Raw genomic sequence first — 53,157 nt, forward strand, 5'->3', positions numbered from 1 at the left:
TTTCGGACGCATCCAAACGCCATCATGACCGACGCTCAAGATCCGAAATCGCCGCAGCAGCCGTCCAAGCCCGAATCCGATACGAGTAAGAGCGCAACCTCGCCTGCAACGCGTTCGTCCGAGTACGTGGAGCCCGCGTCGCTCGCGACGCCGCATCCCACGGCAAAGCCGGTGGCCGGTACGGCCGAAGGTTCTGGCGATATGCCGCCCAATCCCGACACGCTCACACGTCCTGCGCCGCCTGCCGAGCAAGGCAGCGCGGTGCGATCCGATGGGTCGGACGATTCGAAGGCTGAGACGCCGACGTCGGGCGCGCCTGCCGCCAGGCCCGCCCCGGCCGCCGAAGTGGCGTCCGACCGTAATCCGATCGGCTCACCCGTTCCGAAATCGGGCGACTACGTGAAGGCGGCCGGTGTGGGGAGTGCCGGGGGCAACGTCGGCGAGACGGGGGCCGGTGCTGCCGGTGGCGCGGGTGGTGGTACGGGCGGCGGTGGCGAGCCACCGCATCAGCCGTCGTTCGGCGCGACCGGGCCGCGTCCGGGCAGTCCGGCGTCGATGGGCGGTCAGCCGTCGTACTTGCAAGCGGGCGACTCGCCGTGGTCGGTGCTGCGCCGGATCATGTCCGCTCGCTTCCGTGCCTGGTACGACCGCGCCGGTCAGCGCATCACGCAACGCACGCTGAAGATCGGCATCTCGGCCCGTATCTTCCATCCGGAGCCCGGTTCGAAGGGATTGCGTAGCAAAACGCTGCAATACCTCGAAGAGTCGATTGCGCACTGGGTGATGTCGCGCGACGTGCTCGTCTTCATGATTCCGACGGTAGACACGCAAGGCTTGCTTCACCCGAGCCACATCCGTCTGCACGATTATGCGAAGCACCTCGACGGGTTGGTCTTGCAGGGCGGGGCGGATGTTTCGCCGCTCACCTATTCGGAAGTGGCGACGCGTCACGAATGGCAGGGCGACCGCATGCGCGACATGTACGAACTCGAATTGCTCCATGAGTTTGTCGAGCAGGGCAAGCCGATTCTCGGCGTCTGCCGTGGCTGTCAACTGATCAACGTGGCGTTCGGCGGCACGTTGCATCAGGACATTGCGACGGATTTGCCCGAAGCAATCCCGCACGTCACGGAAACGTACGAGCACAATCGTCACACGTTGACATTCCCGGAAGGTTCGTCGCTCGCGCAGATGCTGGCGCCGGTCGACGTGCCGATCGTCAACTCGATTCACCACCAGTCGGTCAAGACGCTGGGGCGCGATCTGAGCGTGGAGGCGGTGTCTGCGGAGGACGGTGTGGTGGAGGCGATTCGCTATCGCAAGGCACCGTTCGTGATGGGCTTGCAGTGGCACCCGGAATTCCACCGCGCAGGCGGTCCGGAGTTTCTGGATTGCACGCCGGTGCTGGACAACTTCCTGCGTGCCGCTCGCGAGACGCGTTTCTGATGTGATGAGGCGGCGGGCGGCGCTGTTCTAAACAGCGCCGTAGTGTCCCGGTAATACCGCAATACGTTCGCACAATAAAAAATGGCAACCCGAAGGCTGCCATTTTCATGTCAGGAGCACCGCGATACGACTGTCGGTGCTCACGCCACTTCGATGCTTAGAAGCGGTGACGGATGCCCGTGCCCACAACGGTTTGCGAGCTGGTCGACGACATACCGCCGGCAGCGCCGACACCGGCTTGGAGGCCCGTGCCTTCGTTGTCGGAGATGTGCTGGTACGAACCCGTCAGGTACACATCGGTGCGCTTCGACAGACGGTAGTCAGCTTGCAGCGTAACGGTGTGGAACTTCGGCTTCTTGTCCGTCGAATCTTGCTTGGCCATCGTGTACGTGTACGCGGCCGACAGCGAGACTGCCGGGGTCAGCATGTAGCGACCGTTGACTTCGAAGTTGTCGAACTTCAGGCCGTCGTTGCCGAAAGCAACAGCGGTGCTGTTGTAGTTCAGGCCCGTCAGACCTTGCAGTTGGGTGTGGGTGTACACCAGGCCGACCGTTGCCGGGCCGAAGGCGTAGTTACCACCGATACCCCAGACGCGTTGCTTCGACGACTGGAACACCGAATCACCACCTGCCGACGTGTCGACAGCGCCCGTGCCGTTGTTGTTACCCGGATTGCCTTGACGCTCCAAGTAAGCAGCAGCCACCGTCAGCGGGCCGTTTGCGTAGTTCACGCCGGCGCTGAATGCACGGTTGTTGGCGAAGTCGCCAGCCTTGTTCGAGAAGCCATACAGGCCGCCGAACGTCAGGCCGTTGTAGTTGGCGCTCGAGTACTTGACCGAGTTGTTCACACGGAACGAGTTGTTCGTGTTGTCGTTGTCATACGGGTGCGAAGCGATCGTGCCGCCGAACGACGAACCGTTCAGGGTCAGCGGTGCCAGGTAGTCGACCAGCGAGTCGTACTGACGACCGATCGTCACAGCGCCGAAGCGATCGTTTTGCAGGCCAACGAAGGCTTGACGACCGAACATGCGGCCGTTTTGGCCCGACGTGCCGTTGTTGATCGAGAAACCGTTTTCCAGCACGAAGATGGCCTTGTTACCGCCACCCAGGTCTTCCGAGCCCTTCAGGCCCCAACGGCTGCCGTTGATCAGGCCGCTCGTTGCACGGAAGTTCTTCGAACCCGAAGCCGACGACGTCGTCGAGTTGCTCGTGTAAGCGACGCCAGCGTCGATCAAGCCGTACAGGGTGACGCTGCTTTGAGCGTGCGCGGTCATCGAGAACGCGCCAACGACGGCAGCGGCAAGAAGAGTTTTTTTCATGGTTTAAGCTCCAGTAACGTGACACGAATCGCAGAATTCGCGTGTAAACAGAACGCGGCGAAACAGAACATGTCGAGGTGACGATTCATCACGCTTCATCACTCGCGGACCCGTACAGCTATCGGCACTGCTCTGTTGACAGGGGGCAGTGTATGAGTCACTGCCACTCCCGCCTATTTCAGAATCCGCAAGAATCTATTTCAGATATGAAAAGAATCTGTGAGACGCGTCCTAAAGCGTTGTCGGACAAGGGATTGGCTTGATTAAGCGTAGGCGAGAAATTGCGATGCAAGCGACGTGTGTTGCGCTCGGGACACAGTGTGGTGTGCATGTGAAAGCGCGCGCGAAGCATTGCCAGCACTGGTTTTGCGCGCGACATGCACATTCGCGTTAAGTTCCATCGCAGTGAATGCACACCGCAGTGACAGATCGCACGCGCGATGCATCGCGTGAAAAGTGCGATGTGAATTTGTGTGAAGAAGTGAGTGCGTTGCTGCGATGTGCGACGTCGCTATATAGAGAGCGATTCATCGCCGTGTCAGGTGGCTGCCATTTCGCGGTCATGGGGCTCACGTACTCGCGCGCATTGAGCCATTTCTGAGATGTTGGCAAGCGCGTGAAATCGTCGCGTGCCAAAAAGGCCTTTATTTATGGGGTTTTACGGACTATTGCGAGTCGCCGAATAATTCATTGCGTCGAATGATGACAATGATTTTCGGATGCACACCTATACTACGTTCCGCGAGAAGTAGACTTTTGCGTTGAGTGAAAAGTCTCCAAACCTTGGCGCGGCCTCATTGGCCGCGCTTTTTTTTGCCTGCGATTTTCGTGTCGGAAAAAACTAGGCGTAGTGCCTTGTGCTGAGGGCTTCGCCGCAATCACGAACATGCGGAATGCTCAACTGCTTGAGCTTGCGATACAGCGATGCGCGACAAAATCCCAGCGTGCGCGCGGCCGCTGAAATGTTCCAGCGATGCTGTGCGAGCGCTTGCAGAATGCGTTCGCGTTCCTGATCGTGCGGCTCGTGTGACGCGTCATGTGCACGATATTGCGTGTGCGAAGCAATGCTGGCAGCGTAGGCCGTTTCCTCGATCCGAACGTCGCGCGGTGCCTCATGGCGATTCGCCGAGTACGTCGAGTGCGATGCAGGCGACGACGCGAGTTCCGGCGGCAGATCGTCCACACACAAAAGCTCCCCACTCATCACGGCACATGCGTATCGCAATGCCGCGCGCATCTGACGCAAATTCCCCGGCCACGCATGCGTGAGAAGACACGCGAGCGCCTCTGACGTCACACGCGCGAGCGCCTGGTCCGCGTTATCGATCGGTACCCCCGGCCATTCGTCGCACAACATGCGGGCGATCAGCTCGCGCTTGTCGTCGCGCTCACGCAAGGTGGGCAGCGTCAGCACGCCGACGGCAATCCGATAGTAGAGGTCTTCACGGAACGTGCCTTGTGCGACGGCGCTCGCCAGATCCTGATGCGTGGCACAGATCAGTTGGACATCCACCGGCACCGGCTGACTCGCCCCTAGCGGTGTGACTTCACGTTCAGATAGCACGCGCAGCAAACGCGTCTGCATCGCGTACGGCATGTCACCGATTTCGTCGAGGAACAACGTGCCGCCATCGGCCTGCTGCATCTTCCCTTTCATTCCGCCGGGCAACGCGCCGGAGAAGGCACCGCGCTGATAGCCGAAAAGCTCGCTCTCGATCAGATGCTCCGGCAGCGACGCCGTATTGATGGCAACGAACGATTGTCTGCGTCGCTCGCTGTACTCGTGTAACGCGCGGGCAAGAAACTCTTTGCCGGTGCCCGTCTCACCGAGAATCAGCACGGGCAGGCCACGGTCGACGAAGCGTTTGCCGCGCGCGAGCAGATCGCGCATGCGGGCATCGGTGCCGCACAGGTCGTCGATAGCGAGGTAATCGGGGCGAAGCTGACGGGAGGCCGGGGCGGGCGCGGAGGCGGCTGGCACGCGTACGACGCGCTCGGCAAGCGCGGCAATGTTGTTGAATGCGGTATTGGCACTATGGGCACTGGCTGCGCCGAGGGGGGCGGCGTGGCCGACAGGTCGAGCGGGGGCGGACGCTACAGCGAGGTGAGCGGGCATGACTTGTCTCCTTCTCGTATTGGTACGAAAGGGCGCCGTCGGTGGCTTGTGGCCTGGCGATTCCTGACGTCTCTTTATGTCGCGACCGGCTCGGGTGACCTGCCGCCAAAGCAGGATACGACCGCGCAGTCATAACATCCAATACAATATTGATGCGCTATTAATACCTCAGGGGTATCAAATGATTGAATTGCGCCATTTTCAGTACTTCGTGGTGCTCGCGCAGACGCTGCACTTCGGTCGGGCGGCCCAGCAGTTGCATATCTCCCAGCCGCCGCTCTCGCGTCAGATCGCCTTGATGGAAGCGGAGCTGGGTGTGCAGTTGTTCGAGCGGACGAATCGCAGCGTGCGTCTCACGCGGGCTGGCAATCGCTTCTATCAGGACGCAGTGGAAATCCTCAACGCCGTCGATCGGGCGCGTCGTAACGTGGTGGCGGCCAGCCGGGGGGAAGATGGCGCGATTACGGTCGGCTTCATGATGTCCTCGGCATACAACATCCTGCCAGCGCTCACGCGGACGTACGCGGCGGCGTTCTCGCGCGTCGACATGAAGCTTGCGGAGACGCTGCCGAACCTGCTGGCAGAAGCCGTTCGCGCTGGCCAGACCGACGTCGGCATCATGTATCGCCCTGAAGATCTGACCGGACTCGACACGGCAACGGTGTTTCGCGAAGAGATGGTGGCGGTGATTCCCCGCACGCACCCGCTGGCGAAGGTGCGCGTGCTCGACGCCGCGCAGCTTGCCGAGGAGTCGTTCGTGAGCATCCCGCGAGAGATCGCGCCGCTCGTCTACGATCTGGTCGTGACCCACTGCCGTCGCTCCGGGTTCTCGCCGCACATCCGGCTCGAAACGAACCTTCAGCAGACGATCATCAACCTCGTGGGGGAGGGGCTGGGTGTGGCGATGGTGCCGATGTCGATGAGCAGCGCGAGTGCGTCCGGCAATGCGGTGTTCAAGCCGCTGCGCAATGCGCCGGTGGCCGAGGTGGCGCTGCTATGGAGCCGGGACAATCACAACCCGTGCGTGGCGACGTTCGTGGAGAATGCGCGCAGCGTGTGGCGCGAGATGCAGCGTGCGCCCGGCGCGAGGCTGGTGCCCGATCTGCCGGACACCAGCGTGCTCTGAGGCTAAAAGGAATGGCGTGAGACGATCTCGTCGCGCCAGCCTTCGTCAGATTTCCAGAATCCCGGCGGCGACGAAGCCGCCGTCGACCGGCAGGATATGGCCGGTGACATACGACGCATCTTCCGACGCGAGAAAGCTCACCGCACCGGCGATCTCGTGCGGCTGTCCGTAGCGCCCGAGCGGCGTCGTCTCCGTGTAGTGACGGCGCGAAACGTCCGAGTGCAGCACTTTGGTCAGCGGCGTGTCGATGGGGCCGGGGGCGATCCCATTGGCGGTGATGCCGAAGGGGGCGAGTTCGATGGCCATCTGGCGAGTCAGTCCGATCACCGCTGCCTTCGACGTGCCATAAGCCGTGCGTCCTGCGCTGGCGAGAATGCCCGCGACCGACGCCAGATTAACGATCCGTCCCCAGCGCTGCTCGCGCATGAGCCGCGCGGCGTGCTGCCCGCACAGCAGCGTGCCCGTCAGATTGACGGCCATGACCTGATGCCAGTGATCGAGCGGGTAGTCGAGAAACGGGAACGTCTTGGCGACGCCAGCATTGTTCACCAGCACGTCGCAGCGCCCGTGCCGCTTGGCAATCTGCGCGAAGCCGTCGGCAATCGACGCCTCCTCACCCACGTTCATGCCCAGCGCCCACGCGCGGCCGCCCGAGGCACTCAGCGCTGCGGCCGTCTCGGTTGCCGCGCCTTCGTTCAGATCGGCCACGACAACCGTCATGCCATCTTTGATCAGACGTTCGCAAATGGCGGCGCCAATACCCATTCCACCGCCCGTGACTACTGCTACCTTCTCCGTCATGCTATGGACTCCTAAATTTACTGATGGCTACAGCACGGGCCCCACCGCCAGCAGCGCGGCGGAGCCCGTCGGTGATATCGCGAAACCGTTAAGGGGTTGGCGTTACTTCAGGAAACCGATCGAGATCCAGGGGATGAAGACCACGATGAGCAGAGCGACGAGCAGTGCGCCCATATAGGTCCACATCCGGTTGAACACTTTGTCGGGCGACGTCTTGCCGATGGCGCACGCGGCATAGAAGCCCACGCCGAGCGGTGGTGCGAACAGGCCCATGCCCATCGAGAGGATGACGACCATCGCGTAGTGCACGTCGTGAATGCCGAGCGAGCGGGCGACCGGGAACAGCAGCGGGCCGAACAGCACGATGGCCGGAATGCCTTCGAGTACGCTGCCGAGCACGATAAACACGACCATCGAGATGAGCAGGAAGCCGACTTGTCCGCCCGGCACACCATGCATCAGGCCGACGAGCTTCGCGGAGAAACCTGATTGTGTGAGCGCCCAGGCCATGGCCGTCGCCATGCCAATGATCAGCAGAATCGCACCGGAGAGTGCGGCCGTTTCTGTGAGCAGCGGATAGAGGCGTTTGAAGTTCAGGTGCTTCCTGAAGGCGTGGACGATCAACCCGATTACGATCGTGTACGCGATACCGATGGTCGAGACTTCCGTCGCCGTGGCCGCACCTTCGATCACCGCCGTACGGATCAGGATCGGCAGCGCGAGGGCAGGCAGCGCCACGATAAACGTCTTGCCGATGACGCCCCACGGTGCGCGACGTGCTGCGCTCGGCGCTTCCTTGCGCGAGCGGGCAAAGCACACCACGACGATGGCGAGCGTGGCAATCACGGCGGGCAGCAGGCCGCCGACGAAGAGCGCCGTGATCGACACACCGCACACCGCACCGATGGTGATGAGCACGAGGCTCGGCGGAATCGTCTCGGTCATGGCGCCTGTGGCGGACAGCAACGCCACCAGGTCTTCCTGCTTCGAGCCACGACGCTGCATTTCTGGGAAGAGCGCAGGGGCGACGGCCGCCATGTCGGCCGCCTTCGAGCCGGAGATGCCCGAGACGAGGAACATCGCACCGAGCAGCACGTATTGCAGGCCGCCGCGCACGTGGCCGAGCAACGACGCCATGAACTCGATCAGACTGCGCGCCAGACCGCTCATCTCGATGAGTGCGCCGAGCAGCACGAACAGCGGCACCGACAGCAGTACGAGGCCGGACATGCCTTCGTCCATGCGGCTGACGACGATTTGCAGCGGTGCGTCCGTAACGAGCGCCAGATAGGCGAGCGTGGCGGTTCCGAAGGCAAACGCAATCGGAATGCCTCCGGCCACGCATGCGCCGACGATCAGCACGAAGAAGATCAGCAGGTTGTAGTTGCCCATCGCGATCAGCGCGGGACGGCCGAGCCAGAGCGCCGCACCGAGGGCGGCGACGAACAGCACGCCGAGGCCGAACTGACGCGCACTGGAGCAGCGCGCCATGCGCGAGATCGCGGCAATGAGCATGAGCGCCGCGCCCACCGGCAGGGCGGCCGCGCGCAGCCCGTCGGGGATTTCCAGCGCGGGCGTGGTGATGTCCATCTGTTCGATGGCATGCGTGTACGCGGGCATGATGATGAGCGCGACGAACACGCACACCGTCAGCGCGGCCATGGTCTGGAACCAGTCACGCCAGGCCGCGGGAAGTTTGTTGACGATGGCGGACAAGCGCATGTGCTCGCCCCGGTCCAGGGCGAGCACGGCGCCGAGCATCGAGAGCCAGATGAACAGAATCTGCGCGAGCTCATCCGACCACGTGAGCGGATTGTCGAACCCGTAACGCGAGACCACGCCCGCGAGCAGGATGAGAGTTTCCGCCACCACCAGCAGCACGGCAACCGCCTCGGTGACTTTCATCACCGCGCGGTTGACGTGGCAGAAGAGGCGGGCGAGCGCGTGCGTCGGCTCGGCCGTCATCGTCAACGTTTCCATTTACGCGAGCTTCCCAGTGTACTTTTCCAACATGGCCCATGCTTCGTCGCCAAACTTCTTGTGCCATTCGGCGTAGAAACCGGCGGCGCGAAGTTTGTCGCGGAACTGCTCATTGTTCGGGGCGTTGAACACCAGACCCTTCTGCTTGAGCTCGGCCATCACGCCATCGTTGAGCTTGCGCACGTCGTCGCGCTGTGCCATGGCGGCAGCGTTCACGTTGGCGGTGACAATCTCCTGAAGGTCCTTCGGCAGCTTTTCCCACTTCTGCTTGTTGGCGAGGAACCAGAAGCCGTCCCACATGTGGTTCGTCATCGAGACGTACTTCTGCACTTCGTAGAGCTTGGCTGTGGTCAGCAGCGCCAGCGGGTTTTCCTGCGCTTCGACGATGTGCGTTTGCAGGGCCGAATACACTTCGGCGAAGTTGATCGACGTGGGCGACGAATCGAACGCCTTGAACATCGACGTCCACAGCGGGCTCGTCGGCACGCGGATCTTCAGGCCCTTGAGGTCGGTCGGCGAGTTGATCGGACGGCTGCTCGTGGTGATCTGGCGATAACCGTTCTCCCAGATCTTGTCGAACGCGAACACGGTCGTCTTCGAGATCTGGCCGCGCACGTGCGCACCGAGATCGCCGTCCATGGCAGCCCACACCTGACCGTAGTCCTTGAACGCGAAGCCCACGCCCGAAATCTGCGCGGCAGGCACGAGCGTGCCGAGAATCAGTGGCGAGAGCGTGAAGTAGTCGATCGCACCCGAGCGAATCTGGCTCAGCATGTCGCTGTCGGAGCCGAGCTGATTGTTCGGATAGATCTGGAAGTCGATGCGGCCTTTCGATTGCTCCGCGATCTTCTGCGCCATCTCCTTGGCGCGGATGTTCATCGGATGGCTGACCGGCAGGTTATTGGCGAACTTCAGCGTGAATTCGGCAGCGTGCGCCTGCGTCTGGTACAACCCCGTAGCGGCGGCGGCCGATGTGGCGGCCACAACCTTGATGAAGTGGCGGCGATCCATGGTGCTCATACTGCATGTCTCCTGTTTTTTGGTTTGGTGACTGCGTCTGAAGCGCGAGGCGTGCACACGTGTTGCCGTGCAACGTCCCGGCCAACTCGAAAAAGTGGCTGGCTAATCTTACGCAAATCGAATGCCAGTTCGGCATCCGAACGGGAAAACCCTTACGTTGTTAAGCATTAGTGAATTCCCGGGGGGAGTGCTGCGCGTGCGCCGTGCGCCTGTCACGGGCCTTTCATCAGGCGCAACAAGCCTTCGCGGCGGTGTCGGGGGCGTGGCGCGTTTTGCTGCGTGTGCGAGGCTCGGCCGAACACAGCAAACATGCGGGTGTGACACCTGTCGCATTTCGCCGACGCCTTGCGACACCTGTCGCAAATGCCGCCGCGCCCGGTGCGACAGGTGTCGCACGCATTTCGGCGTGCTGGACATTGCTGCGGCACAGCAAATTTTCTTCATCCGGTGTGCTTCAGAATTCACTTGATGGGCCAGCGACTCCCGCTTTACGCTTGCGTCAATTGCATAGGCGCCACAAGCGCGGCAAGGGAACGACCTCGCAACGACGACTGACCGGGCCGTCGATGTGACAGATCAGGCGTTGCGCTGCCCGCGTACAGACGTCTTGCAGGGATCTGGCATCGAAATTGCTCACCGGAGTCTGGATGACCCCAATTTTCCGGAGACACTTCATGGTTGCTGCATGCCTTACCGGCTGGGCCCACTCCCAGTTCGGCAAACTCGATAACGTCGACGCCGAGGTCCTGCTGGCCGACGTCGCCCAGGCCGCCCTCGACGATGCGGGCCTTTCGCCCGAACAGATCGATTCCATTCACGTCGGCACCTTCAACGGCGGCTTCCTGTATCAGGATTTCCCGTCGTCGCTCATCTTCAACCGCATTCCCGGCTTGCGTTTCAAACCCGCCACGCGCTACGAAAATGCGTGCGCGACCGGTTCGGCCGCCGTGCATGGCGGGCTGCAATCCATCGAAGCGGGCAAAGCCACGCACGTGCTCGTGATCGGCTTCGAAAAGATGACCGAACTCGCCACGCCGCAGGTCGGTGAAGTGTTGCTCAAGTGTTCGTATGCGCGTGAGGAGGCTGGCATTCCCGGCGGTTTTGCGGGCGTTTTCGGCACCATCGCACAGGCCTACTTCGATCGCTACGGCGATCAGTCCGACGCGCTCGCGCGCATTGCCGCGAAGAACCACCGCAACGGTTCGGTGAACCCGTATGCGCATATGCGTCGCGACTTCGGTTACGACTTCTGCCGCAACGTCTCCGAGAAGAACCCGTTCGTGGCCGGTCCGCTCAAGCGCACCGACTGCTCGATGGTGTCCGACGGCGCGGCCGCGCTGGTCATCTCCAAGGCGGACGTCGCGCGCAGCATGCCCAAGGCAGTGGGCTTTCGCGCCGCTGTGCAGGTCAACGACTATCTGCCGCTCTCGCGACGCGACCCGCTGGCGTTCGAAGGGGGCCAGCATGCGTGGCGTCAGGCGCTGGGCGTGGCCGGGGTCTCGCTGAAGGATCTGTCGCTGGTCGAGACGCACGACTGCTTCACCATCGCGGAGCTCATCGAATACGAAGCAATGGGGCTGGCCAAGCCGGGGCAGGGCGCGAGCGTCCTCGCCGAAGGGTTGACGGAAAAGAACGGCCTGCTGCCGGTGAATCCGTCGGGCGGTCTGAAGGCGAAGGGGCATCCGGTGGGCGCTACCGGCGTTTCGATGCACGTCATGGCGGCCATGCAACTGACGGGAACTGCGGGCGACATGCAGATTCCCGATGCGAAGCTGGCGGGCGTCTTCAACATGGGCGGCGCGGCCGTGGCGAACTACGTGAGCATTCTCGAAGCGCGCTAAGCGTGCCGGGCCATCAAGGAGACGAGAAATGCTCAAGAAGGTCATGAACCTCGGCCGGATGTTGGCCGACGTCGCACGGCGGCACCCGGACGAACCGGGCTTGATCGTCGGCGACAACGTAGCGACATGGGGCGAGATCGATGCCCGCGTGAACGCTGCGGTCGACGCGCTGCGCAAGCTCGGCGTGAAGAAGGGCGACAAGTTGCTCGTGCATTCGCGTAACAACCTGCCGATTTTTGAGAGCGCCTGGATCGCGTTTCGCCTCGGGGCCGTGTGGGTGCCGACGAACTTCCGCATCACCGCACCCGAGGCGGCGTATCTGGGGCAGTCGAGCGGCGCTTGCGTGATGATTTACGACACGGGTTTCGAAGGCCACGTCGATGCGGTACGTGCGGCGTCGCCCGCATTGCGCCACGTCATTGCCCTCGGTGCGCCGCGTGCGGGCGAGCTGCATTACGAGACGCTTGTTGCCGAACATCTGGGGGCAGCGGGGTACGAGGAGGAGGTGGAGTACGAAGATCCGCTGTGGTTCTTCTACACCTCGGGTACGACCGGCCATCCGAAGGCAGGCGTGCTCTCGCATGGGCAAATGGCGTTCGTCGTCACCAACCATCTGGCCGATCTGATGCCCGGCATCACGTATCGCAGCCGCTCGATGGTCGTTGCCCCGCTCTCGCATGGCGCGGGCATTCACGCCATCGTCAACACGGCGCGCGGTGCGGCCAGCGTGTTGCTGCCGGGCGAGAAGATGGATGCAGAACAGGTCTGGCAGGCAATCGAGCGTCACCGGGTCGACAACATGTTCACGGTGCCGACCATCGTCAAAATGCTCGTGGAAGACCCGGCAGTGGACCGCTACGACCATAGCTCGCTGCGTTTTGTGATCTACGCGGGCGCGCCGATGTACCGCGCCGATCAGAAGCACGCGTTGCAGAAGCTGGGGCGCGTGCTGGTCCAGTACTACGGACTGGGCGAGGTGACGGGCAATATCACGGTGCTGCCGCCGTGGCTGCATAGCGATGACGACGATGCGCCCGATGCGCGCGTGGGCACGTGCGGGTTGCCGCGCACCGGCATGGAGGTGGCGATTCTGGACGAGCAGGGACAGCGCCAACCGGCGTTCGCGTCGGGCGAAATTTGCGTGCGCGGTCCGGCCGTCTTCATGGGGTATCACAACAATCCGGACGCCAACGCCAAGGCGTTCAAGGACGACTGGTTCCACACCGGCGACCTCGGTCATGTCGACGCGCAGGGATTCCTGTACATCACGGGCCGTGCGTCGGACATGTACATCTCGGGTGGCTCGAACGTCTACCCGCGCGAGATCGAGGAAGCGCTGCTCACGCATCCGTGCGTGTCGGAGTGCGCGGTGCTTGGCGTGCCCGACCCCAAGTGGGGCGAGAGCGGGCTCGCGGTGGTGGTCGCCCGGGAAGGCATGGCCGCACAGGCCGATGAACTGCTCGGACATCTCGAAGCGCGTATTGCCCGCTACAAGTGGCCGCGTCGCTTCGTGTTCTGGAGTGCCATGCCCAAATCGGGTTACGGCAAGATCGTGAAGAAGCAAATCAAGACGATGCTCGAAGAGCAAGGAGACTATCGACTATGAAACCTGCGCTTTCACGGGTCTATCGACATGCAGGCGCCCCCACGTTACCCCGTGTGGAAGACTGCGTGTTGAGCGGGCAGCACGAACTGCGCGTGACGATCCGGACTGGTGCCAATCTCGGCGAGGCTTTGCGCGCGGCGTTATCCCGCTATGCGTACGGCGGCGGCGTCGGGCGTTTCTGTGCGGGGACCGCGCGAGGTCTGCGGTACCACATGATCGAGAACACGACGGATGCGGATCGTCCCTTCGGCTATGGGCAGCCGGTCGACGAGATGCGCGAAGTCGATCTGATCGGCGGCGCGATTACCGTGGGCCGAACGGCCGACGGTGCGACGCTGATGCATTGCCATGCGGGCTTTTCCGATCCGTCGGGCGAGCTGCATGGCGGGCATCTGATTCTCGATCACACGTGGGCCGGAGACGAGCCGGTGGTGATTCGTCTGTGTCTCTTTGCGCACGGTGGCTACGTGACGGGCGACGACGAGGAGACGCGGTTCCATCTGTTGCGTCCGGTGGCGGGAGAACTGTCATGAGCGTCGCGCTGGATGTTCCCGTCGCCATCGAGAATGGCACGTTGGGCAGGTTGGTAGTGGCGCGTCTGAAGCCGAATCAGGATCTGACGGAAAGCATCGAAGCGCTGTGCGCCGAGCATGCGATTGCGCGCGCGATCGTGCGTGGCGCGGTCGGGAGTCTGATCGATGCGAGGCTGGCGTTTCGCGCTGGCGATGGCTGGCGCGAGCAGGTGGTGAACGGCCCCGGCGTGGAGATCCTCAACGTGTTCGGTGAGGTCGATGCACGGCCGAGGGTGTCGGATTCGGCGAGTACCATGCCGATGCTGCACGGCATGGTGGCGGACACCGAGGGCCGCATGTTCGCGGGACGCTTCGTGCGCGGCGGCAATCTCTCGTTCATCACCATCGAGGTGACGTTGCAGGAGTGGTTGCCTGCCTGACGGCCGTCCATCGTTCCGTTTATAGCCTGATTGGTGGCCTGATTGAGAGCGTAGTGAAAGGCGCGGTTGGCGCGTCAATGGGGAGTCTGCGGACTCCCCATTGTTTTTTGAAACGGTGCGACGATATCGGCGCTACTCGCGAAGGAATGACTCGATAGCGCTCACCAGCGCAAGCGGCGTTTCGTTCATGGGGTAGTGCCCTGCGTTGGCAATAGCCTCGACGCTCGCGTTCGCATAACGTCGCAGATAGGTGTGCCGCATCAGATCGATATCGAACACCGGGTCGTGTTCGCCGACGAGCACTCTGATAGGCGCGTCGACATGGAGCCGGTCGCTGAAATCCGTGTCCGCCCACGCGTGAAAATAGGCCGCGAAGGCCTCCGTTGACGAATGCGTGGCTGAGTAGGTGGCCTTCCAGTTGATCCACGACGCTGGCAGTCGGTGGCCCGTGCTGCGGGCGATGATCGCCATGCGATCTTCGAGCGAGGTTGCAGCGTTCTCGAACAGTGCGCGACGCTCTGGATCGAACAATATGCCGCCACAAGGCACGGGCGCGATAGGAATCAGCTTGCGCACGCGTCGCGGGGCAACAGCTGCAATTTTTTCGATGACCATGCCGCCCATCGAGTGCCCGATCAGACTGAACGTGGTGAGATCCATGGCGTCGGCCAGCCCGAGGGCGTCGCGTGCGATTTCGTCGATGGTGTAGGCGCCTCGGGCGTCACGCATGCCGCCATGACCGCGATAGTCCATGAAGACATAGCTGAACACGTCGCGCGAAAACCAGGGTTCGCAGTCGTGGAAGGAGCGGGCGTCGCCGAACCAGCCGTGCAGAACGAGCACGGCGTGTGGGCCGTTGCCGACGCGATGAAAGGTGTTGGGCATCGTGCTTGCAGAATCAATACGGGACGCGCTCATCCTAACGACACGAAAAAACGCCCGCCATCGACGATGGGTCGTTAGCTGTAGAATTCGGGCCATGAGGAACGTTTCAATCGATCGATATGAGCATCTGCCGCGTAGTGTGGTGGTTGCCACCAACGACTACCCGGCGGGACTCACATTCCCCGCGCATGCCCACGCGCGTGGCCAGTTTGCGTTGGCGTCGCGCGGCATGATTACCGTGTCGACGCCGGAGGGCCGCTGGTTCGTGCCGCCGCAGCGGGCGTGCTGGGTCCCTGCTGGCGTCACGCACGAGATGACGATGAGCGGGCCAGTGACGATGCTCAACACCTTCGTGACTCCCGAGGCGTCTGTGTCCGCGGGACTACCGGCCGAGTGCTGTGTGTATGCGGTGTCGCCGCTGCTCAGGCAATTGCTGAACGACGCCATCGACCTGCCGCCGATGTATGACGAAGACACGCGCGATGGCAAGCTGATGGCGTTGCTGTTGGCGGAGATCGCGGCGATGCCGCGTCTGATGCTCCATGCGCCGTTGCCTTCCGATGCGAGGCTCGCGAAGGTGTGCCGCAGTGTGTTCGCGTCGCCGTCGTTGGCGCTGGATCTCGATGTGGTCGCGGCGATGGCGTCGATGAGTCGCCGCACCTTCACGCGACACTTTCGGGAGGAGACGGGGGTGAGCTTTGCGCAGTGGCGTCATCAGGTGTGTCTGATGGTGGCGCTTGAGCGCTTGAGTGATGGCCAGTCGGTGACGCGTGTAGCGCTCGATCTCGGGTACGGCAGTCCCAGCGCATTCACCGCAGCATTTCGGCGGGTGCTGGGAGATGCGCCAAGCCGGTATCTGACAGACCCGCCTTAGTCGCTGCCGTCTTCGTCGGTTTGGGTGTTGCGGCTGCCGTTCTTGCCGACGGGACCAATGGCAAGATTGCCGTTATCTTTGACGCCCAAAATACATTGGGGCGCTCCTTGCGAGTGCGCCCCAACGTACTTTTCGGTGGCATTGCTGAATCTTACGCGACGGTCGGCTGGACCAGCCCGTCTTCCCGGAACATGTGCTTGATGCCGCGTACCGCCTGACGAATACGCGACTCGTTTTCGATCAGCGCGAAGCGCACGTATTCGTCGCCATACTCGCCGAAACCGATGCCCGGCGAGACCGAAACCTTTGCCTGCGCGAGCAGCTTCTTGGCAAATTCGAGCGAGCCGAGCGCACGATACGGTTCGGGAATGCGTGCCCAGATGTACATCGACGCTTTCGGCAGATCGACCGCCCAGCCCGCTTCCGTGAGTCCCTTGTAGAGCACGTCGCGACGGCGCTGATATTGCTCGCGAATTTCCTCTACGCACGTTTGATCGCCTTCGAGTGCGGCAATGGCGGCGACTTGAACGGGCGTGAAGGTGCCGTAGTCGTGATAGCTCTTGATGCGCGCGAGCGCCGCGACCAGTTCCGCGTTACCGACCATGAAGCCGATACGCCAACCGGCCATGTTGTAGCTCTTGGACAGTGTGAAGAATTCGACGGCGACATCCTGCGCGCCGGGCACTTGCATGATCGAGGGGGCCTTGTAGCCGTCATAGACGATGTCGGCATAGGCCAGATCGTGCACCACGAGAATGTCGTGTTTGCGCGCGAGGTCGACGACGCGTTCGAAGAATTCCAGTTCGACGCATTGCGCCGTAGGATTCGACGGGAAGCCGAGGATCACCATCTTGGGCTTCGGATGGCTCTCGCGAATGCCGCGTTCGAGTTCGGTGAAGAAGTCGATGCCGGGCGTCATCGGCACGGAGCGGATGTTCGCACCGGCGATGACCGCGCCGTAGATGTGAATCGGGTAGGACGGATTCGGCACGAGCACCGTGTCGCCCTGATCCAGCGTGGCGAGCATCAGGTGGGCGAGGCCTTCCTTCGAACCGATGGTGACGATGGCTTCGCGCTCCGGGTCGAGTTCGACGTCGTAGCGGTCTTTGTACCACCGCGTGATGGCGCGACGCAGACGCGGAATGCCGCGCGAGGTCGAATAGCCGTGGGTATCGGGACGTTGTGCGACTTCGACGAGCTTGCTGACGATATGCGGCGGCGTGGCCCCATCGGGATTGCCCATCGACAGATCGATGATGTCTTCGCCACGACGGCGCGCGGCCATCTTCAGTTCGGCGGTGATGTTGAAAACGTACGGGGGAAGACGATTGATGCGCGCAAAGCTGCGCGAGCCCTGAGAGCTGGACATGTTGAACCCTGGAACGTAAGCGCCCGGAACCGTCCGAGCGACGCCGGTGTGCTGGCCACACCGTGACGGCGACTGTAGCGCGGCGTCGGGCGCTTTGGCAAGACATTCTTGCAAGCGATTTTTGCGATGGGATGACGCACCGTCGGCCACCGTGTGTTGATCAAGTAGACGTTCGACGTGCGCGGCGCTGAGCAAGTCCGTCGGTTAAAATGACCGGCCTTGAACCGGGCAGCGCGAAAGCGAAAGGAGTGTCGATGGCGTATGTGTACCTGTTGGTGGCAATCGTGGCGGAAGTGATTGCGACGTCGGCATTGAAGGCATCCGATGGATTCTCGCGCGTCGGTCCCGTCGCGCTGGTCGTCGTCGGGTACGGCATCGCGTTCTACATGCTGTCGCTCACGCTGCGCACGATTCCGGTGGGCATTGCCTATGCGATGTGGTCGGGCCTTGGCATTGTGCTCATCTCGATTGCGTCACGCGTGCTCTTCGGACAGAAGCTCGATGCGCCGGCATTGCTCGGTATGGCGCTGATCATCGCCGGGGTCCTGGTGATGAATCTCTGGTCGAAGTCGTCTGCGCATTGAGACGGTTGAGATGCGGATCGGCAGGATCAGCGATGGCCTTCGGCTTCGGCAAGCACGGCCTTGAGCGCGGCGACGCAACTGTCGATTTCCGCACGTTCGATGACGAGCGGCGGTGCAAGACGCAGCACTGTCGAGCGCGTTTCCTTGGCGAGTACACGCCGTCGTAGCATCCCCATCGACAAATCGTGCGCGTCGGCCCGGGCCGGGTCGATCTCGATGCCCGCCCACAGACCGCGTCCGCGTACCTCTCGAATCAGAGGCGAATGAATCGCGTGTAAGCGCGACAGCAGGTACTCGCCCATCTCCGCACTTCTGCCCGGCAGGTCTTCGTCGGCCATGACGTCGAGCGCCTCGAGCGCGACGGTGGCCGCCAGCGCGTTGCCACCGAAGGTCGATCCGTGGCTGCCCGGTTCGAACAGGTCGATAACGTCGCGTCGCGCGACGAAGGCGGACACCGGCAACAAGCCGCCGCCGAGCGCTTTGCCGAGCATGATGCCGTCCGGCACGATGCCTTCGTGCTGATAGGCAAACCAGCGGCCGGTGCGCCCTAGACCCGATTGAATTTCGTCGAGCAGCATAAGGACGTTCTGTTCGGTGCACAGCTGGCGCAGCCCACGAAGAAAGCCGTCCGGCGGCACGACGATGCCGCCTTCGCCCTGAATCGTTTCGAACAGAACCGCGCAAGTGTTGGGGGTGATCGCGGCGCGCACGGCGTCGATGTCGCCATACGGCACGCGGATGAAACCGGGCGCGAACGGCCCGAAGTCGGCGCGATAGGCGGGCTCGGAGGAGAAGCCGACGATGGTGGTGGTGCGTCCGTGGAAATTGCCGTCGGCGACGATGATTTCAGCGCGGTCGGCGGGAATCCGCTTGACGCTGTAACCCCATCGGCGCGCAGCCTTGATGGCGGTTTCGACCGCTTCCGCGCCGGTGTTCATGGGCAGGGCGCCGCCGAGCGTGGTGAGATCGCAGAGGCGTTCGAGAAAAGCGCCGAGGCGGTCGGTGTAGAAGGCGCGGGAGACGACGGCGAGGCGCTGCGCCTGCGCGGTGAGCGCGGCGACGAGACGCGGGTGCGCGTGCCCGTGACTGACGGCGGAATAGGCGCTCATCATGTCGAGATAACGATTGCCTTCGACGTCCCAGACCCAGACGCCCTTGGCATGCGAGAGCACGACGGGCAGGGGTGAGTAGTTGTGCGCACCAAAGCGCCGTTCGCGTTCGATCTCGTTCATGAGCGCGTTCCTCCACACTTGGAGTCTAGATCCGAACGCAATGGCACGCAAAGGGGACAAGTCCCGGAGTGCCGCGCATGAAACTGGCCTGTACGTGCGCTATAATCGCCGATTACTCGGATGTGGCGCACGTTTCACGTGCTCCAGCCCCCCGAGTCTCTCCGGCAGCGATATCCGATCGCCGCCATCACGCACTGCCCATAGCTCAGTTGGATAGAGCATCGGCCTTCTAAGCCGACGGTCGGGGGTTCGAATCCCTCTGGGCAGGCCAATCAAATCAATGGTTTGCGATAATATTTTTAATTCATCATCTTCGTAGTTTTCCCCGTGTAGGCGTGGTGTAGGTTTTTCGGGGCGTCGCCGATCAATGCGCACCTCGATTCAGGCGATTCGGAATACTTGCATGTCCGATCGTTGTTCGCTTGTAGGTCTGGTGCCCGCTTGATTGCAGATCACCCACATTCCGCCATCGAACGACTTAATTGGAGTGCCACATTGGGATGACTTGTTAGCGCATCGTTCCGGTGATGCTGCGACTACCCGCTGCGCTACGGCTATCGATGAACAGCCCATGAACACGACTGCGCTGTGCCGACGTCTCCCCCAATTTGAGTAGCGCGACGATTTAGAGTCCAATCACGTAGTCAGGAGATTGGGCATGAAGAAGCGATTCACCGAAGAGCAGATTATTGGCTTCCTGCGGGTTTCCGAACGTACTCGAAATGCGTTCGGTGTATATGGACTGGGGAAGCCTCCGAGTGTTGCTGGAGGTGCCTGCAACGTTCTTTCTCTGGCCGGTACTGCTAGCAATTGCGCTGACAGGTGCCATGTACGGCAAGCTGCGGTCACTTTCTTGAACTTGGGCTGCAAGGGGGAGTTACGGCTCCAGGTGCAACGCAATTACGTTGGCCTCGCTGATGCGATGAAATATGAGGGGCATTGGTATTTAGTGCGCGACTGTTGATTCGTGGTGGCATAGCACTGATTGTTGGTGTTGGAGGTTCTGCTTCCACACCACAATGGCATATTCTGAGAGGGAGCTCTCTGCGATCTCAGGTCGGGAGACGGAGTTCGCACTGAGTTTTGTCATGTCTCCCCCCCCCTCTCAAAAGGACATTGCCGCTTCTGCGTGGAGGGGCATTTTTTCCCTTGATCGTTTGAAGGAAGGTTCTCTATGGACGTTCAGCAATTGGTTTCCGAATTCATGACTTCGGAGCTGGGTAAGCAAGCTAGGCAAGCCCTGATTTCGCAGGGTGTTAATGCTGACGATGCCCAAAAGATGTTGGGGCATGCGACTGATGTTGCCCATGCTGGTACCGAGGAACAGAGCTCCAGTTGGATGGGCGATCATGCCGGAAAAAGCTTCTTTGCCGCCTTCGCTGCAGGGCTTGTTCGGGGCGATGGCTTTCTCAAGTCGCTAGAGGGCGGTGGTGCCGGAATGTTGACCGGCCGCGTTGCCCAAGCGCTTGCAAATCGAATGGGGATTGATTCCGCCACTGCGTCGACAGTCGCTGCGGCAGCGACGCCCTATATCGTGTCATTCATGAAAGAGAAGTTCGCCTGATATGGAGTCCGCCTGTGGTTCTCGAAACCCTCAGCATTGAGGGGGAGCATAAGATATTTGGGTGAAAAATGGCTGCCGAGGGCGGCCTTTTTGATATCCGCGTTCCATCGACCTGAAAACCAAACCAGCAAAGGGGGCACAAGTGAATGATGGACAAAGAGGCCGAGCTAGCAGGCAACAACTGTACGCAAGGCCTCATTGTCTCCAGGGACTAGAAAGTCTTGCTGATGCATGACGCGTGCTATGCCGCAGTTCGGAAAGCGGTCCTGGCCGCAAAATCCGTTGGCGGGTGCGTTACACAGGCAGCATTCAACGAAGACACTTGAGTTGCCGTATGTGCAGCTGCGTACCGTCGCGAACACGGGGACGACCCGCCGATTTCAACGGACCGGACGGACACGAAAAAGGGGGGGCGGTCGAAGAGGCGGAAGAGATGAAGTACGTTGGGCCTTTTGTTGTCATCTTCTTTTGTCAGCGCAAGACGCTCCAACCTGTGTTTACTCTCACCCGGTTGTCGCCCCCCGGCCAGTTAAATCCACACTCTGAGCGCCGACATCGGATCAATCGACAGCCTTCCGGCGCTTCAACTCGCGCGTGCGTTCTCACCGCTCCCTTTCGTCTTGTTTGTGTCGCAGCATAAGGCCCCAATCTCCTAGAGCCGTGCTCCCATATTAATATCAGTGCCTATTCAACATCGATGGCGCTGCCGGTCATCAACGGGTGTTGCGATATGTACCACTCTCTAAGATCGCTTGCTGCTACGAAATCAGCACTAGCTCCACGGAGGTCATGGCATTGGACGACGAACTGAACATCGCAAGTAAGTACGGACTCTATTGGGCTGGAGCCAGTGCTGAGGACGAAAATGGCAATGCGCTGGCGGACGGCTTCTACATTTATCAGCCCGAACGATTCTCCAGCACATTCTTTCTTCTCTTCGATAAGTTGCGACAACTCAACGATTATTGCTTCGATCAGCTTCTATCGTCGGAGGGACGGCTGCGCATGCTCACAGCTCAACGAAGTGTCACCGACGGGCGAAGTCGTTGTGCATCGGAACTGGACTGGCTCGATGATGAGATTCCAATGTGGGAAGACAACATCGAAGTGATTGGAAGAGCTACATCGATCGTACTTCTTTGCAGCTTTGTCGAATGGGCACTAAAACTGGTCACAAGGGAACTCTGCGGTGCCATCCCCCGAAAGCGTGACCGATCTATGAGCGACTTCGAGTCTATGCTTCATCATCTTCGGCACAATGCAGGACTCAATCTGAGCGTTGATGAGGCGTCGGTCGGCACTGTTCACGCGTTCCGCGCGATACGGAACTCGTTTGCTCATGGCGACTGGGCGACGTTGGCAGAGCAGTTGGACGCCGTATCTTTGCGCACTTGCTTTGAGGCCGTCGCTCGGATTTTTCAATGTATTGAAGAATCGGCGTGGCAGAGTCCGTGGGGTGAGCTTTCGTCTTGACGTATCCCGGCGAAGCTTGGGGAAGTGACTGTCCTGGGGGCTAACAGACCCGCGACAACTGAAACGGAAAGCACCGATAACGCGAGTGTTGCCGATGCGTGGGATCTAGGCCCACAATTTCTAGTACTGCAACGAGTCCGGATTTGTGGATCAGTCCCATGCCTTCGTTGGGACTGGGAATTGAACTTGTTACTTGACCATGGAGATTCGATTTGTCTATAGAGCGTGATGTTGACTTTGTGTCGCTTCTTGAGTTGATCGAAGCTACGGCTAGGCCGATCGTCGTGGCTGATGAGGAGGTCGATGCGTATTTGCCCGCTCATACGTCGGACGACGAGACGATATTGCTGATGAGTAGATCCCCGCTCAGGCAGCTATTCAAAGAATCTCGCGCGGCGGTCAAGCTGTTGAAGTATTTGTCAAATTCCGATGCTTCAGATTTGCCGAAGTGGTTTGACAGATCGGCAATAAACATCCCTATTCAAGATGAAGCGGCTCGCAACAACGGGCTGTCAGAGCTCAAAGTTCGAGCGAGATGGGAGTGGGACCATAAAACGGCTGCAATCCAACCAACTTTCTCATCGCAGCGATGGGGAGGGGGGACATCCCCGACTGTCGCCGGGACGGGATTGTGCCATCCGGGCCAAGGGCTTCCTCGAGTTCGGTTGATCGGGTTTGATAGACCTGAACTCGTGCGCTTCTTGTGCAAGTTCGGCATCCCTCGCGTTTGGCGTGACGATGTATCGAATGAGAAGGACACGTCGATCTCTAGCTGTAAGGCGGCCGAGACTGAACGATTGGTCGGCGAGCAGGCCGACGAGTTTCCCGGTGGGCTGGTTGGGGAACGTGGTCCGACGCCCGTTGGCCGTCCACACCTTTGGTTCTCTGGCCATCTGGGCCCTGCGTTAAATTCCGCATACACAAAATCTGACGTCCCGCACGATGCGAATGCGATGTGGAGTGCTCTAGTCGCGTTGGCGAAAATGGAAAACCCCCCTCATCACTTGACAGGCTATGCGGAAAACGAAGTCAAGTATTGCGACATCAGCGGCGAGATCTCGTGTTTAAGTCGTGAGATGCTGGGAAAGCGCTATCGCTACGCGTTGCGGAAGCTGGAAACGACCAAAAAAGACCAAAAGTGACCAAAATTCACCAGTAATTTCTCAGTTTGGATCGACCCTAATAACCTTCGCTCCATGTCGTTGCCGTGAAATCAATTCTGATACACGGCGACGACGTCACGCAACGCGAAACCGTGCTCAGTTTCGCTGCAAAATTGGAGCAAAGTGATGTCTCTCACACCCCAATCGACCTCGGTTGGTCGTTTTCTCACAACCAACGAGCTCGCTTCGGCAATTTCGTTGCGTCCGCAGTCAATCCGCAAACGCTATTCCCAGACCGGCAGCTATCACGGTGTGGTTCCCCTAAAGCTTGAGGCTTGCCGGCGCTTGCTTTGGCCCGCTAACGCTGTAGAGCAACTGGCAAAAAGGGGGCGCGATGTCGTTTGAGCTCCGCCCGAGGGTAGGCGCGTTCGAGTTTTTCGGCTGCATGGACGATTCAAGCCAACTGCCGGGAGTCAAGCCCGCTGGAAGTGCCGAAGGTGTCTCTTCCCCCGCGGAGGTGCGGTTCGAGGAGGTCAGAACATGGATTCGGTAAGCATCCCTGTCCCCGAAACGTCCTGGTTGGCGATGCGCCGTCGCTCCAGATACTGGATGTGCATGGGGTGGGAGGTTTGGGGCGGCCTCCTTCTGGCGGGACTTGCCACTGGTACGTCGCTAGCGATTGCGATTTACGCGAATTGGTCCTCCACGGACAGGCTGCCGGAGCAACTCATGCGTGCTGCACTTGTCAGTGTTTGTGTCCTAAGTGTGCACTTGCTACCGGTCAGGTTCCACTGTCTTGCTGGTCGCCCTCGTTTTGCAGCCGTCGCCGTTTGGCTGATCGCGCTACTTCCCGTTCTTTACGGACAGATCTCATTCTTCTTGATGACGCAGAGTCACGCTGCCGACGCTCGAGCGCGACTTGTAGTCGCCGTACGTCCTCTCGTTGAGTCGCGCGACCACGGTGCTCGATCACGGGTCGACATCGCGAAGGACATCATGTCGGTAGACGTAGCGCTGCCAAAGTTTTCACAAGACCGTTGTTACATAGGGTGCGACAGCATGAAGGTGCGCCGGGAGCGTTTAATTGCCAAGAGGTCCTTTCTCCTTGTGGAGTTAGACGAGGCGAAACGTCGCGAATCGCGAGAGGATGCGCATGACGCGCAGCTGTCGCACACGGAGTCGCAGCGTGCGGCAGCACGATCTGACCCTGTCGCGAGTGTAGTCGCGTCTTGGGTCGGGACGACGGAGCGTCGCGTGGAGTTTCTTGTTGGACTCATGCTGGCCGTGGTTCTTGAGGCGACTGCCATAGTCGGTTGGACGGTCGTGGCACAGGACGTACGTGGTCGGCCGAGGCTGACATTGGTGTCACAGTCTGAGACAGTGAAGCGTGACGGGGCGACAGATGGTGATGTTGCTGGCGACAAGGGATATGAATCGCCAAGACGTGGGACCGAGTCAGAAGATGAATCGAGGCTTGGTCTCATTCACTCTGCGGTCAAGGACGGCCTGATTGAGCCCACACAAAGCAAGATTCGAGCGTACCTGGGCTGCGGTCAACGGAGGGCAGGAGAATTGAATCGGATGTATCACGAACGTTTCGGTGCTAAAAAATCTGAGAGGGAGTGATTGTGGATTTTTCCCAAAATCGACGCTGGAACCTGGGCTATGTACCTCCGGCGCCAGACATGCCGTGTCCAGTGAACGAGCTTCCGGGTATTGTTCGTGAAGCCGTCCAGGAGACGACGTCAACCATCGATATTCCGCTTGAGGTTGTCGTTCAAGCGGCAATCGGTGCCATTTCCGTAGCGGTTCACGACCGCGTAAACATCTTGGTACCTAACTTCGAACCAGCACCGGTTGGCGTTTTTCTTCTTACGATAAGCGACTCAAGTGGCGGAAAGTCTCTAGCGCAACAGCGGTATTTTAGGGCGATCGAGGCGGCACAGACGGTTCGTGAACAAACGTTCAACGAAGAGATGGTGGAGTTTGATGCGAGGTCGGCGATTTGGCGAGACGAGGGTGCTCGACTCTCCAAGCTGTCATACCGGGTTGCGCCAAGTTCGGACGCGGCAAATCGCGTCTCTGAAATGCGACTTGAGCACGCCAAGGCAATGCCAAAGAGGCCGGTTCGCTATGACTTGATGCAGTTTGACGGCAGTTCTGAGCAGTTGCGGAACGCGCTCGCCGATCAGTCGAGTGCATCCATCATTTCGGTAGAGGGAGGGCAAACTCTGAGCGGTCCAATTTATCGCGAACCCGCTGCACTGTCCGGGTACTGGAGCGGTGAGGCGAGGCGTATTGGTCTTGTCGGCGGCGATAAATCTGTAGTCGGCCCACGATTGACGACGTCGATATTAGTCCAAGGGGGGCGATTCGACGATTACATGAAGATCCGAGGTGCTGCTGCTTTTGATACTGGCTTGCTAGCGCGAACTTTACCTGCTTTCGTGGAAAGTCGTCCGGGACACATGCGTCGCACCTTGACTCACGTGGCGAACGAGCCATATCTTGCGCGTTTCAACGCACGCATTGCTGAGATCCTCGCGTCGCCGGTCCCTGCGGTGAGTGATCGCAAGACGTTAGACATAACCGATGAGGCGGCGGATATTTGGGCTCGGTACAAGGACCAAGTTAGCGACTACGTTAGCGCTTGTGGGTTCTCCGAGGAGGTCGCGTCGTTTTTCAGAAAAATCGGACAACATGCGACTCGATTGGCGGCGTTGTTCCACTATTTTTCGGGGGAGAGTGGCGCTATATCGGCGAAAACGATGCGGAGCGCCATCACATTCTGTGATTGGTACGGGCAGTCGTTTGTGCGAATTTTTGAGAAGTACGCGCCCTCCGCTGCGAAGCTCGATGAGCAGCGCGCGCACCGATTGCTGCGTTGGTTACGCGAAGCGGTCAAGAATGGCGTTGCCTACGGTCGGCTCCCCGTCGGTTCCTACTCTGAGCGAGATCTCAGAAACCATTCGAGTGTGCGGGGTGAGGACGTCATATTCGCAATTGAGAAGCTGGCTTCGCGCGGCAATATTCAGAAGACGGTCGGCCCGAGGGGAGGGCTGATTGTCCGCTGCCCAGATTCGTGGGAGCGGCCAATGTCTCCGCCCGGCCAGCGTGTCAAGTCGATATTCGACTCGGATGCGCGGCCAACAGTATTCGTTGGTGGGGGGAGGCGATCATCGCAAACGGAGGAGCGATTTAGGTCTTTCGCTCACGAGGATACGGCGCGTGGTCGGGGCTGTGCGTGATACATGGTGTAAAGCTACGCTGCTACCGTAGCATTTGTAGCAGCGTTTTTTTGGGGGAGGCGGCTTCCCTTGACAACGGCCCAAGGTGTCTCAGATTGTCCGGCACTGCGTGCAGTCCTTTGTTCGCTCAGTTGCCTCGACCATTTCCGTTCCGGCATGCGACTCAACCTTGGCGTTCCGAATGGCTGTGATGCGTGCGTAAGTTCTGCAAGCGCGCCTCCGAGGAATTGCAAGGTTTTAACGCTTAGCAAGCGCGCCATTCCCTCGGCCCATCGAAGCCTTGCGTCGGTGCGACTTTTGCTTCTTTATGGAATAGGTATAGGTAGGAGAGGTAGGCCGTAGTTGGTACTCATCAGAACGCGTTGCAGACGCGTCCCCGCATAGGACGACATACCCAATTGTCGATGCTTGGACTAGTCAGCAAATCCCGCCAAGTCTCCATCGGAAGGCGGTGTCCACGCGCACGATGGACGCACAGTGGGGCTCCGCTCGGATTTCACTGCCTTGGTAAGTTAAGTCATTCGGCCATGAAATGACGACGAATTGGACGACGAGGGGCTAAATGGACGCGCAGAATGAACTGATAGATGTGCTGGAAATATGCCAGCACATGCATCAGCGTTCTATGTATGAGGATCTTGAGATTGACGGAGAAGTTCGTGCAACTCTGCGGGATGCCAGGACCCCAAGATATCTCTTCCACATCGAGGAGTTTGTGGCAGATCTATTGAGATCCGACGAGTTGGCATTCACCGAGACCGAAGCGAACGAATTGGGTTGCGTGAGAGAAGGAAGACTTGCCAAGCGTTATTACGGAAAGGTGAGTGGTTGGATCTGTCTATATCAGGAGGGGACCCACTATGCTCCCAAAGTCAGTGCCTTTTACGAAGCCTGCCGTGACCTTGACCTGATGTCCGGCTGGGATGGCTTTCGACCTCCACGCAGTCGGCTTCGCGAGGACGGCACCAGATCTATGGATCTGTTCAACGCATTGATTGGATTGATACGCAAGCGCTGTGGTTCGCGTCGCTTCAAAGAAGCGGAGCGGTTGAGTCGGTTGAACGCGAAACGGAACGTGAAGCGCCTGATGGAGTTGGAAGCGAGAATGTTCTCAGAGGGAGGTGACCAAGGGGAAGGGCGTTCGCGCTGGTTGATCCTTTGGTTGACCTTGGGCTATGAGAGGCGTTATCGAAGTTCAGTTACGCCCGAACTTATATCCGAACACCGGAACAAGCTTCTGTCGGCTCGACGCACGACGAAACCGATGACCGGCGTCAAGAACTACGTGTGGACGATCGAAGCGGGGGCCGACGTCGGAATGCATATGCACGTTCTATTTTTTTACGCATCGGATCGAAACCACGATGAGTACTATGCGCGCCAGATCGGTGAGTATTGGGTGGAGAAGGTGACGGACGGTGTCGGCGACTATTGGAATGGCAATACGCCAGAGCGCAAGCGTCACTACCAAACGAGCGGATTTGGCATTGGAGTTGGGCAGATCAATTCGGTAGATGTCGAGAAGCGGGTGGCGCTGCGAAAGGTGCTTGAGTATATGGCGAAGGCAGATCAATATCTTCGAACGAAGGGGCTTCGGCGTATGCGAACGATCGGATGGGGTAAGGTCCCCAAGAAGATCAAAGCAGGGCGTAGGCGGGGCCGCGATAAGTGATCGGCATGGCTGGGCCGATGGATGTCCTCACTGAACCACGCGCTAGCGATTCTATATAGGCGTACTGACGGAGTAGGTGCGGGCGTGCGGAAGTCGATTCATAATCGGTTTACGCGCACCTAGCGCCAACCAAATACGCGAGAGGCCTCATTCACGTCCCTGACGCTCACTTCTTCAGAGCGAGTTGGCGTCGATACAGGCGTAACGATAGATCGGACTGGTCGCAGGCCGAGCGCACTCAGCTCTTCAATCCTCTGCAACAGTCTGGAGCTCAATGGCAACCTTGGAAAAGCCCCTCCAAACTGGTCGTCAGTCGAGCGACTCTGCGTCATTCGCCGAAATGTCCACTCCGCGAGAGTCCGAACCAGAGGATTTGGGTCTATGGCCACGTTAGGCGCAACCGGTCTGGGCAATGACTTCTTCTTGAGCGAGGGGAAATTGTTGGGGCGCTGATGGTCTGTGCGGCCGTTCGTTAGCTCACCCACTGGCGGTACAAGCGGGCAAATATCAAGAGTCAGGCTTGAACACCCTCCAGGATGTGAGTGCTTTCTGCGGAAAGTCTTGGATCTCGTCGTGGTGATGCGGCTGAGCGAACGCGCGATGATAACCTGCATGCTCCTCATGCGAAGCATTTCCTCCTCGAGTTGAGAAGAGGTGATCACGTCAGTTGAGGATATGGGTCTTCGCCGCTTCCCCAAGAAGCGGTTTTTTTTCGTCCCCAGATGAACTTCAATTGCACATTCTGCGAGACGTCAGTATGCCGAATCCAATCCGCATCGGGGATGCCCTTGAACATGGTGGTCAAGTTATCGGCTGCTCGCCAACATTCCTGTTTCTCGGCCTCGGTGTCGGTCGCCAGGGTGATCCTGCAATCTGTGAACTGCATGGAAAAACGAATATTGCCGAAGGCGCCGCGTCGTTCAGGGATCGGGGCGTTCCGATCGCATTACATATGCATCGTTGCCTCTGTGGGTGCCGGCTTGTTTCCTCGTTGGCGGCTTCGCAAGGAGTTTGATCCGAGAGATAGCTCTGGGAGCCTGATTTGTTATGTCAGGAATAGGGCTCGGCATGAAGTCTAATCCGTATGTGCGTTGGTACGCGTGAGCTATCCGACTATGCAGAACTCCCGGCACGTGTTGTGAGCCACATGAGGTCCTTGTTTTAACGGAGGGGAAGTTGAAGAAAGCACTGTTTGCGATATTGGTGTGTGTCGGTTTGACGCAGGTACCTACTGCTGAAGCTGCAAATTATGTTTTCCGGTTTGGGGATAGGTATCAGGAGCTTTCGCGGGATCCGGTCGGGGAAGGGCCTGGGTTGACCTTTGATGCGGCGCGAAGCAGTAATACGGCGCTTGCTGTCGGACCCGGTATCTCTATCGGGTTGAAGGTCGCAGGGGTATCTCTGGGGGTCGGCGCAAAAGCCTTGTATGTCAGTTCCTCAAGCGGTAACGGAGGCCTCGCAACGCCGTTCGGATTGACTGCAAGCGTGGGGCTTGCGAGTCACTTGGCCCTGTCGGGGCGCGCGTATTACACACCTGGAACCGCCTTCAATAGCCGATTGGGCGGCTATTCGCAATTCGCCGCCGGGCTTCAGTGGAGCCTTAAGCCCGTCGTGGTTGAGGCGGGGTGGCGATATGAGTCTCTCGGTGGGCGGCGCGGAGCACCGGATAGTCGACTGATCAATGGGGCTTACGCCGGGGTGGGTCTTTCGTTCTAGGGGGGGGGGAGCGGCGCGGTCGTGTACCACGCATCGACCCAAGACTCGGCACGCGCGCCATAGTAGTGTTGAAGTGTTGGGGGAGGGCAATCGCGTGACCGCAAGTTGGCGGAGCATTTTATGTCGAGACTAAGGTCCGACAAATATGCGAATAGTCCCGGGGTTTGGGCCCACCTTCCCCATTCCGGAATCGCACACGTCGTGACCACACGTGGCTCTGAATGAAACATCTCTCGCTCCGCCAGCTACCTTTGTCCACCACATCCCGCGGTCGAACGTGTACGTGAATGATGGGGTGACAAATTTATCCGGACTGTTGAAGCTACCTATCCAGTTGATGCTCTTAGTGGCTGACCGGCAATCGCCGAATGGGCTGTCGCTTGACCGGAGCTCCATTCGCTGCGACGTTGCTCCCGCACGGATTTCGATGACCGTTGGGCCGTGGTCGATCATGCACGCATCCGCGACGTAGTTTAGCGTGAGGTCTTCGCTCGAAAGATTGCTGATGATCATCGAAAACGATTGTTCCGCATGAGCGGTTCGTGCGAGACACAGGGTGATGGCGGCGACAGCTAGCACATACCGATAGGTTTGATGCAAGTATGGTCTCCTAGGCAGTGTCAGTCTGATGGGGGGGGGGCGAGCATCCCGTGAGCCGAGGTATTCGGCGCTTGAAAGCATGCGGCATTCGAGTTCGTATGCCGCTTTGATTTTTGGATGCCGGCGTTTGGATTTCGTGTTCGCCGTGATTGCAGCGCATTGTCCTGAATCTTTGTGGGCATATTGCGGCGCGCAGGGGGAGCGAAGTGCTCTTTTCAAAAATCAGTTTTTTGATTGAATGCGCGTGGTTTTCGAGGTCGCGATACGAGCACTCCAGCTTTTGAAGGCGAGTTCGCGATAGTCTGGCACTGCTATCGCTGATTGCACCCACTGAGTTCGGTCAGTGCATAGCGAGTCATATCTCCTCTTTGGTTGTGCTTTTGCCGCTTCCGTGCGAAGCGGCACTTTTTTGAGTGTCGCTCTTCCCGGCGCTAGCACCTAAAACCATTGCTTCACCGAGTGAAGAGCGAGTCGACGACGGGCGCAATAGGAGATTGTCGGCGTGGTTGACCGGTTGCCTGTCGGATGCTGATATCGGACGGAGGTGATCGATCATGTCTCGTGCAATATCTATTGTGATGTTGTTCGTATTTGCAGTTGTGACCTTGGCTTTTAATTGGGCGATCGTTCTTGATGCATATGGAGGAGGGCAGCCGCGAGAGGACTTGGTTCGAGGCTGGGATAGCCCGCTAGCCGTCGTCATAGCTGTTGATGTTCTTGTGATGTTGATTGTCCTCTCGTTCCTCTGGGTGCGTGGTCCTACGCTGCAACGGCGGACCTGAGTCGCGTGAACGTGGGGATTCCCTGTCTCCAAGGGAAGTCTGCTTTTTGGTGGGCGAAAGGATGGATGGCGGATTTGCCGATCATAATTCGCTTAGGCGCAGAACATTGTGCCGTGTTTGACCCCTTCTGCCGCCCCCCAATTGGCAGAAGGGCGGGCCGCTTCCACAAGAAGCGGCCTTTTTCTTTGTGTGGCGGCTCCGAGAATCCAGGGCGCGCCGGTTCGCTTCGTTCCGAAATGTGAATGTATATGAGGTGCCGACTTTTCGCGACTGCGTGGGTGCATGGGAGCGTGCAAAAGAATGAAATCCGGAAAACAGCGAATCTCGAGAAATCTCTTCAGGCAGAACCGCTGGTACGAAATTGGCGCATCGTGCACGCCCATCTTTCGCTGGGTGGTTGTCGCACTTGTCGTGTCGATCTTGGTGGTGGGCATATATGCGGGAGCGCGCTGGCAGGGCAGATTACCTGGTCATCGGCTGGGCGGCGGGCGTATCGCCGCACTTCAATGTGCCTCGCCGGATGTGGGCAATTCCGCGAGGCTAGGCGTATGTCGCAAGGTAGGGGCCGGCAGTGAGAAATGCGAGCGGGCCTTAGGCGGGAGCGGCTGATGAGGTGGGAGGGCTGTGAGCATCTAGATGCTGAATCGCTGTCAGCCAAACGAGGTCTGTGTAGGGGGGGACTCAGCCCCCGCTGGCGATCCATCATCAACGTGTCGATCCCAACTTGCCTTGTTCGTGATCCGGTGAAGGCAATGGAGGGAAGGGCAACCGAAGGTGACTAGGTTTACCCCAACGCCAAGATCCGTAGTCGGGCCACTATGAAATATCTACGCAATGCTAGCGTCCGTGACGAGAAATGCATCGGTAGAGCGATGTGAGTAGAGGTGCCGTCGCGAATTGACGATATTCGACCATTTACCCACCATACTTCGTCGTTTTCGGAGCAAAGGTGCGGTGGTTCAATTTTCCATCCATGGAAAACATCATTTTTCATCGGCACTCCGAAGAACGTGCTTCCTACGGGCACTTTGCATTGCTGTATAGCAGACTTGCCAGTGGCATCTATGTGGATATCCGCCGTCTTGATGTGAATTGACTTGGGGGCGTGTGTGATCACGGATTCCAACATAGTCAGATCTGCCATTTTGTGAGCCCCGAAACTGTCGCGAAAAGAATGCCTCTTCGCAGCGCTGGCGCGCATCTCTAAGTCCTCGCTTGGGAAGAGGGCAAGGATTTTGGCAATCCGTGGGGGGGGGGCGGTCTCTCTGACGTTGTTGCATCGTCAGCGAGACGCCGCAACCTGTGATGCACGCCTTTATCCGTCGGGTGGTCGCTCGGAAACCATATGTTCGCGATCCAATGACTCAATACCGACGTTGGGGGCCTGGGCCGAACCGTCCACGCCCCCGGTCGTAGCGATCATCGTGCCATCTGGGGTCGGGGCCGTGATGGCGATTCCACTCCTCTCGGTCCCAGTAGCGGCGCCCGTCCCAATATCGGTCGCCATGCCAACCGATGGAAATCGAGAGGGTCGGTGCGACGTATGGCGCTGGTACGGGTTGGTAGATCACCGGCGGGGGCGCATAACTAGGAACCGGTGCCACATAAACCGGCGGTGGCTGGTATATCACTGCAGGGGGGGCGTATGCCGGCAAGGGAACCCCGATCGCTATTCCAACGTCAGTGTGAGCCATAGCCGCGTAGCTCACGAATGACATCGCGAGGGCCCCGACAAGGTGTTTCAGTCTCGAGTTAATCATCGTTTCGCATCCAAAAGCGTTTGTACGAAGTGCCTGGGTAGAGTCTGCGGCGCCAGTGCACGGCCGCCTTGCATGCGCTGTTGCATGCCTTCACATTCTAGTAATTGGTAAGTTCAATCCATTCGTCGACTGCAAACTCATAGTCGGAGACAAGCTCGTGTAGGGCTGGCATCTCCTTTTGAATCGTCTGGTGGCTATAGACGAAAGCCGCCAGAAGAATGCCAACAATCAAAGCGATCGGTACCCTAAGTCTCGTCGTGGCAGCGAGAAAATGGCGCTTAGAAATTCTCAAGGCGAGTAGTGGTGCGCATGAAATTTTGGCCTGCACCATTTCCGTCTGGGGATGCGATGTGATCGGCGCTTGATGCGCAAAAAAAGCAAGCTATTGGCGTCCTGGCATTTCTCTGGCTGCGTATTCCACTATGTCCTGACGAATGCAGTGAGTCGAATCCCGCATGTTTGCTTCGCGTGCCGGTCCACTTGCGTAGGGTAGCCGTGGATTCGGTTTGCTGGACCACTGTTGCTTCGCTGTGTGTACGCATGAGCGCCATTTCAACCGCAGATGCGTTGATTTCAAAACTATTGAGCGGGAGAGATTCGGGCTCGCCAGTCCAAGAGGAGACCGGATAGCGTTCTTGTTGAGTCGAGGGAGGTTCAGTTTGACTCTCCTCGAAACCGAACACGACCATATTCAAGGGGGGGCGGCACTTTCGTGCGAACTGTTGAAAATCCGGAAATTGAGGCTTCCCTTATGTCTGACGGTCTGAATGATTGATATATATCCTCAGGAAGCGAATCCGTGTGATGTCAGGGGATTTGAGCGCGCTATGCGGGGAGGGCATATGTTGCAAACATTGGTCGGTGTATCAACTGCAGTCTCGCTCTGGCGGAAGATCGGCGATTGCCTGCATAGGCGAGCATCGGCGCTTGTTCTCGTTCGAATGCTGAGATCGCCGAGCAATAGCTTTCCTTTAGGGTGGCCCTACGGGAACGTTAGCGCTTGGCGAGTCGCCGAATTGTGTATTGATACGACGTGCCGATTGCGTCCCGACATACTCGCAAGTGCCAATGAGAGCCGATCTCATCCGATATTGCTTGCTGCGGCGGCGATCGCTACGGGACTCACTATGATTGCTTCGCCTTGCGAGGACGATTTGCGACGTCTCGTGGCCGTCACACTCATTCGGTTTGAGGATCCGATCGCAGTCCTGAAGGTAACCTCAAAACTGAATAATGTTGACCGCTGGCTGATGGAATATATCGAAGCTGTAATGGCTGGGGGTGTTTACGACGTAGTTTCCGTTGACGTTTGAGGAGGATCGGGCACGGGGGATTGACGGTGTGTAATTGACCAATAAATTGACGTGAGGAGACAGAATGTTCGAGAAGAGAAATGTGTTGGGATCGTCGCTGCACACGATGCGCGAAGGGCTGGCGCAATCGTCGCCTTGTGCGCGAAATGTGATTACGGGAGCGCTTGCCGCAGTGGCCATGGGAATTTCAATTTCCGCAATGGCGAGTGCTCCGGTGGACAATGCAGAGCTAAATCCGACCAGTTGGATGCAGGGCTCGCCGCCTAGCCCGGATGCATCGATTACGCTCGATAACGGTGGGTTCGTCTACCCCAAGAATCGTTGGAGTTTCTCAAACATGCGCCGGCTGATGCCGTCTGCCAACGTGTGGCGAGGAGACGGCCAACCGTCCCCCCTCGTTCGCTCGCAACACATCAGCTCACCCATTGGAGATGTCACTTTTGCCGACTTGAATGGCGTTCGTCACAAGTTCTCTGATCTGATGCAAGTGACTGATGCCGATGGCATCATCGTGCTACACAAGGGGAAAGTTGTGTACGAGGAATATGCCGGCGTGTTGAAAAGCGAAATGCCACACGCCGTCATGTCCGTGACGAAATCCATCGTCGGCACGATAGCTGCGATGCTGGTCGAGGATGGGCGTCTCGATGCAGACGCTCAAGTCACCCAGTACGTTCCTGAGTTGGCTGGTAGTGCTTTCGATGGTGCGACGGTTCGACAGGTCATGGACATGACGATCGGCGTTCAGTATTCGGAGCAGTACAGCGATCCGTCTGCCCAAATCTGGGCCTATTTTCGAGCTGCTGGTGTTATCAAACGCCCGGACGGCTATGTTGGCCCAACGAACCTGTACGACTTCCTCAAGACCCTGAAACGCAATGGCGAGCACGGTGCGGCATTTGCGTACAAGACGCCCGACGCTGAAGTCCTGGGTTGGATAATCAAGCGCTCAACCGGCCGTCCGTTGTCGGAGTTGGTCTCAGCAATGATTTGGCAGCCAATGGGGGCGCAGGACGACGCCTACTTTGATGTCGATAGTCAAGGGACCGAATGTGCTGGGGGAGGCTTCAACGCAACGTTACGTGATCTCGCGCGGTTCGGGGAGGTGATGCGCAACGAGGGGCGCTACAACGGCCGCCAAATTGTGCCCGCACGTGTGGTCGCTGAAATCCGTGGTGGCGGGGATCGCGGGAAATTTGCGATGGCCGGCTTCAAGACACTGCCGGGGTGGAGTTATAAGGACATGTGGTGGGTTTCTGGCGATGATCATGGTGCATACGAGGCTCGAGGGATATTTGGGCAGGCCATCTATGTGGATCCCGAGGCTGAAATGACGATAGTGCGTCTCGCATCGACCAAGTTGCCGGCGAATGGCGCCAATGACTGGATCACTTTGCCGGCTTTTCGAGCGGTAGGTGAGTTCCTAATGGCGGCAAAGTCGGAATAACTGCAGTTGTGGTCCGATGGCGGTGGCCCCCTCGCGGGCCACCGCACATTCTTTGGGAAAGGGTTTTATGCCGCTTGTCGTGTGGCGGCGAGCGTGATCTCCCGAACGCACACGTGCTGGGGTTGTGCGTATGCGTATGCAATGACATTGGCGACATCGTCCGCGCTCAGGACGATACCTCCCATCTCTCTCTTCCAATTGGCGTAGTCTGACTTGATTGCCTCATTGGTTGTGTGGCTAAGCAACTCGGTTTCGACTGCGCCGGGTTCGACTGTGACGACGCGAACGTTGTGTTGCGAGAGCTCCTCACGAAGATTCTCGGACATTCCCGTCACGGCAAATTTGGTACCTACATACACTGCGTGATTCGGGAAGCTCTTCCGACCGGCGATTGAACTGACGTTGATTATAGTGCCGCGCTGACGGGTGATCATTCCCTGCGTTACGGCGTGAACGCCATTCAGTACGCCGCGAACATTAACGTCAATCATGCGATCCCATTCTTCGGGCGCCTGGTTCGCGACGTCGCCAAGTAACATAACTCCAGCGTTGTTCACGAGGCAGTCGACAGGTCCAAAGCGCGCTTCGGCTTGTGTGACTGCATTCATGTAGGCCTGTCGATCTGTCACGTCGACGCTTACGATCATTGTTTGTGGCCCGGCTAACGTGCACATCGGTTCCGTGCGACGGGCCATGAGCAGAAGAGGGTGCCCCATGGCGGAGAACTTGGCGGCGGTGGCGAGTCCAATGCCAGAGCTCGCTCCGGTAATTGCAATAAGGGGAAGCAAGGTTGTCGTCATGCTGAGCGGTTCCTTGTTGGAGATCATTTCGGTACGAAGCGTGCCGAAGTCTATTGAATCCACCTCCCGTTGAGAAATGGAGAATTCTTGTAGTATGCATAATTCAAATTTATGGATTGTTTATGGAGTATCGGCACCTCCGTGCATTTATCGCAGTTTTTGAGGAGCGCAATATCACGGCTGCAGCGCATCGCATGCATCTGACGCAGCCGGCGATATCCAACTGCATCAAGCAGTTGGAGCAAACGCTCGGCGTGTCGCTGTTTTCGCGAGAGGCGCGTGGCGTAGGCGTGACAACTGACGGGCGTAGCCTGTATCCGCAAGCGAAGAGGATGGTTGCCGACATCGAGCGCCTGCGCATACGCTTTCATTCCGGCCGTGCAGCGACGGTGCTTGAGATGGGGGTTGGGAGCGACGTCTCGGGCGGCATGTTGAGTTCATTTGTCCAGCGCGTTGAGCGGCATCTCCTGTCCGTATCGCTTCACGTGCGCGAAGGATGCGAAGGGGAAATCCGACTCGAAAGTGAGGAGCGGCGCTGTGAAGGAGAGTTGTTCACTTCCTTGTGGGTCGAGCCTTATGTTCTCGCCTACGCGCTTGGCTTGGACTTTGGGGGCTCGGGCGAGAGCTTCATCCGTTCTCGCTGGGTGACTTGCCCATCACACCCGACGCATCAGCAGTTGCTCCCCTTTTACGGCGAGGCTGGTGAAAATGCTGTCGCGCAGGCAACATCGTTGCGGCGCACCCTGGACTTGGTCGCGGCCGGGGCGGGAGTCGCAATTGTTCCTCGTTCGCTGGTGATGGAGAGGCGGGGCGTCGGCGCAAAATTAATACCTAGCATGGCAATTTCTCGGCGTGTAGGACTCTGCATTGGGGCCCAAGCGCTTCGTAATCCACATATCTCGAGACTTTATGAGACTGTCGTCGAGTGAGCCCCAGTGGGTGGGCTCTATGTGAGATTTCCCGCAATCTAGGTCGAGGCGCCAAATGGCGGGCTTATGTTGCAGATACTATCCGTCGTTGTTGTTGGTGTGTCCGCATGTTCCTCTGGAACCTTAATAGAAGTCGCCAAATTTTGGTGACTTCTTTTTTTTGAGGCGTGCTGCTACGGATCAAACATCTTTGCTTGTTTGTGAAATATGGCAGTTGGGAAATGAGCGTCAAATCAGGGCGAACGAGCAGTGCGGAATAGCTCAGTGCCGGCTGACGAACTGGTTGGGCGCTGAGGTAGGCGAATCCTATATCTACGGAGGAATCATGCTTCGACGTATGCTGGCAGAGAGCTTTGGGACGTTTTGGCTGGTCTTTGGTGGTTGCGGAAGTGCCGTATTGGCGGCGGCATTTCCTTCGCTTGGAATTGGATTTTCTGGAGTGGCGCTTGCGTTTGGCTTGACCGTACTGACGATGGCGTATGCCGTTGGGCATCTCTCCGGAGGGCATTTCAATCCCGCGGTTACGGTCGGTCAATGGGCGGGAGGGCTGTTTCCGGTGAAGGATATTCTTCCCTATGTGATCGCGCAGGTGGCAGGTGGGGCTGTTGCCGGCGGTGTGTTGTACCTGATCGCCAGCGGTGTGCCCGGGTTTGACGCATCGGCATCGGGGTTCGCCTCCAACGGGTATGGTGATCACTCCCCAGGCGGTTACGCTCTGAGTGCCTGTGTTGCCATTGAGTTTGTACTGACAGCATTTTTCGTAGTCATCATCAATGGGGTCGTTTCCCGTAAGTCACTCGCGTCCTTCGCTCCTATTCCGATTGGGTTGGCGCTAACGTTGATTCACTTGGTATCGATTCCTGTGACAAATACGTCAGTGAATCCCGCTCGCAGTACTGGGGTGGCCATATTCCAAGGTGGGTGGGCCGTCGATCAGCTTTGGATGTTCTGGTTGGTCCCCATTGTGGGGGGGGGAATTGGTGGCCTCATGTCGCGCGTGTTGCGCGCTACTGAGTAGCGCCCGGATTAGAGAGCGGACCTCGCGAATTGCGTGGTCCGCGTAGGGGAAGGTGCGGTGGTTTGGCGAAGTCTGTTTTTGTGTTTCCTACTGTATTGCTCGGGCGCCGGTGCTCAGGAGGTTAACCTGCAAGGTGGCCTCATGCACCTTGAGCGCGATGATCTCGAGCATAGCTACGCGTGGAGCTTCGGCTATAGGCAGCCAATTTCGCCACTCATTTCTACGTCGTTTTCCTGGCATAACGAAGGGCACATTACGGACCACCATCGGGATGGATTCGGTGTGCAGCTTTGGGCCGGCAAGACAGGCATCTTTGGTGGGCTCGATGCGGGTGTCGGGTTTGGTCCGTACCGCTACTTTGATACCGTCGCAGTTGGTTCAAATCGTGCCTATCGCAACCGCCATGGTGTCGGATTGATCTACAGCGCATACGTCGGATGGCCGTTCGCGAGGCGTTGGTCGGCAACCTTCCAGGGGGATTGGGTTCGTGCCAGTGAGGGTGTGAGAACGAACGCTTACACAATCGGACTTACGTATCGTTTTGCTGCGCTTCATCGAGACATGCGAGAACCTTCTCAGCGGCCGTCGATAGGTAGCAACACGCTATCGCTGCTCGGTGGCTTGTCGGTTGTAAATAGCCTTACGTCACAAAATGCAGGTGCTTATGCGATCGAGTTTCGCAGGAGCATGACTAGTTCTATGGACGGGACGTTGTCCCTACTACGTGAGGGGCGCAGTGACATCGGAGAGCGTCGCGGGGTAGCCGCACAGGTCTGGCTCCGAAAGGGGCTTGCGAATGATCGGTTGGCGTTGGGCCTAGGAATAGGGCCGTACGTGGCGTGGAAAAGATATCAGCCGAATCCAGAGGCATCCGGTCGGCAAAGTACAATCGCTGGCCTCTTGACGATGGCGGCTGATCTAAAGCCGTCTGAGCGTGTGTCCTTGAGTGCGTCATGGTCTAGAGTTGTGTCTCGAGCCGGGCGTGATAGTGACATCTTTCTGGCGGGTGTCGGGTTTCAGTTTTGACCTCGGGCATGAGTGAATTTATTCCCGGTGCGCATGCCGAAGGAGGCGTTGCGCCCTATGTTTCTGCGCTGAGTATCTGGTGCAAATGTGCACTTAACGATGCGCGCCAAGCGCAACAAGCGCGGACGGCGCCAGTCGTTGACGTAGAAGACTGGCTGATCGCGATGCTTAGGAAGCCCGGTGGGGCGGTGGGGGCCATTCTGAGGCAACTCGATGTTGACGCAAGTAAGCTGGAGCGGCATCTATGTGAGGCTGCTGCGCTCAACGTGAGAGAGTTACCAGAAGACGGTTCGGGCTTTTCCCGGCGGATTCGATTGCTACTGGAGTTGGCTTGGTTGAAAACTCAGATGGCCGATAGACCATCGCAATCGATGTCGTCAGCGCATATATGGATGGCACTAGCGGATGCCCCACAGTTTCATGCGATCCCTTGGCAGGACGACGTGCAGACGTTGTCATCCATTGCGATTGCTAGAGCGTTGCCCTTCGTCTATGTGTGGCCTTGTGACTCCCTGCGCCGGCATGCTAAGGGCGTCAGAGATTGCTGCGTCAATTTACCTCCTTGCGGAAGATTTATCAGCCATGAAAATGAAGTCGTTCACACTTGTTTGTGCCATCCTCATCGGCACATGGGGCCATTCCGGCGTGTCGGTCGGACAAACGGTGCGACAGGCAAAAGGAAATCTCGTTTCGTCAGCCCAGCAACGTGCCATCAATGCGGGAATCGCCAAACTCAAGTTAAGTGGTGAGCGTTCCGTGGCCCGAGAGTGGACCGAAGAAAAGCAGGTGGCCGAGTTCATTTGCCGCCCCGCGGCACTGCCGGCGTTAGCAAAGAAATTGAAAGGGGCGGACCGTGTCTTTCTTGGAAACAACGATCCTGAAAGTCTGTCGCTCGAAAGTACGACCAAGCTGGTTGGTGTTGGCCAAGCTCGCTTTGAGGGCGGATGGCGCGACTTTTCGTTCGAGTGTTTGATGGATGCGAAAACCGCCAAAGTGAAGAACTTCCAGATTACGCTCGTCCCGCTCGCCACAATCTAGTCCGAAGCTTTGAAAGCTCAAGCAGCGTAGCTGCCCTCTGCTTCTCGCAGAGAGGTGTCCGAATTTATCCCCTTCCCGCAGTCAAAATAGAACGCCGCACTTCCATCGGTTCATCCAAATAAGTTCCAAGAGGATACCGCCGAGTGACTTGATGCAGCTGATTTGACGCGAATTCAAACGCGAGCTTCGAAAATAAAAAGAATGAGTTTTGGGCTCAGCGGTACCTTGGTGCATACGATTGGAGTGCACTGCTGGGCGCGTTATCAGGAGAAAACTTGCGAGATCGTCTCTTCGACTTCCCGGTTCCCCAGGCTTGGCGCCACTGGATCGCACTTACTGCGACTGTGGCACCATTGGTTTGCGGTGCCTGGTTGTCCTGCGTAGAAGCCAGGAGAGCGATGGTCGCGGACGCGAACATGCAAGCGAGCCGCGCGCTGGAGGAAGTTGATCGAATGCTCTCGAACGCATCGATGACCGCGAAGCGTGTCGGGCTTGAGGCTGGTGCTCGATGCGCCGATGTGGTCCTTGAGCTGCGTGAGCAGGTGGATTCCGTTCTTTTTGTACGCTCGGTAGAGTTACTAACGAATGATCAGGAAATTTACTGCAGCTCGCTCCAGGGCGAGTATCGCAGGAGCATTGACGTCGAGGCCTATGTCGATGGCCGAGTTCGACTACTTCGCCATAGCGGTACGCAGCCTGATTCGAGCCTACTGATCTATCGATGGGTAAGTGGGGGGCGGGGGGCGATCGTGACGATAGACGGGCGCCACGTTCGCGATGCCTTGTCAATGGTCAGGCGAAATGGCACAGATTTGATGCTTGATGTTGGCGGTGAGGTGCTTGGGCGGGACGGCATCATGCCCAGCGGAATTGTGGCACCAAGCGACGCAATCGTTCTGCAATCTAAGTTGTTTCCGATCAGCGTATGGGCTGAAATCCCCAAAGGGGAGCTTCGCCGGCGCGTGCTTGCTGACTACTCCGTACTCTTGCTTGCGTTCGCCGTCTTCGGTGCGATTCTTGGGCTTTGCGCCAGGAAGGCCCTTAGTCTCGTTGGGTCGCGTCGACACGAATTGGAGCGTGCGCTGCGCACGGGAGAGTTTGTTCCATATTTCCAACCGTTGGTGAGTGCCTCCGGTGGGGGGTGGCTTGGTGCAGAGGTGCTGATCCGGTGGGAACACCCTAAAGAAGGCATTGTTGCTCCCAATGACTTTATCCCACTGGCCGAATCGACCGGCTTGATTGTCCCGATGACCCGCGGGCTATTTGATTCAGTGGCCACTGTTCTGAGTGAAGCTGAGGTCCCCGACGGATTTAGGCTTAGCTTCAACGTAAGTGCTCAGCATTTGCGCTGCTCGACGATCATTCGCGATTGCGAAGCGTTTCTTGCGAGACCTGGGATGCAAAGCGTTCAGTTGGTGCTCGAGTTGACAGAGCGCGAACTGCTGGAACCCAACAGTCACATTCGCGGAATCTTTGGTGCCTTGCACGAGATGGGCGTCAAAGTTGCTGTAGACGATTTTGGTACCGGGCACTCCAGCCTTTCGTATTTGCGAGACTTTGACATGGATGCTATCAAGATTGATCGATCATTTGTGGCGAAGATTGGGGAGAATCCTGCATCTGAGAAGGTGTTGGAGAGCATTCTCGAAATGTCCAGGAAGCTTAATCTCACGGTCATCGCAGAGGGGGTCGAGCGCCAATCGCAAGCTCAGTTTTTGCGTGAATTGGGTGTGCCGGTCTTCCAGGGGTTCCTTTTCGGGAGACCGATGGCAGGTGAAGTCTTCGTGCGGCACCTGCAAGGTCAGCAGGAAACGGACGGAGTGCCGGTTGGATGCAGCTCTCCTAGCCTGATGATCTGAGGCAAATCTCATTTTCCAGGTGGTTTCCCAAACGTAATATTTGTTGTTTTCGAACTTCTGGGTAGTCGACTCAACGCTGCTATCGATCGCGTCGCTGGAAGTTTGCCGTGCCTTTCGGGCTGGTGAGAGTAGGGGGGAAGATGCGAATCATTTTGGCGGACGACCATTCGATTGTGCGCTACGGAATTCGAATGGCGATTGAGGCGAGCGGTGTCGGAAGAATCGTCGGGGAGGTTGCGACAGCAGAGGAACTGGTCTCGACCGTGAAGCAGATTCAGTGCGACGTAATTGTGACAGATCTGTCCATGCCTGCATCCCAGGAGCGGGATGGCGTGCTCCTGGTCGAGCGGCTGCGCCGTCTCACACCGCACACTCCGATTGTCGTAATTACCGCAATGCGAAATCTTGCGATCGTGAAGATGCTTGTTTCGCGTGGGGCGTTGGCCGTTGTGGACAAGGGCAGTGGCATTGACGACTTGATAATGGCGCTGCGTTATGCGCTGCGAAGGGAGGTCTACCTGAGCGGCAGTATCCGGAAGTTGCTTCGCGAGGCCCAGTTATCCGAGCGCAGCCTGTTTCGCGAGTCAGTGCTGACTCGCTCCGAAATCGAAGTTCTTCGTATGTTTGCGTACGACGGGCTCTCGATCTTAGATATCGCCAAACGCCTTCACCGAAGCCCAAAAACCATCAGCAAACACAAGCGAAACGCGCAAGAAAAGCTAGGATTGGCGACAAACCAAGAACTACTCGATTTTTGCCGAAACAATGAAAAGCTCTCGCAGTAGCGCAGTGAGTGCGGCGGGATGTTCGGCCGGGTGTCGAGCCTGGCTGGGTGGTGCCCTTTTAAGCATGTTTCCCTATGCAGCCTCATGGGGACAGCAGCGACAGTCCAATATCGCCGGTACCGAGGTTGCCAACACGCATATCGGTTTGATGGTCGTAGCGTTCGTCCTTGCGTTAAGCGTTCTGGTTATCGCATTGCTGTTGATTCGCCTGGGACAAGAGATTCGCTGGCGCATGCGCACCGAGCAATCACTGCGATTTCAGATTGGCCTGCAAGCGGCTGTCATGGAGGCGGTCCCTACACCACTCTTCTTGCAGGATGAGAATGGGCGATATTTGGCGGTAAATCCCGCGCTGGAAGAGGCCACAGGCTTACTCGCGGAGCAACTTATCGGCAAACCAACGGATGGCGCGGGGCTGTTCGATGTTGATGAGTGGAGCAAGATCGAATCGAGTTTGACTCAAGTGCGCGCTACGTCCGCCCGAGTCAAGGGTTCAACGTTTTACACGACCCTGGATGGTGAGCGCCGGGAGGCGCTCTACTGGGTAAGAGCCTGCACAGGGGGGGCAGATCATCCCGATACGGTTCTTGCCGCGTTCCTTGACGTTGCGGATCTCAGAAAAATGCAGCGGCGAGAGGTCGAACTCAAACAGCAATTGGTTGAGTTGACACAGTCGGTCCCGATCGGGATTTTCCAGCTTCGGTATCTGCCCAAAGTTGGCTTTTCATTGTCGTTCGTCAACGCTCCCGCATTTCGGATGCTGGGGGTTTCGTCGGACGTTGCTGAGCACCTGCTCCTGGCGTTCGGCCAAGCATTATCCGAACCGGCGCGATATCGCCTGATTCGTAGTCTGCTGCGTGGCTCGTGTCATGACCAAGCGACAGACATGGAGATAGAGCTATCGAGGCTGTCAAACGAAGAGGAAGTCGTTCGAATCGTTGCTGTCCCATCAGACGGTAAGGCTGAAGGGATGCTCTGGAATGGCTATGTGCAAGACATCACTCAAGCGCGTCGGCAAAGCTTGGCGCTTTCTGATGCTAAGTGCAACGCGGAGGCCGCGTCCGCGGCGAAGGACGCGCTACTTGCAACCGTGAGTCATGAACTCCGGACGCCGTTAAGTGGTGTGAAGGGCATATTGGAGCTCCTTGAGCACGCGGAGTTGGGCGAAGAAGAACAGCGCTTAGTTGGGATCGGCCGGTCGGCAGCGTCGATTCTTTCTGCGATTCTAGAAGACATTTTGGCCTTTTCCGCGGCGACGCAAGGCGAGTTGAAGGTTGTCCCGAGAAACGTGTCGATAGTTGCGGTTGCCCGTGAGGCGGCTGCACTCATCGAACCTTCTGCCGAAAAAAAAGGTCTTTCGCTAGAGGTCGATGTTGCTCCAGGTTTGGCGTGTTCCTACGTCGCCGATGATAGACGGCTTGCCCAAGTGCTTCTGAATCTGCTCGGAAACTCGGTGAAGTTTACGGAGTCGGGACGCGTTGTGCTGAGGGTCTCCTCTCGATCTGTGGATCTGTCGCGCGACCTCGTTACGCTGGAAGTCAGTGACACCGGCATGGGGATTGCCCCCGATGAAGTTGCAATGATTTTTGAGCCGTTCGTCCGAGGGCATGGCGCCAATCGCGACAAGCCGGGCGTGGGGTTGGGGCTCTCAATTTCCCGAGCAATCGTTGAGTCCATGGGAGGGCGGATTTCGGTATCTCGCTTCGAGGAGCACGGCACGACGATGTCCGTTGAGCTCACGCTTCCGATCGCGAGGAGTGTGGTCGTCGACTCGCTGGCTTCTGAGCCTCCCGAACTGGCTAAGCCACCGCCTGATGGGAATTGGCTCCGAGGTAAGCAGCGGATGCACGTCCTAGTGGTAGATGATGCGCAGTTGAATAGAGATCTTCTGCAGTTGCAACTCGCGCGGCTTGCAATGACCTGTGATGTTGCCAGCGATGGCGCTCAGGCGTTGCGGTTGCTAAGGTCCAAGCGCTACGACCTGATCATTACAGACTACGCGATGCCTGGCATGGACGGCCCAGAGTTGATCGCGCGCATTAGGGGCGAGCTTGGACATGCCGCGGTACCAATCTACGTTCTTACCGCCCATCTGTCGACGACATTGCGGGCAGCCTGTCTAGAGGCCGGTGCCAACGAGGTGCTCCTCAAGCCTCTGGACTTAGTCACGTTGCAATCAAAACTCGGCACTGAGCAAGTGGCCGACGACGCTGTTCTCAATGCGCGAAGCGCGCTCTCCCTTGAAGAAAACCCTGCTCTTCGGACTCGACTAATCGCTGCGTTGGACGAACTCCTGGCCGAACTTCGCTTGCCTGGCACGCTGAAGGCGCGCGACGCGGCGAAATTGCGGGAGATCGCGCACCGGACGGCAGGTACCGCTGCTTGGTTTGGATTGAATGAGCTGGCGACGACTGCGCGAGAGACAGAGGATTGGCTCGACGGAGGCAATTTCGATGATGATTCGGCCCGCAGTCTGATACGAGCCATTGATTTGGTAGTGAAAAGGTTATCAAACCCCCTGTGAGGCGCGCAAACACTGGGTTGATGATTTTTGGGAGGTTTGGGAGGGTCGAGTGAGACATTGGGGAGAGCCATATCAAATCAAATTTTCGAAAATAGTCCCTGTACGTTTGGTTAGGTGCGGTTTGCAATGTTTGCGAGGCAATCACAGACAACGCGGATATTCGTCTGTGGGGCCCGGGGCGATCGTCGAGAAACATTGACACCACTTTGAGGGAAAGGGGGAGATATGTTCGGTGAAGCGTTGTATGGGGAGCGCATTGTCTTGATCGACGCGCCAATCACGCAATCTGTTGAGGTGATGGAGGGAGTCGCCAGGGCAGGATACCAAAGTTTGGCCGTCGGAAATGTTCTTGGCGCAATGCGAGACGCGCAAACGGAGAGGCGGGCGGCGTTGGTTCTAATGAAAGTCACATCGGGATCGGTAGACGCGGTTGCCCGATGTGTTGAATTTGGGATGAGCGACATGTCTCGCCGTATCCGAGTCATGGTGTTGGGGCCAGCAGGCGCGCCAGAGTTGCGCGTTCAGTGTTTTCGCGTCGGGGCATTGGATTACATCGAAGCGGGGGCAAATCGTGAGGAGGTGGAGATGCGCATCAGGATCCGAATGACCCTGGGCAAGGTCCCCGACCACGTCGCTCAGGCGCCAAGCGCTGGGCTAGCGTCGCGCCGATACGAGGTTCATCGCCTTGCCGTCAGATATCTGAGATCTGCAGATGCGACGGTGACTTCGAAGGCGATGTTGGCCGCCCGCATTGGTGTGTCGGTTGCTAACCTTGAAGCGGCATTCAAGGAAGTTGAGGGGTGTAGCGCCGTAGAGTTTCTGCGTCGTCATCGGATCGAGCGAGCGAGGCAAATGCTCAGCACCAGCTCAATGAGCGTTACCGCTATTGCCGAGATGCTCGGATTCTCCAGCGGTGCCAATTTCGCCACTGCCTTCCGGCAATTGATAGGCATGAGCCCATCGAGGTTCAGGGAGAATCAAGGTGGCGGGGTAAATGGTTTTTTGGTGAGTTCTGGTGACGTATGAATGCTCAAATCGAAAATCAGGGAATCCAGAATAGTCGCGCGTCTGCGAATCACGTCGGCGTTGACGTTTCGGCTCGCACGCCCATATCTATTTGGATTTTGACAGAGCGGCGGGAGATCTTTGAGGAGGGCATCGAGATGCTCCGCTCGCAGATGTTCAGTGTCCGCGTTGTGAAGGATGGATGGCGTACTCACGATGAAGCGTTGATCGCGCCGCCGACTGCCTTTGTTATCGACAGCGCACTCACGTGCATGGATGCGGTAGCGTTTTGTAACCTCGTGCGAGGAACTGAGCGAATGGAGCGAATCCCCCTCATTGTTGCTGATGAGGCGCCTCAAAGTGAAACTCGAATTCGCGCGTTTGCCGCGGGGGCGTCGGACTGCATCGTTCTGCCATTTATGCCGGAAGAGCTCGTCGCGAGACTCAGGCTACTTATCGAGATCGGTAGGCGAGACGCCTGCCAAACTGAGCGGGCGGAGCGGCAGTTGACAAATACCCGCGGCGCGCAAGTCGCCGTGGAGTTAATTGATCGCGAAGGCCCTGCAAGATGGAGCGTTAGGTCGCTCGCCAGACGGGTAGGTGTGAGCGAGCGTCGATTGACGGACGAATTCCGAGAGTCGTGGGGAATGTCGGCGACCGAATATTTACGTCGGGAAAAGATGGAGCGAGCTGCATGGCTCCTGAGAAATTCCGGCGTTGCGGTGGGTGTCGTGGCACGCCAGGTCGGTTTTCCAAGTCCGTGCAACTTCAGTGTGGCATTTAAGCGCTTTTCAGGAATGTCTCCGTCGGAGTTCCGAAACGAACCGGTCTGCGCTGCGCAGAGTCCGACTGACGTGAGCGTGGGCAATGGGGGGCAGGCATGCTTGGACGTGCGGTAATACGGTTGGTGGTTGCAAGCATTTTGATGGCGATGATCGGGAAAAGCGCATATGCGTCTGAACAGATGGATGTGCAGCAGGATGGACGCTGGTCCGTCGTCGTTAGCCCTTATATTTGGGCGGCGTCGCTGAGCGGTCACGGAGCGTTTGGACCGAACGAGGTGCCTGCACGAGTGTCATTCCCGACGATCGTCAGCAACTTAGACCTTGCGGTAATGGGGGAGGTCGAGGTAACCAACGGTAGATATGGTGTGTATTTCGATGGTCAGTACACCAACGCAGGGAAGGACGCTTCGATAGGTGGTCTTGATGCGCGATTCGCGACAACTTCCAAGATGATTACCGTTGGAGGCTTCTTTCGCGCTGCGACATTTAGCCAATCTGGGCTCACGCGCTTTGGTCATTCGCGAGAAATTTCGATCGAGCCGACATTTGGTTTTCGTTGGACCCAACTCATTGCGTCGGTCACTCCGATGGTCGGGCAACATACGTCGAACTGGATTGATCCATTCATCGGCCTTCGTGTGAATGCAGACCTTTCGGAGCGCTGGACTTTATTCTCCGAGGCGGACATCGGCGGGTTTGGTGCCGGCTCCCGATTCAGTACGAATCTCCAGGTGTATGCAGGATATCGGATGTTTCTCTTCAAGCAGCCTGCAATTTTTCGGGTGGGCTATCGAGCCTGGTATCAGGATTACGCCCATGGCGATGGCGGCGATCGCTTCTCATGGCGTGTGACGCAGCATGGCCCTGTTGTGGGGTTATCGACGATCTTCTAATCCGGGAGGGGGGGCGGAGGAGCAGCGAATCGGTTGATGGGAAGGGCCGTGTCAGCCGTCGCCTGCGCAAGCCGAAGTTCTGGGTGATTCTTGACAGCCTTGACCGCTGACCCTCTACCCAATCTTGAAGATCGTTATCAGTCGTAGAGCAATATTCAGACAGCACTCTTTCCATGCATCGGTACCTGTTTTCTTCAAGTGATGATATCTCGCGGGATGAGCGTTTCCGTGCCCGCCAATGGATGTTCTCGAGGACCGCTCCAGCGCATATGGAAATCCGGCACCTGATTTCGTTCGTTACGGTATTTGAAGAGCGCTGCTTAGTGGGAGCGGCGAATCGCTTGGCTCTTCCTGTGGAGTCGATAGAAGCATCTATCCGATACTTGGAAAGAGACGTCGGCGCGCAGTTCTTTGAGATTGGGGAGGGGGGCGTCTCTGTCACTGATGCTGCGCGAGCGTGGTATCCAAAGGTTCGCCGCCTTGTCCGTGAGGTCGCGTCCTTGGTGGTCAATGTCCCCTGTGATCAACCAGCTTCGCACCTCGTGATGGGGGTGAGCTCCGATGTGGCTTCGTTAGATGTATCCGCGGCCGTCGAAATGATTCGCGATGCAGTTCCTTCTGCGCGCGTGAAATTGCGTTTTGGCGAGAACGGGCAGATATGGTTCGGCACGGACGAATTCCGTCGACAGCAAGACGAGTTCTTTCCACTATGGTCGGAGCCATTTGTTCTCGCAATACCGTTTCACCGGGAAGCGGCGGCAAAATCAGGAAGTCTTCTGGGGCGACTCGACGAGAGAGACTGGGTGACGTGCCCGGCACATTCGTCTCACGCGACGCTTTTGGAGTTCGACGGCCGGAGTGGCGACGTCACTCCGGCGGCAGAAGCTGAATCATTTGAGCTGGCGCTAAGCTTGGTTGCTGCGGGTGTTGGGGTCGCCTATGCGCCTAGATCGATGGTGGCTCAGCACCCGGAGCTCTATGGGCTATCTGTCCCGGGGCTTAACCTTTCTAGGAATATCGGGATCGGTATTCCTCGCGCTTCATTGGTCGATTTTGGTGTCATGGAGCTCTATACCCGATTGAGGGAGCGTTCCAAGTTCGATGTTACTTCGGAGCAAGGGTAGCTGCGGCGCGTTTGAGGTCGCGGGGTAGCGTGGACCGATGCCGCAGTTGATGTACGTCGTGAGTAGATCCCGAATTTGCCCCAGTCCCGCACCTGAATTCATTGCTGCAACGGCTTCGTTCTTTAGCGCCCGGAATTGTCTCGCGAGGTGAACGCAACGCGCGGCAGGGCGGTAGAGCTGGAAAACGACGCGCATAAGCCTCCGCGTTTGTTCGCGGCCATAGTGCTTTTCGAGTTGCAGTTCTAGGGCAATCTTGGTTGATCGGGCCTTGCTGTCAGGAGGAAGCATCTCGTAGGTTGACGTCTCTCCTGCTACTCGTGCCAGTTCGGTGCAGTTTTCCTTGTTCTGGACGCCGGTGCGGATTGTCTCCGTGCCCGCTGTCGAATTCTCCATTTTTTTCATCGTCGCAGATCCTTATCCTGAAGTTGAGGATAGTTCCCTCGTTTGAAAAATAATCGTTCGGCACGAATCATTTCGTCGATGAGGGAAATCGCAATTTGCGGAATGTGCCTTGCGCGGTGAGGTAATTCGTCAGCGACAACCGAGGTGAGTGTTCAACTCGCCGACCAAACTCGACGGATTGGGGGGGGGCAACGACAGACGGTCCAACGGCTGCTGACGTCGACCAAGTAACACCTGGCCCCCATGTCTCCCCGCTGACGCGATGTCGTTATTTCATTGCGTCGCGTTTTACATGCGGCGATATGTGAACGTTGCTTCGTAAAGCGGAGTAGTCGATCTTTTTTTGCGGATGCTGCAATGGCTAAGCGAACTCACTTTTGGCTTGCGTGTATTCGGTCGTCTAGAGAATCGCGTTGCATATTCAAAAGTACTTCCTTGAACTTCAATGCTGGCGTGGAGCGATGCTTGATAACCTCAAATGAAGCGGGAGGGAGTCTGTAAGGAGTGTTTGGTCATGTCACGTCATTTGTCGCTCATATTTCGGCGCAAGTCCCGTTCCAAATTGGTGTGGGTGGCGCTTCAGGTTTTTGCCGTTTTGTTGGTGATAGTTTCGTTGGAGTCGATCTACTTGTGGGGATGCTGGCAGTTCGACGTCACTGTTCGGTGAGTTAAATGTAGGGGGGGCTCAAATGGGGACGAGCCGAGAATTCTCTCCTTCCATTTCAGGCGATCAGCAACGAAAGTTGGCGCTAACGGACACGCAAGGCGCCCATGTCGCGGCCACCGACAAGAATTTGCTACGGTGACGCCCGCATCCGCTTGCCGATTCGAATCTCTCCGTCGTGCGAAACATGGCGGCGCTATGTCGAAGTTGGGTATTGAGTGAACGGGGCACGGAAAACCCAGGGATTCGTCGATCTAGCCGTGTGCTGGACGACGAAATCGGGCGATTCCGTATTCGCTTTGAGTTGCGCTGCCTGATCTTTCAAGTGAAGTCCGTCGGAGCGGTAATGCTATGTGCGCCGGTCCGCGAATTTTCACTGACGATTTCTCCCATAAACCAAGAAATTCCAGGGAGTTTCGCGAGGTTATTCGCATTTTTCCTCTTTTTGCGGTATCCCGCGATGACGTGCGTTGCACACTCCTGTCCTTTGCCTATTTGAGATTGCGCTTTTGAAAGTGCAACTCGTGCAGCAATTCAAACGAGTAGTCCACTTATCCAAACCGCGGTCTCGTAAGACCTCCTCTACGCTCGACGGGTATAAGGCGTTCGCCCTTCGCATCGTTTTCTGTTGCCTGTCGATTTCGGAATGGTCGGGGCGTTTGAGAAGGGGGCTCGTTGGGGGGGGCTTCCATTGAACGAGTGGGTGCGCAGCTTTCTGGTACCCCGACAAAATCAAGAGGCCAGTCCATAGGAGTTAGCACATGAACAAGAATCGACATCGAACTGTATTCAGCAAGCGACTTGGAATGCTCGTAGCTGTGGGGGAGCATGCAAAGAGCGTCGGTCGGGGTAATGGCCAAGCGAAGGGGGGGGGGCGTTAGCGTGCGCGTGGTCCCGAATGTAGGCTTCAAGGCGGTCGTGATGGCGGTGTTGTGCGCATTGGCTCCGTATGCCGCTCCTGCTTTTTCGTATCAGCGTATCGACAGTGGTGTGAGCGTGGATGTGCCGGGCGTAGAGCATGGCTCATTGTGGGACGTGAATGACGATCTTATTGTTCTCGGGCAACTAAACGTCAATTCTGGCGGCACCGTTACGAATCTAAACGCTGATATTAACGCTGGTGGCACCGTCACAGTAAGCGGAGTCGGGTCCATATGGAATAGTAGTACCGGTTACCTCTACGTTGGCGATGGAGGAGCTGGCACTCTGAACATCAACAATGGCGGACAGGTTACCCAGACCGGCAATACCTTTGCGATTGGCTTTCGAGCAAGCGGTGTGGGCACGGTTACCGTCAACGGACAAGGCTCCAAGCTGACGAGTTCAGATGATTTCGAAATTGGGAGAACCGGTGCCGGCACATTGAACATCGAGGACGGCGGTACGGTCGATTCCCGTACTACTGCCGTGATCGGTAATAATGGTGATGGCGTCGCCACGGTCACCGGGCGGAACTCAAACTGGACACATACTGGCACGTTTTCAATTGCTCAGTTCGGCACGGGCACTCTCACAATTGCGGAAGGAGGTATGGTTAGCGTTCAGGGCCAGAGCCGTGTGGACATTGCGAGTGGGGCGGGGTCTACGGGCGTTCTGAACATTGGGGCCGCTCCGGGGAGCGGAGCTGTTGCCCCCGGTGAGTTGCAAGTGGATTCTGTTGCTTTCGGCGCGATGGGTGGCGGCACTGGCACAATCAACTTTAACCATACCGGTGATCACTACTTTTTTGGTGCGGATATAAGCAGCTACGGCGGTACCGCCACAATCAACCAGATTGCTGGCACGACCATCTTTACCGGTGATGATTCCGGCTTCTCCGGCATTACGAATGTCAAAGGCGGCACGTTGCTACTTGGGAATGGTTCGAAACTGGGTGGCACACTCAACGTTATGGCTGGTGGTACCTTCGGCGGTGACGGTGTGGTCCAAGGAGGAACATCATTTGCCAGTGGCAGCACGCTCTACGGTCAAAGCGGTCAACAACTTACATTTCAAAACAACTTGGTTGTGCCTGACCAGGTCAATGTCGTTCTCTCCGGTGGGCCGTCGACTCGCTCGATATTCAATGTGCAGGGTGACCTGAATCTGGGTACCAGCCAACTCAACATTGTGGACGGCAGTGCGATGGACGTTGGTGTCTATCGTATCTTCGACTATTCGGGCGCGCTCACCGGTACGATGACCATCGGCAACGTATCCGAAGGAGATGGGTCGTTTTATCAACTGCAAACGCAGCAGCAAGGGCAAGTTAATCTTGTTAGCACGTTCGGCCGTCAGTTCTTCTTCTGGAATGGCAGCACGCTCACCGGTGACGGTACCATCCATGGCGGCAACGGCACCTGGAATGGCACCACCACCAACTGGACCGGTGCGGACGGGCAGATCAACACCAAGTGGTCTGGCAACGGCTTCGCCGTGTTCAGTAACGGAGATACCCCGACCAGCAAGGGCGGCGTAGTCACGATCGATAGCGGCTT

Annotated in this window: 40 protein-coding genes, 1 tRNA gene and 1 pseudogene; 31 read left to right on the forward strand and 11 right to left on the reverse strand. The window is 58.1% G+C overall.

Annotation, left to right across the window (positions count from 1 at the left end):
* Nucleotides 1-24: 24 nt before the first annotated feature.
* Entirely contained in the window at nt 25-1,446 is a 1,422-nt protein-coding gene (locus PAN31117_RS22915) for a gamma-glutamyl-gamma-aminobutyrate hydrolase family protein (RefSeq protein WP_150740241.1), read from the forward strand.
* Between the two features lie 157 nt (nt 1,447-1,603).
* On the opposite strand, the gene PAN31117_RS22920 is transcribed toward PAN31117_RS22915, so the two are convergent.
* Together PAN31117_RS22920 and PAN31117_RS22925 are read right to left on the reverse strand one after the other, a co-directional pair.
* The gene (locus PAN31117_RS22920) at nt 1,604-2,764 is read right to left on the reverse strand and encodes a porin (protein ID WP_039400647.1); all 1,161 of its coding nucleotides are present in this window, start codon (nt 2,762-2,764) and stop codon (nt 1,604-1,606) included.
* Nucleotides 2,765-3,605: 841 nt separating this feature from the next.
* Nucleotides 3,606-4,880 carry a sigma-54-dependent Fis family transcriptional regulator gene (locus PAN31117_RS22925; protein ID WP_150740242.1) on the reverse strand — a complete coding sequence of 425 codons (1,275 nt, stop codon included), beginning with the start codon at nt 4,878-4,880 and terminating at the stop codon, nt 3,606-3,608.
* Nucleotides 4,881-5,061: 181 nt separating this feature from the next.
* Between PAN31117_RS22925 and PAN31117_RS22930 the strand changes: the two genes are divergently transcribed.
* The gene (locus tag PAN31117_RS22930) at nt 5,062-6,006 is read left to right on the forward strand and encodes a LysR family transcriptional regulator (protein WP_039400645.1); all 945 of its coding nucleotides are present in this window, start codon (nt 5,062-5,064) and stop codon (nt 6,004-6,006) included.
* A 45-nt stretch (nt 6,007-6,051) separates the two neighbouring features.
* Here PAN31117_RS22930 and PAN31117_RS22935 read toward each other — a convergent pair whose 3' ends face one another.
* The 3 genes from PAN31117_RS22935 to PAN31117_RS22945 form a co-directional block, all read right to left on the reverse strand.
* On the reverse strand, nt 6,052-6,807 hold the full coding sequence (locus PAN31117_RS22935) for an SDR family NAD(P)-dependent oxidoreductase (RefSeq protein WP_150740243.1): 756 nt from the start codon (nt 6,805-6,807) through the stop codon (nt 6,052-6,054).
* Nucleotides 6,808-6,909: 102 nt separating this feature from the next.
* Nucleotides 6,910-8,772 carry a TRAP transporter large permease gene (locus PAN31117_RS22940; RefSeq protein ID WP_246189230.1) on the reverse strand — a complete coding sequence of 621 codons (1,863 nt, stop codon included), beginning with the start codon at nt 8,770-8,772 and terminating at the stop codon, nt 6,910-6,912.
* 15 nt (nt 8,773-8,787) lie between these two features.
* Nucleotides 8,788-9,807, reverse strand: coding sequence for a TRAP transporter substrate-binding protein (locus PAN31117_RS22945; RefSeq protein WP_150740245.1), 1,020 nt, complete (start codon nt 9,805-9,807; stop codon nt 8,788-8,790).
* A 674-nt stretch (nt 9,808-10,481) separates the two neighbouring features.
* Here PAN31117_RS22945 and PAN31117_RS22950 point away from each other — a divergent pair.
* From PAN31117_RS22950 to PAN31117_RS22965, 4 genes are read left to right on the forward strand one after another with little or no spacing between them, the layout of a single operon-like run.
* Nucleotides 10,482-11,648, forward strand: a complete 1,167-nt coding sequence (locus tag PAN31117_RS22950) for an acetyl-CoA acetyltransferase (RefSeq protein ID WP_039400636.1) — start codon at nt 10,482-10,484, stop codon at nt 11,646-11,648.
* Nucleotides 11,649-11,676: 28 nt separating this feature from the next.
* Nucleotides 11,677-13,254 carry an acyl-CoA synthetase gene (locus PAN31117_RS22955; RefSeq protein ID WP_150740246.1) on the forward strand — a complete coding sequence of 526 codons (1,578 nt, stop codon included), beginning with the start codon at nt 11,677-11,679 and terminating at the stop codon, nt 13,252-13,254.
* Nucleotides 13,251-13,787, forward strand: a complete 537-nt coding sequence (locus PAN31117_RS22960) for a PPC domain-containing DNA-binding protein (RefSeq protein WP_246184549.1) — start codon at nt 13,251-13,253, stop codon at nt 13,785-13,787. Before PAN31117_RS22955 ends, PAN31117_RS22960 begins: the two co-directional genes overlap by 4 nt.
* Nucleotides 13,784-14,206 carry a PPC domain-containing DNA-binding protein gene (locus PAN31117_RS22965; RefSeq protein WP_150740247.1) on the forward strand — a complete coding sequence of 141 codons (423 nt, stop codon included), beginning with the start codon at nt 13,784-13,786 and terminating at the stop codon, nt 14,204-14,206. The genes PAN31117_RS22960 and PAN31117_RS22965 overlap by 4 nt, the downstream gene beginning before the upstream one ends.
* A 132-nt stretch (nt 14,207-14,338) precedes the next feature.
* On the opposite strand, the gene PAN31117_RS22970 is transcribed toward PAN31117_RS22965, so the two are convergent.
* Entirely contained in the window at nt 14,339-15,091 is a 753-nt protein-coding gene (locus PAN31117_RS22970; RefSeq protein WP_150740248.1) for an alpha/beta fold hydrolase, read from the reverse strand.
* A 94-nt stretch (nt 15,092-15,185) separates the two neighbouring features.
* Here PAN31117_RS22970 and PAN31117_RS22975 point away from each other — a divergent pair, with 94 nt between their 5' ends.
* Nucleotides 15,186-15,965: an AraC family transcriptional regulator gene (locus PAN31117_RS22975; protein ID WP_150740249.1), complete on the forward strand. Its 780-nt coding sequence runs from the start codon at nt 15,186-15,188 to the stop codon at nt 15,963-15,965.
* Between the two features lie 151 nt (nt 15,966-16,116).
* On the opposite strand, the gene alaC is transcribed toward PAN31117_RS22975, so the two are convergent.
* On the reverse strand, nt 16,117-17,334 hold the full coding sequence (alaC, locus tag PAN31117_RS22980; RefSeq protein WP_150740250.1) for an alanine transaminase: 1,218 nt from the start codon (nt 17,332-17,334) through the stop codon (nt 16,117-16,119).
* A 254-nt stretch (nt 17,335-17,588) separates the two neighbouring features.
* Between alaC and PAN31117_RS22985 the strand changes: the two genes are divergently transcribed.
* Complete coding sequence (locus PAN31117_RS22985; protein ID WP_046293992.1) at nt 17,589-17,918, forward strand: DMT family transporter; 330 nt, start codon at nt 17,589-17,591, stop codon at nt 17,916-17,918.
* Between the two features lie 26 nt (nt 17,919-17,944).
* Here the strand turns inward: PAN31117_RS22985 and rocD are convergent, their stop codons facing one another.
* The gene (rocD, locus tag PAN31117_RS22990) at nt 17,945-19,150 is read right to left on the reverse strand and encodes an ornithine--oxo-acid transaminase (RefSeq protein WP_150740251.1); all 1,206 of its coding nucleotides are present in this window, start codon (nt 19,148-19,150) and stop codon (nt 17,945-17,947) included.
* A gap of 194 nt (nt 19,151-19,344) precedes the next feature.
* On the opposite strand from rocD, the gene PAN31117_RS22995 reads away from it, so the two are divergent.
* The 7 genes from PAN31117_RS22995 (at nt 19,345) to PAN31117_RS23030 (ending at nt 28,210) form a co-directional block, all read left to right on the forward strand.
* Nucleotides 19,345-19,421, forward strand: a tRNA-Arg gene (locus PAN31117_RS22995).
* Between the two features lie 387 nt (nt 19,422-19,808).
* A complete protein-coding gene (locus PAN31117_RS23000) occupies nt 19,809-20,114 on the forward strand; it encodes a hypothetical protein (protein WP_150740252.1) in 306 nt (101 codons plus the stop codon).
* A 210-nt stretch (nt 20,115-20,324) separates the two neighbouring features.
* Entirely contained in the window at nt 20,325-20,714 is a 390-nt protein-coding gene (locus PAN31117_RS23005) for a hypothetical protein (protein WP_150740253.1), read from the forward strand.
* A 789-nt stretch (nt 20,715-21,503) separates the two neighbouring features.
* Complete coding sequence (locus tag PAN31117_RS23010) at nt 21,504-22,187, forward strand: hypothetical protein (RefSeq protein ID WP_150740254.1); 684 nt, start codon at nt 21,504-21,506, stop codon at nt 22,185-22,187.
* Between the two features lie 212 nt (nt 22,188-22,399).
* Nucleotides 22,400-23,329, forward strand: a complete 930-nt coding sequence (locus tag PAN31117_RS23015) for a hypothetical protein (RefSeq protein WP_150740255.1) — start codon at nt 22,400-22,402, stop codon at nt 23,327-23,329.
* A 1,589-nt stretch (nt 23,330-24,918) separates the two neighbouring features.
* Entirely contained in the window at nt 24,919-26,538 is a 1,620-nt protein-coding gene (locus PAN31117_RS23025; RefSeq protein WP_150740257.1) for a DUF3987 domain-containing protein, read from the forward strand.
* Between the two features lie 562 nt (nt 26,539-27,100).
* Nucleotides 27,101-28,210: an inovirus-type Gp2 protein gene (locus PAN31117_RS23030; protein WP_150740258.1), complete on the forward strand. Its 1,110-nt coding sequence runs from the start codon at nt 27,101-27,103 to the stop codon at nt 28,208-28,210.
* Nucleotides 28,211-28,868: 658 nt separating this feature from the next.
* Here PAN31117_RS23030 and PAN31117_RS27570 read toward each other — a convergent pair.
* On the reverse strand, nt 28,869-29,096 hold the full coding sequence (locus tag PAN31117_RS27570; protein ID WP_246185791.1) for a hypothetical protein: 228 nt from the start codon (nt 29,094-29,096) through the stop codon (nt 28,869-28,871).
* Here PAN31117_RS27570 and PAN31117_RS23035 point away from each other — a divergent pair.
* Complete coding sequence (locus PAN31117_RS23035; protein WP_306440203.1) at nt 29,040-29,225, forward strand: PAAR domain-containing protein; 186 nt, start codon at nt 29,040-29,042, stop codon at nt 29,223-29,225. The two genes, PAN31117_RS27570 and PAN31117_RS23035, sit on opposite strands and share 57 nt — an antisense overlap.
* A gap of 188 nt (nt 29,226-29,413) precedes the next feature.
* Nucleotides 29,414-29,926 (forward strand): YfaZ family outer membrane protein, encoded by a 513-nt coding sequence (locus PAN31117_RS27845; RefSeq protein WP_370855784.1) that lies wholly within the window; start codon nt 29,414-29,416, stop codon nt 29,924-29,926.
* A 2,746-nt stretch (nt 29,927-32,672) separates the two neighbouring features.
* Here the strand turns inward: PAN31117_RS27845 and PAN31117_RS27575 are convergent.
* On the reverse strand, nt 32,673-33,068 hold the full coding sequence (locus tag PAN31117_RS27575; RefSeq protein ID WP_150740260.1) for a hypothetical protein: 396 nt from the start codon (nt 33,066-33,068) through the stop codon (nt 32,673-32,675).
* A 1,377-nt stretch (nt 33,069-34,445) separates the two neighbouring features.
* Between PAN31117_RS27575 and PAN31117_RS23050 the strand changes: the two genes are divergently transcribed.
* Nucleotides 34,446-35,828, forward strand: a complete 1,383-nt coding sequence (locus PAN31117_RS23050; RefSeq protein ID WP_246185784.1) for a serine hydrolase domain-containing protein — start codon at nt 34,446-34,448, stop codon at nt 35,826-35,828.
* 65 nt (nt 35,829-35,893) lie between these two features.
* Here PAN31117_RS23050 and PAN31117_RS23055 read toward each other — a convergent pair whose 3' ends face one another.
* Nucleotides 35,894-36,628 (reverse strand): SDR family oxidoreductase, encoded by a 735-nt coding sequence (locus PAN31117_RS23055; RefSeq protein WP_150740261.1) that lies wholly within the window; start codon nt 36,626-36,628, stop codon nt 35,894-35,896.
* A 122-nt stretch (nt 36,629-36,750) separates the two neighbouring features.
* On the opposite strand from PAN31117_RS23055, the gene PAN31117_RS23060 reads away from it, so the two are divergent.
* The 13 genes and pseudogenes from PAN31117_RS23060 to PAN31117_RS23115 all read left to right on the forward strand — a co-directional run.
* Nucleotides 36,751-37,557, forward strand: coding sequence for a LysR family transcriptional regulator (locus PAN31117_RS23060; RefSeq protein ID WP_150740262.1), 807 nt, complete (start codon nt 36,751-36,753; stop codon nt 37,555-37,557).
* Nucleotides 37,558-37,882: 325 nt separating this feature from the next.
* Nucleotides 37,883-38,575 carry an aquaporin Z gene (gene aqpZ, locus PAN31117_RS23065; RefSeq protein ID WP_150740263.1) on the forward strand — a complete coding sequence of 231 codons (693 nt, stop codon included), beginning with the start codon at nt 37,883-37,885 and terminating at the stop codon, nt 38,573-38,575.
* 1,034 nt (nt 38,576-39,609) lie between these two features.
* A pseudogene (locus PAN31117_RS27940) lies at nt 39,610-40,011 on the forward strand (Clp protease N-terminal domain-containing protein); the annotation flags it as partial.
* A gap of 172 nt (nt 40,012-40,183) precedes the next feature.
* Nucleotides 40,184-40,639, forward strand: coding sequence for a DsrE family protein (locus PAN31117_RS23070; RefSeq protein WP_150740264.1), 456 nt, complete (start codon nt 40,184-40,186; stop codon nt 40,637-40,639).
* A 275-nt stretch (nt 40,640-40,914) separates the two neighbouring features.
* Complete coding sequence (locus tag PAN31117_RS23075) at nt 40,915-42,498, forward strand: EAL domain-containing protein (RefSeq protein WP_150740265.1); 1,584 nt, start codon at nt 40,915-40,917, stop codon at nt 42,496-42,498.
* Between the two features lie 140 nt (nt 42,499-42,638).
* Nucleotides 42,639-43,283, forward strand: coding sequence for a response regulator (locus PAN31117_RS23080; RefSeq protein ID WP_150740266.1), 645 nt, complete (start codon nt 42,639-42,641; stop codon nt 43,281-43,283).
* A gap of 64 nt (nt 43,284-43,347) precedes the next feature.
* Entirely contained in the window at nt 43,348-45,807 is a 2,460-nt protein-coding gene (locus PAN31117_RS23085) for an ATP-binding protein (protein WP_174991081.1), read from the forward strand.
* A 225-nt stretch (nt 45,808-46,032) separates the two neighbouring features.
* Entirely contained in the window at nt 46,033-46,833 is an 801-nt protein-coding gene (locus tag PAN31117_RS23090) for a helix-turn-helix transcriptional regulator (RefSeq protein WP_150740268.1), read from the forward strand.
* The gene (locus PAN31117_RS23095; RefSeq protein WP_150740269.1) at nt 46,830-47,711 is read left to right on the forward strand and encodes a helix-turn-helix domain-containing protein; all 882 of its coding nucleotides are present in this window, start codon (nt 46,830-46,832) and stop codon (nt 47,709-47,711) included. The genes PAN31117_RS23090 and PAN31117_RS23095 overlap by 4 nt, the downstream gene beginning before the upstream one ends.
* Entirely contained in the window at nt 47,693-48,490 is a 798-nt protein-coding gene (locus PAN31117_RS23100; protein WP_150740270.1) for a hypothetical protein, read from the forward strand. The genes PAN31117_RS23095 and PAN31117_RS23100 overlap by 19 nt, the downstream gene beginning before the upstream one ends.
* Before the next feature lie 173 nt (nt 48,491-48,663).
* Nucleotides 48,664-49,614, forward strand: coding sequence for a LysR substrate-binding domain-containing protein (locus tag PAN31117_RS23105; RefSeq protein WP_150740271.1), 951 nt, complete (start codon nt 48,664-48,666; stop codon nt 49,612-49,614).
* A 1,827-nt stretch (nt 49,615-51,441) separates the two neighbouring features.
* Nucleotides 51,442-51,561 (forward strand): ESPR-type extended signal peptide-containing protein, encoded by a 120-nt coding sequence (locus tag PAN31117_RS27850; protein ID WP_150740272.1) that lies wholly within the window; start codon nt 51,442-51,444, stop codon nt 51,559-51,561.
* A 1-nt stretch (nt 51,562) separates the two neighbouring features.
* Nucleotides 51,563-53,157, forward strand: a 1,595-nt coding sequence (locus PAN31117_RS23115; protein ID WP_217429708.1) for a beta strand repeat-containing protein, incomplete at its 3' end; no start/stop codon positions are given.

The organism is Pandoraea anapnoica, assembly GCF_902459765.1.
Taxonomy (GTDB): domain Bacteria; phylum Pseudomonadota; class Gammaproteobacteria; order Burkholderiales; family Burkholderiaceae; genus Pandoraea; species Pandoraea anapnoica.

Bases quoted from the DNA above. Each gene is read 5' to 3' on its own strand.
- PAN31117_RS22915 (WP_150740241.1), top strand. From the start codon at position 25: ATGACCGACGCTCAAGATCCGAAATCGCCGCAGCAGCCGTCCAAGCCC.
- PAN31117_RS22920 (WP_039400647.1), bottom strand. From the start codon at position 2,764: ATGAAAAAAACTCTTCTTGCCGCTGCCGTCGTTGGCGCGTTCTCGATG.
- PAN31117_RS22925 (WP_150740242.1), bottom strand. From the start codon at position 4,880: ATGCCCGCTCACCTCGCTGTAGCGTCCGCCCCCGCTCGACCTGTCGGC.
- PAN31117_RS22930 (WP_039400645.1), top strand. From the start codon at position 5,062: ATGATTGAATTGCGCCATTTTCAGTACTTCGTGGTGCTCGCGCAGACG.
- PAN31117_RS22935 (WP_150740243.1), bottom strand. From the start codon at position 6,807: ATGACGGAGAAGGTAGCAGTAGTCACGGGCGGTGGAATGGGTATTGGC.
- PAN31117_RS22940 (WP_246189230.1), bottom strand. From the start codon at position 8,772: ATGACGGCCGAGCCGACGCACGCGCTCGCCCGCCTCTTCTGCCACGTC.
- PAN31117_RS22945 (WP_150740245.1), bottom strand. From the start codon at position 9,807: ATGAGCACCATGGATCGCCGCCACTTCATCAAGGTTGTGGCCGCCACA.
- PAN31117_RS22950 (WP_039400636.1), top strand. From the start codon at position 10,482: ATGGTTGCTGCATGCCTTACCGGCTGGGCCCACTCCCAGTTCGGCAAA.
- PAN31117_RS22955 (WP_150740246.1), top strand. From the start codon at position 11,677: ATGCTCAAGAAGGTCATGAACCTCGGCCGGATGTTGGCCGACGTCGCA.
- PAN31117_RS22960 (WP_246184549.1), top strand. From the start codon at position 13,251: ATGAAACCTGCGCTTTCACGGGTCTATCGACATGCAGGCGCCCCCACG.
- PAN31117_RS22965 (WP_150740247.1), top strand. From the start codon at position 13,784: ATGAGCGTCGCGCTGGATGTTCCCGTCGCCATCGAGAATGGCACGTTG.
- PAN31117_RS22970 (WP_150740248.1), bottom strand. From the start codon at position 15,091: ATGCCCAACACCTTTCATCGCGTCGGCAACGGCCCACACGCCGTGCTC.
- PAN31117_RS22975 (WP_150740249.1), top strand. From the start codon at position 15,186: ATGAGGAACGTTTCAATCGATCGATATGAGCATCTGCCGCGTAGTGTG.
- alaC (WP_150740250.1), bottom strand. From the start codon at position 17,334: ATGTCCAGCTCTCAGGGCTCGCGCAGCTTTGCGCGCATCAATCGTCTT.
- PAN31117_RS22985 (WP_046293992.1), top strand. From the start codon at position 17,589: ATGGCGTATGTGTACCTGTTGGTGGCAATCGTGGCGGAAGTGATTGCG.
- rocD (WP_150740251.1), bottom strand. From the start codon at position 19,150: ATGAACGAGATCGAACGCGAACGGCGCTTTGGTGCGCACAACTACTCA.
- PAN31117_RS23000 (WP_150740252.1), top strand. From the start codon at position 19,809: ATGAAGAAGCGATTCACCGAAGAGCAGATTATTGGCTTCCTGCGGGTT.
- PAN31117_RS23005 (WP_150740253.1), top strand. From the start codon at position 20,325: ATGGACGTTCAGCAATTGGTTTCCGAATTCATGACTTCGGAGCTGGGT.
- PAN31117_RS23010 (WP_150740254.1), top strand. From the start codon at position 21,504: ATGGCATTGGACGACGAACTGAACATCGCAAGTAAGTACGGACTCTAT.
- PAN31117_RS23030 (WP_150740258.1), top strand. From the start codon at position 27,101: ATGGACGCGCAGAATGAACTGATAGATGTGCTGGAAATATGCCAGCAC.
- PAN31117_RS27570 (WP_246185791.1), bottom strand. From the start codon at position 29,096: ATGCAGTTCACAGATTGCAGGATCACCCTGGCGACCGACACCGAGGCC.
- PAN31117_RS27575 (WP_150740260.1), bottom strand. From the start codon at position 33,068: ATGATTAACTCGAGACTGAAACACCTTGTCGGGGCCCTCGCGATGTCA.
- PAN31117_RS23050 (WP_246185784.1), top strand. From the start codon at position 34,446: ATGTTCGAGAAGAGAAATGTGTTGGGATCGTCGCTGCACACGATGCGC.
- PAN31117_RS23055 (WP_150740261.1), bottom strand. From the start codon at position 36,628: ATGACGACAACCTTGCTTCCCCTTATTGCAATTACCGGAGCGAGCTCT.
- PAN31117_RS23060 (WP_150740262.1), top strand. From the start codon at position 36,751: ATGGAGTATCGGCACCTCCGTGCATTTATCGCAGTTTTTGAGGAGCGC.
- aqpZ (WP_150740263.1), top strand. From the start codon at position 37,883: ATGCTTCGACGTATGCTGGCAGAGAGCTTTGGGACGTTTTGGCTGGTC.
- PAN31117_RS23070 (WP_150740264.1), top strand. From the start codon at position 40,184: ATGAAAATGAAGTCGTTCACACTTGTTTGTGCCATCCTCATCGGCACA.
- PAN31117_RS23080 (WP_150740266.1), top strand. From the start codon at position 42,639: ATGCGAATCATTTTGGCGGACGACCATTCGATTGTGCGCTACGGAATT.
- PAN31117_RS23085 (WP_174991081.1), top strand. From the start codon at position 43,348: ATGTTTCCCTATGCAGCCTCATGGGGACAGCAGCGACAGTCCAATATC.
- PAN31117_RS23090 (WP_150740268.1), top strand. From the start codon at position 46,033: ATGTTCGGTGAAGCGTTGTATGGGGAGCGCATTGTCTTGATCGACGCG.
- PAN31117_RS23095 (WP_150740269.1), top strand. From the start codon at position 46,830: ATGAATGCTCAAATCGAAAATCAGGGAATCCAGAATAGTCGCGCGTCT.
- PAN31117_RS23100 (WP_150740270.1), top strand. From the start codon at position 47,693: ATGCTTGGACGTGCGGTAATACGGTTGGTGGTTGCAAGCATTTTGATG.
- PAN31117_RS23105 (WP_150740271.1), top strand. From the start codon at position 48,664: ATGCATCGGTACCTGTTTTCTTCAAGTGATGATATCTCGCGGGATGAG.
- PAN31117_RS27850 (WP_150740272.1), top strand. From the start codon at position 51,442: ATGAACAAGAATCGACATCGAACTGTATTCAGCAAGCGACTTGGAATG.